General features: G+C 35.1%; 54 protein-coding genes and 1 other RNA gene (1 of these 55 running past the window's edge). 33 read left to right on the top strand and 22 right to left on the bottom strand.

Annotated elements, in window-relative coordinates; genetic code table 11:
- Together DBR39_RS15055 and DBR39_RS15060 are read right to left on the bottom strand one after the other, a co-directional pair.
- Positions 1-226, bottom strand: the 5' end (the start) of a protein-coding gene (locus tag DBR39_RS15055) for a DUF3239 domain-containing protein (protein WP_124534435.1). Its footprint begins 386 nt before the window's first position; 226 of the gene's 612 nt are visible here — the first part of the coding sequence; the start codon lies at positions 224-226; its stop codon lies beyond the left edge, outside the window.
- 22 nt (positions 227-248) lie between these two features.
- On the bottom strand, positions 249-2864 hold the full coding sequence (locus tag DBR39_RS15060) for a valine--tRNA ligase (RefSeq protein ID WP_124534437.1): 2616 nt from the start codon (positions 2862-2864) through the stop codon (positions 249-251).
- Between the two features lie 128 nt (positions 2865-2992).
- Here DBR39_RS15060 and DBR39_RS15065 point away from each other — a divergent pair, with 128 nt between their 5' ends.
- Together DBR39_RS15065 and DBR39_RS15070 are read left to right on the top strand one after the other, a co-directional pair.
- Positions 2993-3457, top strand: a complete 465-nt coding sequence (locus DBR39_RS15065) for a DUF1573 domain-containing protein (RefSeq protein WP_124534439.1) — start codon at positions 2993-2995, stop codon at positions 3455-3457.
- Positions 3458-3682: 225 nt separating this feature from the next.
- A complete protein-coding gene (locus DBR39_RS15070) occupies positions 3683-4552 on the top strand; it encodes a polyphosphate kinase 2 family protein (RefSeq protein WP_124534441.1) in 870 nt (289 codons plus the stop codon).
- A gap of 81 nt (positions 4553-4633) precedes the next feature.
- Here the strand turns inward: DBR39_RS15070 and rnpB are convergent.
- An RNA gene (rnpB, locus tag DBR39_RS15075) (RNase P RNA component class A) lies at positions 4634-4958 on the bottom strand.
- A 177-nt stretch (positions 4959-5135) separates the two neighbouring features.
- On the opposite strand from rnpB, the gene DBR39_RS15080 reads away from it, so the two are divergent.
- The 10 genes from DBR39_RS15080 to DBR39_RS15125 all read left to right on the top strand — a co-directional run bounded on the left by DBR39_RS15080 (position 5136) and on the right by DBR39_RS15125 (position 16931).
- Complete coding sequence (locus tag DBR39_RS15080; protein WP_124534443.1) at positions 5136-5627, top strand: RNA polymerase sigma factor; 492 nt, start codon at positions 5136-5138, stop codon at positions 5625-5627.
- Positions 5620-6294 (top strand): beta-carotene 15,15'-monooxygenase, encoded by a 675-nt coding sequence (locus DBR39_RS15085; protein ID WP_124534445.1) that lies wholly within the window; start codon positions 5620-5622, stop codon positions 6292-6294. The genes DBR39_RS15080 and DBR39_RS15085 overlap by 8 nt, the downstream gene beginning before the upstream one ends.
- A 58-nt stretch (positions 6295-6352) precedes the next feature.
- Positions 6353-7981, top strand: a complete 1629-nt coding sequence (locus DBR39_RS15090) for an AMP-binding protein (RefSeq protein ID WP_124534447.1) — start codon at positions 6353-6355, stop codon at positions 7979-7981.
- Positions 7982-8251: 270 nt separating this feature from the next.
- The gene (locus DBR39_RS15095; RefSeq protein ID WP_124534449.1) at positions 8252-9880 is read left to right on the top strand and encodes an alpha/beta fold hydrolase; all 1629 of its coding nucleotides are present in this window, start codon (positions 8252-8254) and stop codon (positions 9878-9880) included.
- Between the two features lie 65 nt (positions 9881-9945).
- Positions 9946-10128, top strand: coding sequence for a class I lanthipeptide (locus tag DBR39_RS15100; protein WP_103231653.1), 183 nt, complete (start codon positions 9946-9948; stop codon positions 10126-10128).
- A gap of 68 nt (positions 10129-10196) precedes the next feature.
- A complete protein-coding gene (locus DBR39_RS15105) occupies positions 10197-11114 on the top strand; it encodes an LLM class flavin-dependent oxidoreductase (RefSeq protein ID WP_124534451.1) in 918 nt (305 codons plus the stop codon).
- A gap of 19 nt (positions 11115-11133) precedes the next feature.
- A complete protein-coding gene (locus tag DBR39_RS15110; RefSeq protein ID WP_185147196.1) occupies positions 11134-12261 on the top strand; it encodes a lanthionine synthetase LanC family protein in 1128 nt (375 codons plus the stop codon).
- On the top strand, positions 12258-15308 hold the full coding sequence (locus DBR39_RS15115; RefSeq protein WP_124534455.1) for a lantibiotic dehydratase: 3051 nt from the start codon (positions 12258-12260) through the stop codon (positions 15306-15308). The genes DBR39_RS15110 and DBR39_RS15115 overlap by 4 nt, the downstream gene beginning before the upstream one ends.
- Position 15309: 1 nt before the next feature.
- Positions 15310-16545 (top strand): DUF6625 family protein, encoded by a 1236-nt coding sequence (locus tag DBR39_RS15120; protein ID WP_124534457.1) that lies wholly within the window; start codon positions 15310-15312, stop codon positions 16543-16545.
- Positions 16546-16559: 14 nt separating this feature from the next.
- Positions 16560-16931: a hypothetical protein gene (locus tag DBR39_RS15125; RefSeq protein WP_124534459.1), complete on the top strand. Its 372-nt coding sequence runs from the start codon at positions 16560-16562 to the stop codon at positions 16929-16931.
- 67 nt (positions 16932-16998) lie between these two features.
- Here the strand turns inward: DBR39_RS15125 and rpoN are convergent, their stop codons facing one another.
- From rpoN to DBR39_RS15160, 7 genes are all read right to left on the bottom strand, one after another.
- Complete coding sequence (gene rpoN, locus DBR39_RS15130; protein ID WP_124534461.1) at positions 16999-18462, bottom strand: RNA polymerase factor sigma-54; 1464 nt, start codon at positions 18460-18462, stop codon at positions 16999-17001.
- Between the two features lie 159 nt (positions 18463-18621).
- A complete protein-coding gene (asnS, locus tag DBR39_RS15135; protein WP_124534462.1) occupies positions 18622-20070 on the bottom strand; it encodes an asparagine--tRNA ligase in 1449 nt (482 codons plus the stop codon).
- A gap of 763 nt (positions 20071-20833) precedes the next feature.
- Entirely contained in the window at positions 20834-22645 is a 1812-nt protein-coding gene (locus DBR39_RS15140; protein ID WP_124534464.1) for a helix-turn-helix domain-containing protein, read from the bottom strand.
- A gap of 84 nt (positions 22646-22729) precedes the next feature.
- Entirely contained in the window at positions 22730-23371 is a 642-nt protein-coding gene (locus DBR39_RS15145) for a hypothetical protein (protein ID WP_124534466.1), read from the bottom strand.
- Positions 23372-23396: 25 nt separating this feature from the next.
- Positions 23397-24470 carry a fatty acid desaturase family protein gene (locus DBR39_RS15150; RefSeq protein ID WP_185147197.1) on the bottom strand — a complete coding sequence of 358 codons (1074 nt, stop codon included), beginning with the start codon at positions 24468-24470 and terminating at the stop codon, positions 23397-23399.
- An 18-nt stretch (positions 24471-24488) separates the two neighbouring features.
- Positions 24489-24953 carry a hypothetical protein gene (locus tag DBR39_RS15155; protein ID WP_124534470.1) on the bottom strand — a complete coding sequence of 155 codons (465 nt, stop codon included), beginning with the start codon at positions 24951-24953 and terminating at the stop codon, positions 24489-24491.
- Complete coding sequence (locus DBR39_RS15160; protein ID WP_124534472.1) at positions 24950-25588, bottom strand: LA_2272 family surface repeat-containing protein; 639 nt, start codon at positions 25586-25588, stop codon at positions 24950-24952. Before DBR39_RS15160 ends, DBR39_RS15155 begins: the two co-directional genes overlap by 4 nt.
- A 350-nt stretch (positions 25589-25938) precedes the next feature.
- Between DBR39_RS15160 and DBR39_RS15165 the strand changes: the two genes are divergently transcribed.
- The 5 genes from DBR39_RS15165 (at position 25939) to DBR39_RS15185 (ending at position 31575) form a co-directional block, all read left to right on the top strand.
- Entirely contained in the window at positions 25939-26868 is a 930-nt protein-coding gene (locus tag DBR39_RS15165) for an XRE family transcriptional regulator (protein ID WP_124534474.1), read from the top strand.
- On the top strand, positions 26865-27671 hold the full coding sequence (locus DBR39_RS15170; RefSeq protein ID WP_124534476.1) for a helix-turn-helix domain-containing protein: 807 nt from the start codon (positions 26865-26867) through the stop codon (positions 27669-27671). Before DBR39_RS15165 ends, DBR39_RS15170 begins: the two co-directional genes overlap by 4 nt.
- 237 nt (positions 27672-27908) lie before the next feature.
- On the top strand, positions 27909-28748 hold the full coding sequence (locus tag DBR39_RS15175; RefSeq protein ID WP_124534477.1) for an SDR family NAD(P)-dependent oxidoreductase: 840 nt from the start codon (positions 27909-27911) through the stop codon (positions 28746-28748).
- Positions 28749-28904: 156 nt separating this feature from the next.
- Positions 28905-29819 carry a helix-turn-helix domain-containing protein gene (locus tag DBR39_RS15180; protein ID WP_124534479.1) on the top strand — a complete coding sequence of 305 codons (915 nt, stop codon included), beginning with the start codon at positions 28905-28907 and terminating at the stop codon, positions 29817-29819.
- 103 nt (positions 29820-29922) lie between these two features.
- Positions 29923-31575 (top strand): serine hydrolase domain-containing protein, encoded by a 1653-nt coding sequence (locus DBR39_RS15185; protein WP_124534481.1) that lies wholly within the window; start codon positions 29923-29925, stop codon positions 31573-31575.
- Positions 31576-31636: 61 nt separating this feature from the next.
- Here the strand turns inward: DBR39_RS15185 and rimM are convergent, their stop codons facing one another.
- The 6 genes from rimM to DBR39_RS15215 all read right to left on the bottom strand — a co-directional run bounded on the left by rimM (position 31637) and on the right by DBR39_RS15215 (position 35439).
- The gene (gene rimM / locus DBR39_RS15190) at positions 31637-32179 is read right to left on the bottom strand and encodes a ribosome maturation factor RimM (RefSeq protein WP_124534483.1); all 543 of its coding nucleotides are present in this window, start codon (positions 32177-32179) and stop codon (positions 31637-31639) included.
- A 14-nt stretch (positions 32180-32193) separates the two neighbouring features.
- Positions 32194-32760 carry a 30S ribosomal protein S16 gene (locus DBR39_RS15195; RefSeq protein ID WP_103232972.1) on the bottom strand — a complete coding sequence of 189 codons (567 nt, stop codon included), beginning with the start codon at positions 32758-32760 and terminating at the stop codon, positions 32194-32196.
- Between the two features lie 148 nt (positions 32761-32908).
- Entirely contained in the window at positions 32909-33427 is a 519-nt protein-coding gene (locus tag DBR39_RS15200; protein WP_124534485.1) for a nitroreductase, read from the bottom strand.
- 45 nt (positions 33428-33472) lie between these two features.
- Positions 33473-34108: a DoxX family membrane protein gene (locus DBR39_RS15205; protein ID WP_124534487.1), complete on the bottom strand. Its 636-nt coding sequence runs from the start codon at positions 34106-34108 to the stop codon at positions 33473-33475.
- A 93-nt stretch (positions 34109-34201) separates the two neighbouring features.
- Entirely contained in the window at positions 34202-34651 is a 450-nt protein-coding gene (locus tag DBR39_RS15210; protein ID WP_124534489.1) for a hypothetical protein, read from the bottom strand.
- A 263-nt stretch (positions 34652-34914) separates the two neighbouring features.
- Positions 34915-35439, bottom strand: coding sequence for an SRPBCC family protein (locus DBR39_RS15215; protein WP_124534491.1), 525 nt, complete (start codon positions 35437-35439; stop codon positions 34915-34917).
- 216 nt (positions 35440-35655) lie between these two features.
- Between DBR39_RS15215 and DBR39_RS15220 the strand changes: the two genes are divergently transcribed.
- The 9 genes from DBR39_RS15220 to DBR39_RS15260 all read left to right on the top strand — a co-directional run bounded on the left by DBR39_RS15220 (position 35656) and on the right by DBR39_RS15260 (position 44062).
- Entirely contained in the window at positions 35656-37674 is a 2019-nt protein-coding gene (locus tag DBR39_RS15220; protein WP_124534493.1) for a M3 family metallopeptidase, read from the top strand.
- A gap of 14 nt (positions 37675-37688) precedes the next feature.
- Complete coding sequence (locus tag DBR39_RS15225; protein WP_124534495.1) at positions 37689-38102, top strand: hypothetical protein; 414 nt, start codon at positions 37689-37691, stop codon at positions 38100-38102.
- 301 nt (positions 38103-38403) lie between these two features.
- Positions 38404-39471 (top strand): tetratricopeptide repeat protein, encoded by a 1068-nt coding sequence (locus DBR39_RS15230; RefSeq protein WP_124534497.1) that lies wholly within the window; start codon positions 38404-38406, stop codon positions 39469-39471.
- Positions 39472-39555: 84 nt separating this feature from the next.
- Positions 39556-39978 carry a DUF1801 domain-containing protein gene (locus tag DBR39_RS15235; RefSeq protein ID WP_124534499.1) on the top strand — a complete coding sequence of 141 codons (423 nt, stop codon included), beginning with the start codon at positions 39556-39558 and terminating at the stop codon, positions 39976-39978.
- 124 nt (positions 39979-40102) lie between these two features.
- Positions 40103-40486, top strand: a complete 384-nt coding sequence (locus tag DBR39_RS15240) for a tetratricopeptide repeat protein (RefSeq protein WP_124534501.1) — start codon at positions 40103-40105, stop codon at positions 40484-40486.
- 29 nt (positions 40487-40515) lie between these two features.
- Positions 40516-40716, top strand: coding sequence for a YqaE/Pmp3 family membrane protein (locus DBR39_RS15245; RefSeq protein ID WP_228447845.1), 201 nt, complete (start codon positions 40516-40518; stop codon positions 40714-40716).
- A 20-nt stretch (positions 40717-40736) separates the two neighbouring features.
- Entirely contained in the window at positions 40737-41975 is a 1239-nt protein-coding gene (locus DBR39_RS15250; protein WP_124534505.1) for a hypothetical protein, read from the top strand.
- Between the two features lie 63 nt (positions 41976-42038).
- The gene (locus DBR39_RS15255) at positions 42039-42770 is read left to right on the top strand and encodes a class I SAM-dependent methyltransferase (protein WP_124534507.1); all 732 of its coding nucleotides are present in this window, start codon (positions 42039-42041) and stop codon (positions 42768-42770) included.
- 188 nt (positions 42771-42958) lie between these two features.
- The gene (locus tag DBR39_RS15260; RefSeq protein WP_124534509.1) at positions 42959-44062 is read left to right on the top strand and encodes a serine hydrolase domain-containing protein; all 1104 of its coding nucleotides are present in this window, start codon (positions 42959-42961) and stop codon (positions 44060-44062) included.
- Between the two features lie 13 nt (positions 44063-44075).
- On the opposite strand, the gene DBR39_RS15265 is transcribed toward DBR39_RS15260, so the two are convergent.
- Positions 44076-45482, bottom strand: a complete 1407-nt coding sequence (locus DBR39_RS15265) for an MFS transporter (RefSeq protein WP_124534511.1) — start codon at positions 45480-45482, stop codon at positions 44076-44078.
- A 40-nt stretch (positions 45483-45522) separates the two neighbouring features.
- Entirely contained in the window at positions 45523-46086 is a 564-nt protein-coding gene (locus DBR39_RS15270; RefSeq protein WP_124534513.1) for a TetR/AcrR family transcriptional regulator, read from the bottom strand.
- Between the two features lie 206 nt (positions 46087-46292).
- On the opposite strand from DBR39_RS15270, the gene DBR39_RS15275 reads away from it, so the two are divergent.
- Complete coding sequence (locus DBR39_RS15275; RefSeq protein WP_124534515.1) at positions 46293-46673, top strand: VOC family protein; 381 nt, start codon at positions 46293-46295, stop codon at positions 46671-46673.
- Between the two features lie 96 nt (positions 46674-46769).
- Positions 46770-47393 (top strand): hypothetical protein, encoded by a 624-nt coding sequence (locus DBR39_RS15280; protein WP_124534517.1) that lies wholly within the window; start codon positions 46770-46772, stop codon positions 47391-47393.
- 13 nt (positions 47394-47406) lie between these two features.
- Here the strand turns inward: DBR39_RS15280 and DBR39_RS15285 are convergent, their stop codons facing one another.
- From DBR39_RS15285 to DBR39_RS24515, 4 genes are all read right to left on the bottom strand, one after another.
- Entirely contained in the window at positions 47407-48426 is a 1020-nt protein-coding gene (locus tag DBR39_RS15285) for an NAD-dependent epimerase/dehydratase family protein (RefSeq protein WP_124534519.1), read from the bottom strand.
- A 59-nt stretch (positions 48427-48485) separates the two neighbouring features.
- Positions 48486-49061, bottom strand: a complete 576-nt coding sequence (locus tag DBR39_RS15290; RefSeq protein WP_124534521.1) for a Crp/Fnr family transcriptional regulator — start codon at positions 49059-49061, stop codon at positions 48486-48488.
- A gap of 200 nt (positions 49062-49261) precedes the next feature.
- A complete protein-coding gene (locus DBR39_RS15295) occupies positions 49262-49636 on the bottom strand; it encodes a hypothetical protein (RefSeq protein ID WP_124534523.1) in 375 nt (124 codons plus the stop codon).
- Entirely contained in the window at positions 49636-49770 is a 135-nt protein-coding gene (locus DBR39_RS24515; RefSeq protein ID WP_262697077.1) for a hypothetical protein, read from the bottom strand. The genes DBR39_RS15295 and DBR39_RS24515 overlap by 1 nt, the downstream gene beginning before the upstream one ends.
- Before the next feature lie 99 nt (positions 49771-49869).
- On the opposite strand from DBR39_RS24515, the gene DBR39_RS15300 reads away from it, so the two are divergent.
- The 5 genes from DBR39_RS15300 to tyrS all read left to right on the top strand — a co-directional run bounded on the left by DBR39_RS15300 (position 49870) and on the right by tyrS (position 54298).
- Positions 49870-50490 (top strand): TetR/AcrR family transcriptional regulator, encoded by a 621-nt coding sequence (locus tag DBR39_RS15300; protein WP_124534525.1) that lies wholly within the window; start codon positions 49870-49872, stop codon positions 50488-50490.
- The gene (locus tag DBR39_RS15305) at positions 50468-50965 is read left to right on the top strand and encodes a GNAT family N-acetyltransferase (RefSeq protein WP_124534527.1); all 498 of its coding nucleotides are present in this window, start codon (positions 50468-50470) and stop codon (positions 50963-50965) included. Before DBR39_RS15300 ends, DBR39_RS15305 begins: the two co-directional genes overlap by 23 nt.
- Before the next feature lie 10 nt (positions 50966-50975).
- Positions 50976-51794 carry a helix-turn-helix domain-containing protein gene (locus DBR39_RS15310; RefSeq protein WP_124534529.1) on the top strand — a complete coding sequence of 273 codons (819 nt, stop codon included), beginning with the start codon at positions 50976-50978 and terminating at the stop codon, positions 51792-51794.
- A gap of 74 nt (positions 51795-51868) precedes the next feature.
- Positions 51869-52456, top strand: a complete 588-nt coding sequence (locus tag DBR39_RS15315) for an NAD(P)H-dependent oxidoreductase (RefSeq protein WP_124534531.1) — start codon at positions 51869-51871, stop codon at positions 52454-52456.
- A gap of 642 nt (positions 52457-53098) precedes the next feature.
- The gene (gene tyrS, locus DBR39_RS15320; RefSeq protein WP_124534533.1) at positions 53099-54298 is read left to right on the top strand and encodes a tyrosine--tRNA ligase; all 1200 of its coding nucleotides are present in this window, start codon (positions 53099-53101) and stop codon (positions 54296-54298) included.
- Positions 54299-54387 lie beyond the last annotated feature (89 nt).

A 54387-nucleotide genomic window follows, 5' to 3' on the forward strand; every position in this document is an offset into this window, starting at 1 on the left:
GTCTTCTCCAATAAAAAATATTTACCAGTAAAAGAATAATAAAAGCAAATCCTCCCCAGAGCCATGAAACATCCCATGCAAAAGCTAATGAAAACAATAAAGCAATTAACAAATAAATAGGTTTATAGATGTATTTTATCAATACAAATGGCATTACTCTAACTCTTCCAGGGTTTGAAGCAACCGTTCTACTATCTAATGTTAAAATATCCCTATTGTCTTCCATATCTTAAGGATTACTAAATATTTTACAAACTTTTCAGTTTCTCTTCAAGGATCGCGATCTTATCCTGAGCATCTTTTTGTTTTTGACGCTCAATTTCTACAATTTCCGGCTTCGCATTGGCAACAAACTTTTCATTGGAAAGCTTTTTATCCACCGAAATTAAGAATCCTTTTAAATATTTCAATTCTTCTTCAGTTTTCACCTTTTCTTCTCCTAAATCTAAGTTTTCACTTAAAGGAATAGAAACTTCAGTGGCTCCAACCAGGAAGGTAAAACTTGGTTTATCTGTTTTCTGTCCAAAATGGATTTCAGAAACATTAGCCAGCTTTCTTATTACTGCTTCATTGGCAAATTCAGAAGCATTGGTATATACTTCAGCAGCTTCTCTTGGTGAAATTCCTTTTGTCTGACGGTAATTTCTAACTCCGGAAATCAATTCTGCTGCGGTTTCAAAGTTTTTAATAATTGCTTCATCAAATGCACCTGCTTCTTTCTGCTGAGCAACAACTAAAGCTTGATCCATACTTCTTTCAGAAATAGTCTGCCATAGCTCTTCCGTTAAGAAAGGCATGAAAGGATGAAGCAGCTTCATCAATTCTTCAAAGAAATATATTGTCTTATGATACACTTCTTTAGAAATTCCTTCTCCATAGTTTGGCTTAATCGCTTCAAGATACCAACCACAAAAATCATCCCAAATTAATTTATAGATCAAATGAAGGGCATCAGAAATTCTGAATTTCTCAAACTGATCATTAATTTCAACAATTGTTTTATTAAGCTTGTTTTCAAACCATTCGATAGCCTGATGATCTGTAGCAATTGCCGGTTTATCTTCATGATTCCACATGTTGATCAAACGGAATGCATTCCAGATCTTCGTCATGAAGTTTCTTCCCTGAAGCATCAAATCTTCATCAAAAAGAAGGTCATTTCCTGCTGCAGAGCTCAATAGAATTCCTACACGAACTCCATCTGCTCCATATTTATCCATTAGTTCAATCGGGTCAGGAGAATTTCCTAAAGATTTTGACATCTTCCTTCTCTGCTTATCTCTTACAATTCCTGTAAAATAAACATTCTTGAACGGAACTTCTTTTCTGTACTCCAATCCGGCCATGATCATTCTGGCTACCCAGAAGAAAATAATATCCGGACCGGTAACAAGGTCAGACGTTGGATAATAATAGTTGATGTCTTTATTTTCAGGATCAAGTAACCCCTCAAATACAGACATTGGCCATAACCATGCTGAGAACCATGTATCTAATGCATCATTATCCTGTCTAAGATTTTCTACCGTAAGATCAGCATTTCCTGTTTTTTGTTTCGCCAGCTCTAAAGCATCTTCTTTCGTTTCAGCTACTACAAAATCTTCGTCTCCTTCTCCATAGTAATACGCAGGAATTTGCTGTCCCCACCAAAGCTGACGGGAGATATTCCAGTCACGGATGTTTTCCATCCAGTACTTGTAGGTATTTTTAAACTTTTCAGGATAGAATTTTACTTCATCATCCATTACTACGTCCAAAGCCGGTTTAGCCATTTCAGACATTTTAAGGAACCACTGTACTGAAATTTTAGGCTCAATAACAGCACCTGTTCTTTCAGAAGTTCCTACTTTATTTACATAATCTTCAGCTTTAAGCAAAAGATCTTTTTCTTCTAATTCTTTAGCGATTTGTTTTCTTACGTCAAATCTGTTTTTCCCCGCATAATGTAAACCATGCTCATTAAGATTACCATCATCATCCAGCGCATCAATCATCTTTAACTGATGTTTCTGCCCGATTTCGTAGTCATTGATATCGTGTGCAGGAGTAATTTTCAAAGCTCCTGTTCCGAACTCAATATCAACATATTCATCCTCAATAATCGGGATTACTCTGTCAACGATCGGTACGATTACATTCTTACCTCTCAAATGAGCATATCTTTCATCATTAGGATTGATACATACAGCTGTATCCCCAAAAATAGTTTCCGGACGCGTCGTTGCAACCGAAATAAATTCTTCAGATCCTTCGATTTTATATTTAAGGAAATATAATTTTCCGTTTTGTTCTTTAAATATTACTTCTTCGTCCGAGATATTGGTTTTCGCTTCCGGATCCCAGTTTACCATTCTGTAGCCTCTGTAGATCAAACCTTTATTGTATAGATCTACAAAACTTTTGATAACCTGCTGCGAAAGTTTATCTTCTAAAGTGAAACGGGTTCTGTCCCAATCACATGAACATCCCAGCTTTTTCAGCTGCTCAAGGATTGTTCCTCCATATTTATTGGTCCAGTCCCAGGCATGGGTTAAAAATTCTTCACGGGTAATATCCGACTTATTGATTCCTTCAGACTTCAATTTAGCAACAACTTTTGCTTCAGTGGCAATTGAAGCGTGATCTGTTCCCGGAATCCAACAGGCATTAAATCCGCGCATTCTTGCACGACGGACCAGAACATCTTGAAGGGTATTATTCAACATATGCCCCATGTGTAATATCCCCGTAACGTTTGGCGGAGGAATTACCACTGTATAAGGTGGCTTGTCATTAGGCTCTGAGTGGAAATACTTATTTTCCAGCCAGTAGCTGTACCATTTCTGTTCTGTTTCCTGTGGATTGTACTTTTCTGAAATCTGCATAAATTCTATTTCTTTGGCTTGCAATTTGCAAAAATAGTCTAAAGAAAAAAATTTTTAAGCATGAATTAAAATAATTTTTAACTTTGTTTCGCAAAATTTATCTAACAAACGTATTAACATTCAAGAATATGAAAAAACTAATTGCAGGAATTGCATTATTCGGGACATTTGCTCTAGCATCTGCACAAACAATTACATTTGATAAAACGACTTTCGATTATGGTACTCTTAAGCCTAACGCTGACGGTACAAGATTTTTTACAGTAACGAATTCTGGTGACAAACCATTGATTCTTTCAAATGTAAAGCCTTCTTGTGGATGTACAACTCCTGAATTCAGCCAAGATCCTATTATGCCGGGTAAATCTGCTAAGATCAAGGTTGGATACAACACTGCTATCCCTGGCCCTTTCAACAAAATGATTGAGGTTTTCTCTAACGACCCTGCAAATAACAGAAGTGTAATTTACATTAAAGGTAACGTAGACGCTAACGCTCCTGAGCCAAAAGTATTGACTCCTGCTGAGCAGAAAGAAGCTGCAAAAGCTGAGAAAAAAGCTGCAAAACTAGCTAAAAAGGCTGCTGCAAATTAATCTCTACTCAAAAAATAAAAAAACCGTCTCAATAGAGGCGGTTTTTTTATTACATTTATGTTTCATTAGGTAGCAGGTGGTAGGAAATAGACAGCAGATGTCAGAATACACTGATTAAGTTTTGGCTAAAGCTCTATGAATATTTATATATTTCTAAGGCGGGCTAAAGCCTATCCCTATTGAATTGAATAACTACATTTTTTTAATTTTTAATCTTAAAAATATATGGACACCAATTTCTCAGATGACTTTAAGGTAAACGGAAAATTTTCCATTAAAAAAACATCAACCTCATATAAAGGAAAACTCACCAAAGAAGAAGGGGGACAAATGCTTATTCAGGAGAAAGAAAAGCTTCGTGAGCTGCAGGAAAAATTATATGCAGACGGAAGCCAGTCTCTTCTGGTTGTATTACAGGCTATGGATGCAGCGGGAAAAGACAGTATGATAGAGCATGTTTTCGGAGGGGTAAATCCACAAGGATGTAATGTGACCAGCTTTAAAACACCAAGTTCTAAAGAATATTCCCATGATTTTTTATGGAGACATTATCTCGCATTGCCTCAGAAAGGAATGATTGGAATTTTCAACCGTTCCCATTATGAGAGTGTTTTGGTCTGCAAAGTACATCCTGAATATAATTTAAGTGAAAAAACATGGTCTTCTGTAAAAGACTTTGATAATAAGTTCTGGGAAAACAGATATGAAAGTATCCGGAATTTTGAAAAACACCTTTCACAGAATGGAACAACTGTTGTAAAAATCTTTTTAAATGTTTCTAAAGACGAGCAGAAGAAAAGACTTCTGGACAGAATCAATGAACAGGAAAAAAACTGGAAATTCTCCGCAGCTGATCTTCCGGAAAGAGCATTATTTGATCACTATATGGAAGCCTATGAAACCGCGATCAATGAGACATCCAAGGATCATGCCCCATGGTATGTACTTCCTGCTGACAATAAGTGGTTTGCAAGAGTTGCTGCTATACAGATCATCATTGATACCCTTGAAAAAATGAATCTTAAATACCCTACCGTTTCTGATAAAGACCAACAGGAATTACTGGAAGCAAAAAAACAATTGGAAAGCGAATAGTTCAAAGAAAAAATAAAGAATGGAAGTTTGAAGAAAAAAGTTTATTTTAACTTCAAGCTTCTGTTTTCTTTGAGTCAAAAAATCACGAGAAAATCTATAAGCCGGATTCTGTACTTCCGAAGAAGTGCCTGTTATTTATCTACGCCTTACATTGCTGCAAGACTTGAGCTGATTACCCCTCGGTTTTCAGGACGAGCCGCCCCTATTTCCATTACTGAAAAGAACCGATATACTTACCATTGCACCGCAAAGAGTTTACCTGGTTTCACTACAGCCGAACTGTACTTGCTTTCTGTTGCACTTGTCCTACCCTCACGGGTGACGGATGTTATCCGCTTTGCTGCTCTATGGTGTCCGGACTTTCCTACCTCCTGCAAAACAGGAAATCAACAAGCCGATTTTCTCGCGGAGGCAAAGATACATAAATTCTGTGGTAAAAAGGTGAATAGCTAAAGGAAGCTAAGAACACGGAGAGCAGAATTTCACTCATTCTTCATTTTTTTTAATTTTATCTTTTCACGATTTTGAATTATAATTTTCAACAATTACCACTTTATTATTATCTTCGTGCCATTATATATCTATGGATTCCAGAGAAAAAGAATTTGCGCAGCTTATCAAGGATAATCAGGGACTGATTATTAAAGTATCGCGTCTGTACACCAATTCTCTGGAGGATGAAGAGGATCTTTTTCAGGAAATCGTGTTACAGCTCTGGAGAAGTTATGATTCCTTTAAAGGAAATTCCAAAATTTCCACATGGATGTACCGTGTAGCGCTTAATACAGCCATTACCCTCTTTAGAAAAAAAAGCAAAAGTCTGCCTACCAACGAACTGGACATCAACTACAAAGATTTTGTGGAAGATGATGATGAAAAACAGCAACAGGTATCACTTTTGTATACTGTAATCAAGACTCTCCCTAATGTGGAAAGAGCTATTGTCACGATGTATCTTGACGATCTGCCTTACAAAGATATTGCAGAAAACCTCGGAATCACTGAAGTCAATGCACGCGTGAAAATGAACAGATTAAAGAAAACCCTTAAAGAACAGATGGAAAAATATGCCTGAATTTGATTTAGATAGCTTTAAGAAAACCTGGCAGGAACAAGCTGTTCAGCCTAAATATGACAACAAGGAAATCCTCCAGATGTTGAATAGAAAGTCACGCAACTACATCAAGTATATTTTCTGGATCAGCGTTGTAGAATTCCTCTTCTTTTCTGTACTGGGTCTGTTTTACTTTTTTCAGGAAGAGGAATCAGAAAGTTTCCGTAAAATGTTGGAAAGACTGGGAGCACAGGAAGCACCTGAAGTAGAAAACAACTTCGGTCATGTTTATTTGGCGATAAAAGTTTTAAGCTTGTTGATCACAGCTTATTTTGTTCTAAAATTTTATCAGAATTACCGTAGAATAAAGATTGAGGAAAACCTCAAGGGACTTATCACCCGAATTATTAAGTTCAAAACAACCGTCAATGCATTTATCCTCATCAGTATTGTACTCTTGATTGCATTTACCTTTGTATTGTCGGCTTTCATCTTCTATACATTGAATTCTCAGAATATACAGCCTACCAGCTCTAATCTTACCATTATTATCGTAGGCATAGTAGTGAGTACCTTATTGGCTATATCCATGATCTGGTTGTATTACCGACTTGTATATGGTACTATTATTAAAAAGCTTGACAAAAATTTAAAACAACTTAAAGAGATAGATTCTCAGGAAAGTTAATATTCATAGGCATAGTTCGGGATATAATTATTATTTTTAGCCCACCAAATCTTAAACTATGCCCTTATCTTATGTTTATGGAACTTCTGAAGTTCCATTATTAGGACAGACCATTGGAGCCAATCTTAAAAGGACTGTCGAAAAATACCCCCACCAGGAAGCATTAGTCTGTGTTCATCAGAATTACAGAGCTACTTACCAAGAATTTTACAATCAAACAACAGCTGTTGCAAAGGCCTTATTGCTTTTAGGAGCAAAAGCGGGTGACAGAATCGGGATATGGTCTTCCAACCGATATGAATGGGTCCTTCTGCAGTATGCCACTGCGAGGATAGGAACTATTTTAGTGAATATCAATCCGGCCTACAGAACCCATGAACTGACGTATGTTCTTAATCAATCTGAAATTCGTTTTATTTTTTCTTCTTTAAGCTTCAAAACCAGCAATTATAAAGAAATGGTGGAATATGCTAAAGAAGTATGCCCATCCCTCGAACATGAAATATTTTTTGATGAAAACTGGGAAGATTTTGTTAATAACGGACAGGATATTTCAGATGAATTCCTTCACAGCTTTGAAGAACATGTACAGTTTGACGATCCTGTTAACATTCAATATACTTCAGGAACTACTGGATTCCCAAAAGGAGTAACTCTTTCCCACCATAATATCTTAAACAACGGATATTTCATTGGTATCAGGCTAAAATATACTGAAAAAGACCGTGTCTGTATTCCTGTTCCTTTTTACCATTGCTTTGGTATGATTATCGGAAATATGTGCTGTACGGCCCATGGAGCCTGCATGGTTATTCCCAACGACAGTTTTGATCCCGATCTTACCTTAAAAGCTGTTTCGGACGAAAAATGCACCTCTCTGTATGGTGTACCTACTATGTTTATTGCTGAACTGGCGGTAAAAGATTTTGAAAAGTATGATTTTTCAAGCTTAAGAACCGGAGTTATGGCTGGCTCAGTATGTCCGCCGGAAATCATGAAAAAGGTGGAAAACCTTATGAATATTAAAGAAATGAGTATTTGCTACGGAATGACGGAAACTTCACCCGTATCTACTCAGACTTTAATAGGAACTCCGTTGGAAAAACAGGTTGGAACCGTAGGAACCGTTCAGGATCATCTTGAGATCAAAATCATTGATGAAAATGGCAGAACCCTGAAGCGCGGGGAGCATGGTGAGCTTTGCACAAGAGGATATTCTGTGATGCTAAAATACTGGAATGATCCTGAAAATACGAAAAAAGTACTGGATGATGCCCGCTGGATGCATACCGGAGATATGGCAGTAATGGATGAAGATGGCTATATCACTATTTCCGGAAGAATAAAAGACCTCATCATCCGGGGTGGAGAAAATATTTCGCCTAAAGAAATTGAAGATTTTTTATATACGTATACCAACATCCTGGATGTTCAGATCATTGGAGTTCCGAGTGAAAAATACGGGGAAGAAGTAATGGCCTGGGTAAAAGTGAGAAAAGGATTTACGATCACCGCTGAAGAACTTCATGAATACTGCAAAGGAAGAATAGCCCACTATAAAGTCCCGAAATACTGGAAGTTTGTAGATGAATTTCCAATGACCATTTCCGGAAAAATAAGAAAGGTGGAGATGCGGGAAGTTTCTATGAGAGAATTGGGAATGGAAAATGTAAAAAATCATAGCTAAAACTGCATTTTGTCGAAAAAAAATTAATAACTCTGATTTTTAAAAAAAAATTAGAGTTATTAAAACACGAATAAGTGAAAAATACGAAAAACAGACACTCTATCAAACTTTAAATTAAATATAAATTTGACATATATTTTTCGACATAAACTACAAATAATCATAAAATACAACCAAAAATAATAAATGTGACAAATAATTTATTTCATTTTTTTCCTTATCAGGTGATTAATATGAAATAAAATAATATATTTACAAAAAAGCTGAAACATGAAAATTGTATTGGTACTAAGTGCTCTCTTACTTAGTATAAGTATTTATTCACAAAAAATATCAGGGAAGGTTGTCAATGAAAATAATGAAGTTGTTTCTTACTGCTCAGTAAGCTTGGAAAATATAAATACAAGTACAATTACAGATATCAATGGTAACTATTCAATAGAAATCCCTGAAAATGCAAAAAAAAGTGATTTTATCATTTTTGAATCTAATGGTTATGAAGATAAAAAGGTTACCCTACAAGGAATAACCACAGATGCCAATATCAGATTAAGCAAAAAGACCAATGCCATTCAGGAAATTAATATAACCGGAAAAAAAACAAAGAAAGACGTTCTGGGGGCTAAAAGCAGACCAATGCTCACTTTTTCTAAAATGTTTGATCAAAATGTTCCCACCATTGAACAGGGACAAATATTCAACATTTATAAGTGGACTAAACTTAACAGCTATAATTTTTTCATTATTCCGAGCTCTAAATTCAAGGAAATTACTTTAAAGCTCAATATATATTCTGTAAAGAATAATTTACCGGATGAGTCTCTCCTTCAGGAAAATATAATATTTAAAACCAATACTACAGGCTGGCAAACCATTGATCTGGAAAAATATAAACTTATTTATAATGACCTGGACCAGCTGGCGATTACCTTACAGCTTGTTGAAAATGTACCTCAGGATAATATAGATTTCGTATTTGGAATCTCTGCAAAAAAAACATTATCAAATGACTTGCTGTTCCGTTATCAAAGTCAGGGAAAATGGGAAACCAGCGGAGGAAGCTTTATCTCCAATATTGATATTAATTATATGAAGGATAAAAAGGAAAGCGTTTCTAATAGTGTAAGCCCAACAGACAACAGCCCTGAGGATAAGATGCTGATGGATTATTATCAAAATAAAGAAAGAGCCAAGAAAACTGTTTATGGGAAAAATAAATCCGGAAAATATATTGACCTTAAGAATGCTAAAATATATTATGAAGAATACGGAAGTGGGGAGCCACTTGTAATGCTTCATGGGAACAATGGAAGCATATCAGATTTTTATAACCAGATTCCTGATTTGGCAAAGCAATTCAAAGTGATTGTTTTAGATACAAGAGGACAAGGAAGAAGTACAGATCTTTCCACAGAGGATTATACCTATGAAGAGTTTTCTGAGGATTTATTAGCCGTAACAAAAGAACTTAATATCAAGAAATTCAATATTATAGGATGGAGCGACGGTGGAATTACTGGTCTGTTATTTACCATTAATCATCCTGATTTAGTTAATAAGCTGATCGTTATCGGAGCGAATACCAATCCCGAAGGCATAGAGCCTAAAACCCTGGATATCTTTAAAAAGCAGCTAGAAATAAAAGATGCTCCTAACCAAAGATTAATAAAACTAATGGTTCAGCATCCTCATATTGAAACAGAGCAGCTAAAAACAATTAAAAACCCTGTTTTGGTTATCGCAGGAAGCAATGATGTGATCAAGGAAGACCATACAAAATTGATCAATAGCAGTATTCCCAACTCAAAGCTATTGATTGTTCCCGATGCGTCTCATTATGTTCCGTTTGAAAAACCGGACATACTTAATAAGTCGATCATCAACTTTTTAAAAATATAATTTAATTGATAATAAAGCGGAAACCGAAAAGCTAACGAGTAGGTACAAATTAAAATTTTTACACCATGAGCAAAAAGCTTACAAAAAAGTTAACTTTCAAAAAAGAAAAGTTATCTCATTTAAACTCTGAAGAAATGAAATCTGTAAAAGCTGGAAAAGAGCTAGTAACATCTGTTTTTGATTGTTCACACTGGACATGTACAGCTGGAAGCAGCAGATCTACAAACCTTTGCGTTTGTCCTGCTTAGTAAATCAGAAACATTTTACAAAAATTGTAGCTACTCCGTAAGGGGTAGCTGCTTTTAATAGCTCTATTATGGCAAATAAATTAAAAATAGGCCTTTTAGAATTTGGCATAAGAGAAAACTCACTCAACAATTCTAAGAAATCATTATACGATATCATTGACTATGCTACAAGAGCGGATGAACTCGGTTTCTCCAGATTCTGGGTTACTGAAAACTATTTTTCAAAAGCACATGACATGGCCTGGTCTACTCCTGAAATGCTGATTCCCATCTTATTAGGATTAACAGAAAAAATAAAAATAGGAATCGCCGGAGTTATTTTACCCTTACAAAGCCCATTCAGAGTGGCTCACAATTATAAGTTGTTATCCAGCTTATATCCCCGAAGATTAGACTTAGGGTTCGTTAAAGGCCTCGTTGGTGAATATGATCTTCAGTATTTTAATGTGGATGTAGATAAAGAAAACTACTTTTCATCATTTCTTCCAAAGCTGGAATCTACATTAAGCTTTCTGAGAGAGGAAAGTGAATTTCTAAAAAAAGATTTAATTATCCCTCCTTACAAAGGAAATATTCCGGATGTATGGTATATGGGATCATCACACTCAGGCTTAAAAGTCGCTTTAGAGCATGATCTTAATTTTGCAAGATCCATCTTTCATGGAGAATCAAACAAAGATTATCTTAAAGAAGAATTACAAAATTTTAGAACAGAATATAAAGCAAAACATGGAAAAGAACCCTCAATGGTACTTACTTTTTCAGGCTGCTGCCATAAAACAAAACAAAAGGCGATCAATGTTGCTAAAAGGAGTACCAACAACGATATAAGCAATATAAGCCTTGTAGGAGACGGAAGTTTCTTTCAGGAAAAACTGCTGGAATTTAAAGAGCTCTACGGATATAATGAATTTATGTTTAATAATATCTCGAAATCACACAAAGATTCTTTAACAGCCATAGAAATATTAAGCCAATATGTATAAAGATAAAATTGACTTCTTTTTGACCCAAATTTCAGAAAAATGTAATGAAGACCAAGGTGAAAATATTACATTCAGTCTGGGAAATGGGTATTACTCATTATTTTACAACAATGATGTTGAGATTGAAAAAATTGAGGAACTTATTGACATGGCTTCAGAAGCTTCTTATTCCTCATTTGCTACCGGCAGCTTAGCCATTATCTACTTCATGAGGCTTTTGCATAATGCCAATATTATTACGGATGAAGACATTGAAGATATAGAAGAAGATTCTATTGAATTTTTCTTAGAATTACTTTCCGCCGCTGCAGACAGGAAGGAGTACGATTTATTTACAGGGCTGATCGGATTGGGAATTTATTTTCTTGAAATTAAAAAATTCGATGCTGCGGCCAAAATAGTGTCTTATATAGACCATTTAAAACATGAAAGAAACCAATCCTTTTTCTGGATTGATCATATAGTAAAAGAAGACAATATCATTGACCTTGGTCTTGCCCACGGCCAGCCTTCTATCATCTCCTTTTTAGCCGAATGCTATCATAAAGGCTGCGAGAAAGAGACGTGTGCAAAACTGATAAGAGGAAGTGTCAACTTTCTAAAGGAACTTTACGAAGAAAATAAAGATTCACAATTCATATTTCCTTCAAAACTCAATATCGCTACAGGAGAAAAGCAATTATCAGAAAGGCTCGCATGGTGCTATGGAGACTTAGGAGTTGCTATAAGCATCTGGAAAGCTTACACCGTTCTGCAGGATGAGGATCTGAAGGCGATGTGCCTTGCTATTATTCTGAATTTATCAAAAGTAAAAGCAGACAAGTCCGGGGTTTTCTACAGCCAAAAAAATGAGTGTATAGACACCGGAATATGCCACGGAACATCCGGAATTTCTCATATATTTAATAAATTCCACAGAATATTTCAAAATCCAGAACTGAAAGAAGCACACGATTACTGGATGTCCTTAACCTTACAACAGCTGGATAAAGGAGCAAAGTTCCCTTATGACCTTAAGAATGACGAATGGGTAGAACACACAGGACTTTTGGAAGGTATTTCCGGAGTAGGAATGGTATTGCTGGACTATCAGTATCCCGATAAAGCCAGAGATTGGGATAAAATTTATTTAATGAACATAGGATGAAATACAACGATATAGAAAAACTGAACTTTTATCTGCTGAGAACACCACTTCTTCCGCAAAAAAATATTGATCAGTGGGAAGAGGATATCAATACAGAAGGCTTCCGTAATACCATTTATTTATCATCACCGGATTTGTATGAACAGCTCATCAACTGGGACGAAAAAAAACTGTCCAAAGAAAAAGCTGATAAAATAAAAAAATCTCTGCTTAAATATTGGCTGAGAACTCATTTCAGAACCATCCCTTTTGGAACCAATGCCGGTGTAAGTATGGGCGAATGGAGCGACAGCACTAGCATAACCCTCGATAAAGAACAGGATAAAATATATGCAAGACTGGATATGCAGCTTTTGCATGATATTACGGTAAAGCTGGAAGAGAATATGCATGTGAGAAAGGTTTGTCAATTCTATACCAACAACACGATATACAGCACTAAAAATAAGTACCGTTATATTGAGCCTACCATAAAGGATTCAGGGTTGAAATATGAAATTATTTCAACAGAAAAAAACAAATATCTGAATTCGATCATAAAAGCCTGTCAGGATGGTTTAAAGCTTTCCGCGATTATAGAAATATTAGTTAATCAGGACATTTCTTATGAAGACAGTTTCGACTATATCAACGAATTGATAGATTCAAAAATTCTTGTCAGTGAACTTTCACCCAAGGTTACTGACAAGAATTTTCAGGATTTTATGTATCAGTTTTTGAAAGATTTGAAAATTCCTTCAGATAAAGAAAATAATGAGGATGCAGAATTGATCCCCAGCCTGATTACCATTTTTGAAATTGTACAAAAAGCCAACAAAACCAATAACACATTTCTTGCTGTTGATCAGATTTCTGAAATACTAACCTCAATCGGGATTAAAAACCACAAAAAAAATATCCTTCAGACCGATTTACTGAAAGGCAAAACTTCCAATACGCTTGATAAGAAGATTTTTAAAGATTTTAAAAAAGTACTTTCAACGGTTTTTCAGATTGGAGCGGCTGACACAATTGATTCTCTGGATAACTTTAAAAAGGAATTCACGGCAAGATATGACCAGCAGGAAATTCCGATACTATTAGCCCTTGATCCGTTATCAGGCATCAATTACCCTTTACATTCAGATAATGACAATTCTAATCTGACAGATGGAATCCAGTTTAAGTCTGAAAATACAACCAATGTCATTCAGGGATCCCTGAAATGGAACCAGTTTTTAGGAGAAAAATTAATTAATGCTCTGAAAAACAATGAAGATTTAATACAAATTACCCAAGAAGAAGTTCATCCATTTTTAGAAGAAAATAAAAACATTCCTTTCTCAATGTCATCATTAGTACATATCTATGAAGATCAGGAAGGACAGCCGGTTATTTTCCATAAATTCAGTGACGGACCTTCATCTTCCACTTATTTGGGACGCTTTTGTCATATGGACGACCAGCTGGAGGAATCAGTAAAAAATGCGCTGTCTGAAGAAGAGTCTTTCTTTGACGGGCAGATCATTGCTGAAGTGGTGCACAATCCACAGCCGAGAGTCGGGAATATTACGATCAGACCGCATTTAAGGAAACATGAAATCCCAATCATTAACCGTCACAATGCAGATAGCGAACCCATCTATCTGAATGACCTTATGATTTCTGTTAAAAATGACAGAATTGTTCTTCGTTCTAAAAAATATAATAAAGAAGTTATTCCAAGTCTTTCATCTGCACATAATTATAACCTGCATAAAGTACCGATGTATCATTTTCTCTGTGATCTTCAGTACCAGCACATGACACCTTCCTACAACTGGAACTGGGGCATGTTTGTCAATTATGAATATCTACCCAGAATAATGATAAATAACGTAATTCTGTCGAGAGCTTCATGGCTGTTGGATTACGATAAAATATTCAAAGGCAAAAAGGCTTCAATTCAGGTTTTTAAAGAGTATTTAACGGAGAAAAACATTCCGGAAATCTGTGTTTTCACAGAAAAAGATATGGAACTTCCTGTATTTACAAACAATGCGCTGTCACTGGAGATTCTCTTTGACCATCTATTGAAGGAAAAGCAGATCAGAGTGCTGGAAAATCTTTCCGGACAATACAAAACTGTGACTAAAGATGAGAACGGAAATCAACACAGCAATGAATTTCTTATTCCATGGCATAATTCCAGCAGCAAAAAGAAGGATAAGCTTACCCTTTTCCCTGTAAAAAATACAGTGGTTCGAAATTTTGTTCCCGGAAGTGAGTGGCTTTTCTATAAGATTTATTGCAGTACAAAAGTTTCGGATCAGATTATTAAAGATACCATCTATAAATTCGCCAATGGACTTGTTAAAAAAGGAATTATACAAAAATGGTTCTTTATCCGTTACAGCGATCCGGATATGCACATCAGAATAAGATTCCTGACGACATCACAGGATCATACTCTTTCCAGCCAGATCTATCAGTTGCTTGACAAATATCTGACCAGAGAAATGATTATCCATAAAATTGTTCTGGATACCTACAACAGAGAGATTGAGCGATATGGCGAAACCACAATAGATCAGATGGAAAGTGTTTTTTACTTCGACAGTGAATGTGTCTGCCAGTTACTCAAAGAAGCTGAATACACAGAAACTCCCATCTGGAAAGCTGCCGTAGCAGGAATCAACCGTATTCTTGATGATTTCGGTTACCCTATAACAGAAAAAAGAGACATCCTTCACCAGCTCGCCAACGGATACGGAAACATGCTGGATGATCATTCTAAACAGACATTGAAAGATAAGTATAGGGATCACAGACATCAGACACTGGAACTTCTGGCAGGTACAGATGAGTTCTCTAAAATTCTGAATGTCAGAACTAAAAAAACAGCTCGTTACATTGCTGAAATTAAGGAACTGCAGTCTCCGCAGATGGTAAAATCATTAGTGGTAAGTTATATCCATATGTTTATCAACAGAACATTTGCTTCGAAACCGAATATCCATGAGTCTATCCTGTATTATTTTTTACATAAAAGCTATGACTCATTGCTGAATATTAAAAAACTGACGTAAGATGACCAGAATCGCATTAATAAACTGTTATTTTGGCAAAAGCTGGCCTGAGTATTTCACCCATTTTTTATACAGCTGCAAATACAATCCGGATGTTGATTTTTTATTATTCACCAACCTGGAAGCACCTTTTCATTTACCGAATGTCCATTTTATAAAGATCAGTAATCTTGCTGAATTCAGCACAATTGCCAGCGAAAAACTGAATCTTTCAATTAATATTCTGGATGGCTACAAATTGTGTGATTTTAAGCCTACTTATGGATTGATATTTCAGGAGTATTTAAAGGAATATGACTTTTGGGGATACTGTGACATTGATATTATTTTCGGGAATATCCGATATTTTATCACAGATAAATTATTGGAAAAATATGATGTTATTTCACCTCACAAAAACTATCCTGCCGGATTTTTTACCCTGTTGAAAAACAATGAACAGTGCATTAATCTATTCAAACAAAGTAAAGATTACGCCCATGTTTTACAAAATACACGTCATTTCTGTTTTGATGAATGCAACTTTGAGTTTAATCTTGTTCATACCAAAGATATTACAGAAATAACGACCGAAATTGAAAGTTTCACTCTTGTTGTAAGAAGGCTGGAGCTTCAAAAAGAAATTAAATATTATCATAAAAACATTGTTCAGGAGTTTGTCTATTCCAATGTCACCCATCATTGGGTAGAAGGTAATATTTTCAATACCGTAACGGAAAAGCAATACCTGCTGATTCACCTTATCAATCTTAAGGACAATCCGTATTTCTTTATAGATCCTTTTGAAGCAAAGGGCAATTTTTCAATTTCTCCACAGGGGATTCATTATACATCTAATACAATTTCTTATCCATTAAAAAAGATCAGGAGAAAAATAGAGAAAAGATTGACCCATGCACGGTACAGATTTTTACTGCTGAAATCTAAGCTTCTCGCTTATACCCAAAAGCAGCATGTCAATTTTCTGGAAGAACAGTCCTACAAGATTGGAAAAACACATATTACGTTTTATCCACAGGATAGGAACAAACTCATCATTATTAACGAAGGCGAAAACGTACTCCATTATAATCAATTCTCTCTTTATAAGCTTAAGGGCAACCAGTGGATAGGAGTAAGCAAAAAGAATATCAGTACTATTGATTTTCATTATAAAAACCAGGAAGATATTCCCTATAAAATAAGCATAAAGAGTATAAAGAATCGTATCACAGAGAATGCCTACTATATCTATTAAAAACTTCAGCATTTATGATTGCAAAATATGATTATTTACTGTCCTTTAATTTTTTGCTGAAGAAATTTGTACAGCAGCATAAAAAGGCAGGAAAAATACAAGACTATACTCTATCGGTAGATGATTATAATTTCCTTAGCTTTTACAATATACTACAGAATGATTTTGATATTGAAGCAATGGTGGTAAGGCTGGATGACTGGGAAGATATTGAAGAACTCAGTTTCCCGGCTATTGCTTTCTTAAAAATCAATGGAGGAATCTTTGTATTGATGAATGATTATAAAGACGGAAAAGTATATTGGGAAAGCAAAGAATATGGAAAACAGATCAATACATTTAATCTCTTCAAAAGAATAAGTGACAATATATTTCTGATTTCCTAGTGGTATCAGATGAATTTAAAACACAAAAAAGGTGAATATGTCTATTCACCTTTTTTATGTATTACTATTAAAGTTCTTTTCTTAATCTTGCGACAGGAATATTGAGCTGTTCACGATATTTTGCAATCGTTCTTCTTGCAATATTATAGCCCTGTTCTTTTAGAATAACCACTAAAGCATCATCTGTAAGCGGTTTTCTCTTATTTTCTTTGCTGATAACTTCCTGAAGATGGGTTTTGATCTCTTTGGTAGAAACCTCTTCTCCATCATCATTCGTTAAGCTGTCGGAAAACAGATCTTTAAGATACACAATACCGTTAGGAGTATCTGCATATTTACTTTTTACTACCCTTGAAATTGTTGAGATATCAAATCCTGTGATATCTGCAATATCCTTTAAAATCATTGGTTTCAATGACTTTTCGTCTCCGGTAATGAAATACCCTTTCTGGAATTTTACAATCGCTGTAATCGTCTGTAATAACGTATTCTGACGCTGGTTAATCGCATCGATATACCATTTTGCAGCATCCAGTTTTTGCTTGATAAATAATGCAGCCTGCTTATGCTCTGATGAATTTTTATCATGAGAATAAGTCGTCAGAATATCTTTGTATTCTTCAGAAACTCTTAAAGTAGGTGCATTTTTGCTGTTCAGCATAGGAATTACCAGGCCGTCTTTTACCTGAATCACAAAATCCGGAATAATTTCCTGATTAATTGTAATCGTCTGGGTATCAAAATTCCCTCCTACTTTAGGAGACAGTTTTGAAATTTCATCCAGAGCATCTTTCAGATCTTCTTCTTCAATATCATATTTCTGAATGATCTTATTATAATGCTTATTCGTTAAAGCTTCGAACTGATGTCTTAAGATATTGGCAGCCAAAGAAACTGCTTTATCAGAGCTTACTTTCTTTTCAATCTGCAGTAGTAAACATTCCTGAAGACCTCTTGCTCCTACGCCGGATGGATCCAGTTTCTGAACATAGTTCTCAAGGATATCCTCTACTCTTTCTTTCGTTGTATAAATTCCCTGTGAGAAAGCCAGATCATCCACAATAGACTTGATTTCTCTTCTCAGATATCCGTCTGTATCTAAGTTTCCGATAAGATATTCTGCAATCTTCAGATCTTCATCACTGATATTCACCAGGTGAATCTGCTCTGTAAGATAGTCATATAAGGACTGTCCTTCTGTCAGAAGGCTTTCGTTATCAAATTCCTCATCATCCGGAGAATAGTTACTGGATGCGGTTTTATAGCTAGGTTCGTCGTCATAGATATATTCATTGACGTCGAAATCTGTTTCAATGCTTTCCGTACCTTCATCCTGATAAGCGTCTTCCAGGGAAGAATATTCATCTTCCTTAGATTCTTCTTTTGCAATTTCCAAAGCTGGGTTTTCTTCTAACTCTCTCTCCAACTCCTCTTCAAATTCAAGAGTATGGAGCTGAATAAGCTTCATCAACTGGATCTGCTGAGGGGCCAGCTTCTGTCCTAATTTGAGTTGTAAGTGTTGTTTAAGCATATTCTTATTTGCGTTTTAACATAACATATTCTACGAATTTAATAAATTTATTTGATAAAAAACACATTTAGCATGATTTTTGCATTACTTATCCTAATATAATAAACTATTAAATAATAAAAAAAGCCTTAACTTGTGATTAAGGCTTTTTTTATTGTGCTAGAATTCAGCGCTTTTCGGTGTTCTAGGGAAAGGAATTACGTCTCTGATATTTGTCATTCCTGTTACGAAAAGAACTAATCTTTCCAATCCTAAACCAAATCCTGCATGAGGGACAGAACCAAATTTTCTGGTATCAAGATACCACCAAAGTTCGTGTTCATCTACATGCATATCTGCCATTTTCTGTTTTAAAACATCCAATCTTGCTTCTCTTTCTGATCCACCAATGATCTCACCGATACCAGGGAAAAGAACATCCATAGCAGCAACGGTTTTGTTGTCATCGTTCAGTTTCATATAGAAAGCTTTGATTTCTTTCGGATAGTCAAATAATACTACCGGGCTTTCAAAATGTTTCTCCACAAGGTATCTCTCATGCTCAGACTGAAGGTCTGTTCCCCATTTTTCAACCGGGTAAGCAAATTTTCCTTTTTTATTTTCTTTAGAGTTCAATAAGATTTCGATAGCTTCTGTATAGCTTACACGCTTGAAACGCTTCGCTATTACATTCTGAAGTTTCTCGATAAGACCTTCTTTCGCTCTTTCTTTTTCTGGTTTTGTCTTCTGCTCTTCTTCAAAACGCTTGTCTAAGAAGTCAAGATCATCCTTACAGTTATCCAATACATACTGGATCACATATTTCAAGAAATCTTCCGCAAGGTCGATATTGTCTTCAAGGTTGTTGAATGCCACTTCCGGCTCAATCATCCAGAACTCAGCAAGGTGTCTTGTCGTGTTAGAGTTTTCAGCACGGAAAGTAGGTCCGAAAGTATAAATTCTTCCTAATCCCATTGCTGCAGTTTCTCCTTCCAACTGTCCTGAAACAGTAAGGTTTGTTTTTTTACCGAAGAAATCCTGTGCAAAATCGATGTCTCCTTCTTCAGTTCTCGGCATGTTGTTCAGATCAAAGTTGGTTACCCCAAACATTTCTCCTGCTCCTTCTGCATCTGCTCCTGTAATAACCGGTGTGTTGATGTAGAAGAACTGGTTTTGGTTGAAGAATGAGTGAACTGCAAAGCTTACTGCATGACGCACTCTGAACACCGCTCCGAAAAGGTTTGTTCTGAATCTTAAGTGTGCCTGCTCACGAAGTTTCTCAAGGCTGTGCTTCTTAGGCTGAAGAATCGTGCTTTGAAGCTCTTCCGTAAAGTTATCTCCTAAAATAATGATTTTCTTAGCGATAATTTCCACAGACTGCCCTGCTCCCTGGCTTTCCACCACTTCACCTACAACTTTCAATGAAGAAGCAGTACTAATATTCTTGATGATTGCTTCATCAAAATTTTCGAAATCAACAACTATCTGCAAATTATTAATCGTAGAACCATCATTAAGTGCAATAAAGCGATTGGCACGGAATGATCTTACCCATCCGTAAACTGTAATGTCATGATGTAATACTTTCTTGTAATCCTTTAGGATTTCTTTGATCGTTTGCTTTTTCATTTGTTGATGATAAATTTTTTATATAAAAATTAATGTCTGCAAAGTTACAAAAAAACAGCGCAACTTGATGGTTGCGCCGTCTTTAAAAATCATTTAACAAGCATTTAAACTTTCAGTTCAGGAAATTTACCTTTTTCCTCTGCAGACTCTTCTTCATTTTCAGGTTACATTTCCACACAATATGATCCTGAACTTCAATAAAAACCCGTCTTGACACGGAGTTAACACACTTACACTATCACTTTTAGAAAGAATAAAATTTTATTTTTACTCTAAGTTTTCATGGAATTAGTTTTACTGTACTGAAATGGTTATTAGTTTTTAAGTGATAATTTGATGGTAAACTACCGGTCATTCATCCATTTTTAGACTATACTATACTTTTAAACATTGTGAAGGATTCAACGGGTTTTATTTTACTTGTTTCATGATTTTTCACAATCACTATACTTTACATTTTTAATTTATGAACATTGCTTCGCTACTTACATCTTTGTTTTTTTAACTGATTTTCATTTCTCAATAATCAGTTTCGTTAATAATTTCTACTATACAATTCCTGATTTACTTTTTACTGATCAGCAGTCTGGAATTGATATCTTGTACTGTGCACATACAAAATAAAGGTGTTGTGTTTTTACCTGAAGCAAAGATGCAGCAAGAGAAATAATGATACAAGTGAATGGTTTATAGATTCATAAATTTATATACCTAAAATCATGAATCTATAAATAGTAAACAATTGAAAATAAGAAAACTAACCTTAAATCTTAGTCATGTTTTCAATTTCTTTCAGATAGATAGAAAGGGGTGTTCCGGTTCGTTTTTTGAAGGCTAAAGTGAATGCCTGTTCGTTATTATATCCTAATTCTTCAGCAATAAAAGGAATTTTATAAGACCTGAATTTTCTGTCATTGGCCAGTCGACTGATGGCATAATCAATGCGGAGATCATTGAGATACGTTGCAAAGTTTTTCCCTTTATAGGTATTGATAATTTCCGACAGATATTTCGAGTTTGTTTTTATTTTTTTGGCAAGGCTTCCCAATGTAATTCCTTTATTCAAAAACTGATCTTTGTTTTCAAATATTTCAAGTTCTTTTAAAATGGTTTGGGCAATATCTTCAGAAATTGTTCTGGATGTTCTGTCCTCCGGATTTCCTGTATTTTCTATGGAAAGAGGCTCCTCCAGAATTTCTTTTTTGATTTCAGATTCATTCCTTTTGCCAAATCTATTTTCATTAACAGACTGGATCAGATCCTGAGCAATTTTTTTATAGTTCTTTTCGGATTTTTTATATTTAAAATAAACGTTGATAAATAATAAGTGTGATATCAGCAACATACTAAGAACAATATAAAAAAGGTTCTTTCTCTTTTGAAGTTCATTGGTAATGGACTCTTTTTCCTGTACCAGTTTCGGTGCATCATACCTTTTGGGAAGTTCTCTGGAAATATACATAAACTGGGAATCCAGTACATGATCTACTTTTAAAAACCTTTCTACAAAGTACAATTGCTGTTCTTTATCATTATTTGCTTTGTAGTGATCAATCAGATAGGTGTAAACGTCTCTAAGTTCAGGATAAATATAATCTGTTTTAAGAACCATAGAGTCAATTTTTGTAAAACATTCTATTGCCTTATCAGTTTCCTGAAGCCCTGCATAGGATTTTCCTAAATTTAAGAGGGTATAATTTTCGTTTCTATTACTTGGATTTTCTGTAGCGAAGAAAAATTTTTTACACTCCAATAAATTATCAATAGCTAACTGGTATTTTTTTGAATGCAAATGATAATACCCTAATAAACCCAGCCCCTGATGATAAGCATAGTCATTTTTACTTTTTTTAGAAGCCTGCAAACCTTCCTGAATCAATATATACGCGGAGTCCATTTTATTGATTTCTATATAAGCATCCGCCAATTGGAGTCTGATATGATTATGCTCCTCCTCCTGCATATAACTGGCATTATACAGGTAATATCTAAGTATTTTAGCTGTTTCAGCGTGTTTCCCTATGTAATTATTCAGGGAAGCAATACTGATATCTGCCATGGCAATCTGCCTTTTATTTTCCTTTTCTTTTGCGTATTTCAGACCTAAGATATAATTATTCAATGCTGCCTGAAGATTGTCGGCTTTGAGATAAAGGTTTCCTCTTAATAAATAGGTTCTGGCCGGGTAATAATTTTCTTTGGAGTTTTTGGTGATCGTCTTTAAACTATCCAGGTATTTTAATGCGTTGGGTAAGGTTTCGTCAAAATGAGCCATGACATAGCCTTCAGCAATGAAAGTATTATTTTTTTCGGATTTGGCCTTTTTCAGATAACATTTTGCGATTTTCCGCTTTCTGTTGACATCTGTAGTTTTCACATCATAGAATTCATTTTCCAATTCCTGATAAGTCCGTTCTTCCGAAATATTTTTTTCAATTCTGTTTGTTTGGGCATAAAATACGTTACATACAATCAATAACAGTATCAGATATTTTACTTTCATCACTCCTCCTAGGTATACTACAAAAATATTATTTTTATTCAGTACATTCATTAAACCTTTTTGTTTTTTCATGTATTGATCAATCTATACATTAAGATTAATGCTGATCAATTTACAAAAAAGAGTACAGTCAGATGATTTTACTCACTTCAAAAATCACTTCCACTCTACTTTACCTTCCAGATAATATACTCTTCCATTGTTCTCATAAAGAAGATCATATCCCTGAGAGGTCAGATAAAAGTGGCAGACTTTCATCTCACCATTTCTATCTTTAAAATTAAGAACAGCAGGGCATATTCTGGCATGATCCATTTTCTTTACAATAAGGTCAAAATTCTTCTGAATATTGTTTTTATTGTACAGTGACAGCATGCGGTCATTAATAAAACGGATATATTTCAGGGATGAAAGAGGATAATTAATCAATGCAAAAGGCTTTCCCGCCAGCTTAGCAGCATTTTCATTAAAAAAATTCGTAATTGAAATACTGTCCTGGGTGATGTTTTTCACCACACTGGATTCATATCTTTTTCCATCCGAAAATTCCATGCTGTATATTGCTTCCATTTTAACAGCGAAGCCTTTCTCTGATTTTTTTAAATCGTTAAGGTCTGTAAATTCTTTTCCTTTTTTGATGATAATCAAAACATTTCCTTCCCCATCATCACAGTCATAATATTTTTTATAATCAAATGGTTCTCCCGTATTCACCCTCAATGTGTCATTCATGGTATTTTGTGAAAAAATACGTACTGAAAACAGTAATAACAATAATATCAGTTTATCATTTTTCATAGGTTAATTATTTAATGGTTTAAAGTCACTTACTTAATTTTTTGAGATATTGATAATGTGAAACCACTGCATCCACAATGCTTTTCTCATGATAGGGAAAATGGTTTCTGACTGCTGCTTTTTTGATCGCCGGGGTAATAATAGTATAAACCGTATGAGGCAGTCCTGGAAAAAGATGATGGGCTGCATGGGAATTGAACCCTCCGAAAATCCAGTTGCCCAACTTGCTGGTTGGATGATAATCAAGCGATACGGCTAACTGATGTTCATAATAATCATACGGCAGATAACCGTCATCATCAGCTTTCGGAAAATCTGTTTCAAGACTCAGGTGAGAAATAATCAGAGTCAGTACAAAAAATAGCGAAATTGTCACATGCATGATGATGAAAGATAGGAGAATCGTCAGCACAGGAATATGGGTATAAAGAACAGGCAAAACCAGCATATAGGTGAAGTAAGCCAATTTCAACAGAACTACCTCTACAACAGAAATGAATGAATGATTCTGATTTCTAAGGTTGGCCAGCTCTTTTTTTCTGACATAAATAAAATCTTTGATGACAATCCAATGTAAAGTGTAGAAACAATACAGTACAGTTGCATATAAATGCTGATAGGCATGTATTTTTCTTTTTGGATGATGAGCAGATAACCGTAAAAAAATATTATCATCAATGTCAGCATCACAGCCATCCACATTCGGGAATACGTGATGGGAGGCAATGTGTCTTTTTCTCCAAAGTCTTGCATTCACTCCCTGCAGGTTAAATATGATATAATAAATGATCCGGTTTGCTCTTTTATATTTTGAAAATGTATTGTGTACACAGTCATGAGCACAATTAAAAGCCAATAATATCCCTGTAAGACCCAATACAATATAATTCAAAACTACCGCCCAATTCTTATTTCCCATATAAGGATTGAAAAGATTGGCATATAAGAGCAGAAAGGCCAGAGAATAAAACAAAAATTTGATGATCATCAATCTCCCTGCCCTTTTCGTTACTTCATCCGTCAGCAATACATTCACCTCTTCACGCAATTCTGAATAGAAAGGAGAGGTTGCTTTTTTAAATCTGATTTTTGGTTTCATAATCATTGTATTAATCATTTAGAAGACAAGGTTAATTCCTATACCATATCGGAATCCTTTAATGGGGAATGGTTTATACGTATTATATTCGAAGTTGTAGCCAAATTCTGCACAAAAGAAATGGTAAAAACTGATTCCGGCTTTGGGTGAAACCGCATAGGGCGAAACTCCGGCACCGGCATATAAAGATGATACCTCTGCGCCATCCTCAAACGAAACAACTTTTCTGAAATAATCAAACTCCGGAATGACCAGCAGTCTTCTTTCGTCCCACCAGTTAAAATGCCCCCTTAAACTGTAGTAATTCTTATCACCATCAGTTAATTTTGTTCCTATGGACAGGAATGCTTTATTATCCAATGAAGTTCCTTCAATTCTGGTACTGAGAAGAATGACCAGCCATTTTTTCTCTTTGATTTCTTCAAACTGAGCTTTCAGAAAGCCACAAAGAAATAGTGCGGTAATTACAACAAACTTTTTCATAACGTCTTATTTACTTTTTGTTTCTTAAAATTCCAGTTGATCAGAGGAAGTTTTCTTTTTCCATTCTCATTCCATCCGCCAATCTGTATTCCTCTGAAATCATCACATTTATTGTACAAACCGATTTGTATTCCTCTGCATTTCTTTCCAATATTGGCCAATGGTGCTACAGAAATACCTTTCATCTCATGATGCAGGTTAAAAAATGGAGAGACAGACATTCCGTTGGTCACCGCATAGGTGTTGACATTACTGGAAACATTGATCTCAAGGCCATTGGTAACTGTAGGCTCCATATTGATCAGCGACAATTGAAGTCCGTTGATCGTATTCATCTTTTCACGGGGAATAATTACATAATCATTACTTCCTGGTAATTGTAAGTTGAAAAGCATTAACGGCGGAAGGAAAATACCCACAAAATTAAATCCCATTCCCAACCCGTTCACTTTCTTAGGCTTAAAATGATCTTCATCATCAAAATATTTAAATAAAACTCCGTTGACATTTCTGACATTCTTTGAGGGTGAAGCTGCGATCAGTCTCGGTTTCAAAGAATCAACTTTTAAACTGTCTGATGCATAGGCCAGACCGTTGAATAAAAGAACTGCTGCTAATAAAATTCGTGTTTTCATAACTCGTTATTTTAAAATTACAATTCAAAATTATCAGCAGAAGCCAAAGTTCCGAATGTGAAAAAAAATTAAAAAAAATGTGCTATTTGCGAAAATCACAAAATGTATGGATGAGGGAATAAAATTTTTAATTTATACAAGTAGGGGCGGAAGCCGGAAGAAGGAGGTTGGAAGTTACTTTCAGTGATAAATATCAATAGTCGGTATAATGTCAAATTGTTGTTAGATCGTAATTTATTCTTTCGACCTCCAATACTTCCCTTCTCCCAGCTTCAAGCTTCCCGCCTTCTAAACAGAAATTCAACAGCTCTTTCCACAAAAAATGCTACATTTGTGAAAATCACAAAACTATGCACCAGGAAGCTTTATTGAAGGAAATCCGAAGAAAAATAGGAGACCTATCTTTGAATGATGAGATTGCCAATATTCTTAATATCAGCTATGATGCAGCCCATAGGAGAACTTCTCTGAAAGCTAAATTCAGTTTTGAAGAAGCACTGGAGCTCGCCAAATACTATCAAATCTCGTTAGATCAATTCCTGGGAACAGAAAATCAATTGGTTGTCAAAAGAACACAACCTGTAAGAACCACTGAAGACCTTTTAAATTATTTTGAAAACTCTCTGAAGATTCTGAACGTTTTCCAGAATATTACCCATTCTAAAGTATTTTATTCCGCAAAAGATATCCCGTTTTTTTATACCATTTCGGATTCTATTCTGTCCCGTTTCAAGTTTTATGTATGGATGAATTTACTGAATCAGGATAAATTCTTAAGCCCGTTTCATGAATTCAATATGGAATATCATTCTGTAAAAAATGAAATGCTGAAAGATCTTTACGACAAACAAAATGTAACAGAAATCTGGAATGACACTACTATTATGAGTGCTTTAAGACAGATTTCTTTTTATTATGAAATGGGATTATTAAAGAAAAGTGATGTTGATCTGATCCTTGATGACCTAAGAAAATTAATTGAAGAACTGGAAAGCAAAACACTGGAAAAAACTAATTTTCAGATATATGTCAATGATTTAGTAATTTTAAACAACAGTATTTTATTCAAAAATGAGCAGCAATGTTCCTTTTTTGTTCCTTTCAGCATGTTCGGATATATGATGACCAATGATAAACTCACCTGTGAAGATTCTCTGAGCTATTTTGAACATCAGATCAAGAACTCAAAATCTTTGAATGAATCCGGAAACCGGGAAAGAAAAATGTTTTTTAATAAGATGTATGAACAGATTGACCGCCTAAAACAGAATTTATTATGAATACTCTTCGTAACGGCGAATATTTTGGAGATACCAATCAATTGGTCAATTTGGAAGGATTGACGATAACGGACACGGAGTATACACATCCTTATGTAGACTGGCATTATCATGAAAATGCTTACTTCACTTTTCTTCTTCAGGGCAATATGACGGAAGGAAACAGAAAAGAAACATACGAATGTTCTGCGGGAACATTATTGTATCATCATTGGGAAGATCCCCATTACAATATCAAACCGGATATTTTTACTCGAGGTTTTCATATTGAAATTTCACAAAGCTGGTTTGACCGGTTTGATATCCAGAAAAACAAAGTGGAGGGCAGTCTTAATATAAAAAATCCGGCCTTTAAATTATTGGTACATCAGATTTTCAAAGAGACTAAAACCAATGACCTCTCTTTTGAGCTGACTGTCAATCAGCTGTTATTACATCTTTTCAGTCAATTAACCTTTCAAAAGGAAAATACCGAAAGAAAACCTTTGTGGGTAGGTCAGATTAATGAGATCTTGCATGAAAGCTTTACTGAAACATTGAACCTTACGGAGCTTTCAAAAACTTTGAACATCCACCCTATTCATTTAAGCAGAGATTTCCATAAATATTTTCATTGTAATTTGGGAGAATACCTGAGAAAATTAAAGGTTAGTAAATCAATGGAACTTCTTATTTCACCAGCTTCTTTAACGGATATTGCCCTGGAATGCGGTTTTTCAGACCAAAGTCACTTCACCAGATGTTTTAAAGAAAACATAGGAATAACCCCACTGAAATATAGAAACCTTCTGAAAATCTATTGAATTTCTTTTTGATATCAGAGAGGTCGTTTCAAAAGTGTCATTCTGAATGCAATGAAGAATCTCAAACAATTGATCATCAATAAGATTCTTCCTTCGCCAAAATGACAGAATCCAAATAATTTGACTTTTGAAAACATCATTCACGATTTGGATACATCATTCCCCGATTCGGCTACATTTTACCCTCTGTAACTTTCCATCTTTGTACCATCATTTAAACAAAAAAAATATTTAAAAATGGAAACAAAAAAAGTATGGTTCGTGACAGGAGCTTCAAAAGGCTTAGGATTCGAGTTGGTAAAAAAATTGTTGTCCGAAGGATTTCAGGTTGCTGCCACTAGCCGTACCGTTGAATCCCTGATTTCTACTATCGGAGATACTTCCGAAAACTTCCTGCCACTTAGCGTCAACATCACTGACAATAACGATATAAAATCTGCCATTGCAAAGACAGTTGAACATTTCGGAAGAATAGATGTGGTTGTGAACAATGCCGGTTATGGACAGATCGGAACACTTGAGGAACTTACTGATGAGGAGGCAAGAGAAAATTATGCCGTGAATGTGTTCGGAACGTTAAACGTGATCAGAAATGCGATGCCTTATCTTCGGGAACAAAGATCAGGAAACATCTTCAATATTTCTTCTGTCGGTGGATATTCAGCCAATTTTCCGGGTTGGGGAATTTACTGCTCCACAAAATTTGCGGTTGCCGGATTTACAGAAGCATTGGCTGAGGAAGTAAAAGATTTCGGAATACATGCTACGGTTGTTTATCCGGGATATTTCCGCACAGATTTTTTGAATAAAGATTCTGTAAAAACTCCTGCCAATCCTATTCAGGCTTACGAAGCGGCAAGAAATTCTGAACAGGCCCATCTTAATGAAATTAATGGAAACCAGCCTAATGATCCTGAAAAAGCAGCTGATGTTCTGATCCAGATCAGTAAAGAGAAAAATCCACCTGTACATTTATTATTAGGGGTAGGAACCATAGAGTTTCTCAATAATAAGATTGATATTTTAAAGAAAGATGCTGAAAAATGGGAAAAACTGACGGTTTCTACTGCAATTTAATCTGGTAAAATATCCTTCGGCTCTGCTCGGGTTGTCTCTAAGCAATGTGTTTGAATCATTTGAACATAAAATTTTAGAGAAATCAGTCTGATCGGAGTCGAAGACTTTTTGAATCAATATGTTATACTTTTTACAAAAACAACTAACTTCGCTATTATGAAACAGCCCGTTCGTTTTAATTCTATTTCAGATTTTCATGCTTTCTGTAGTCTCCCGAATCCTGAGCATCCGCTGATCAGCCTGATAGACTATAGTAAAGTGCATTATGTAGTGGATGATGATGAATTGAAATGGATCCAGAATTTTTATTCGATCGGTTTGAAAAAAAATGTCAATCCTAGATTCAATTATGGACAGCAGCAATATGATTTTGATTCAGGAGTGTTGTGTTTTGTTTCACCACAGCAATATTTAAGTCTCGAAATCAATCCGGATGTAGAAGTAGAGCCTACCGGATTTTTATTGTTGATTCATCCCGATTTTCTATGGAATACTTCATTAACCAAGAAAATGAAATCATATGATTTTTTCAGTTATCAGGTGAAAGAAGCTCTTTTTCTTTCCGATAAAGAAGAGAAAATTCTTATTGATATTTTTAAAAATATTGAACGGGAATATCAGACCAACACAGATAGATTCACGCAGGAACTCATTATCTCACAGATAGAATTATTACTGATTTATTCTGAGCGTTTTTATGAACGTCAGTTTTTCACCAGAAAAAAATCAAGTCATGAATTACTTCATAAGTTTGAAGATCTTCTTTCTCAATATTTCGAAAATGGAAATCTTATAGAAAACGGAATTCCATCAGTGAAGTGTATCGCCGACCAAATGAATATTTCCCCTAATTATCTTGGAACGCTGCTTCGACTTCATACTCAGCAAAATACACAACAGCATATCCAAAATAAATTAATTGATTCTGCCAAAGAACGTTTGAGCACTACAAGTTTATCCGTGAGTGAAATTGCTTATGAATTGGGATTTGAACATCCACAGTCTTTCAGTAAACTTTTTAAACAAAAAACAAATCAATCACCGGGAGAATTCAGAAGGTTATTCAATTAGAGCATCCTTAATTCGGTAAGAGATCGATAATATAATAGAAATGTTAATTTCATTCTATTTTACTGTAAGGAAGTTCATTATTTTTGTTGAAATACTTCTTTAAATGAAAGCGATCCTATTATCGATCTTTATTTTTACCTCTTCTCTTTATCAGGGACAAATTAAAAATATAATCAATCCTGAGAAAATTGAGTCTCCTGTTCAAAAAACACATTCCGGAAAAGTGGTTTTCCTTACCCAAAATATTGCTCTGGAGAACTTAAAGGATTCGGATCTTATTTCTTCTTCCATATTTCAGGAAAACGGAGATCTTAGCATTCATGCTTTTTTTGAAAATTCACTTGTCAACTACCTTCATCAGCTTGAACCCAATTGGACTGTTGATGAACTTCTTAAAAACGGAAATTATCAATTTTCATTCTACGTTGACGGAAAACTGATCTATAAAGAAGATCTCAATACAGGCGCAGGTACTCCGGAAAATAAAAAAATCAAAACAACATTACGAATTCCTCTTATCAGCAGTAAAAACGAAGATTCATGGGGAAGATATCTATGGATGCGCTTTTATATGGCTCATGACGGCATTGATGCCCTGGCAGCAGGAAATCACATTTTAAAAATTGAAATACGCCCTTATCTGAAAGCTTCTACCATAAAAACAGGACCTATTATCTCGGAAGGGCAAATCAGCCTTACCGTTCCTTCTCAAAATATTTCCGAAAATCAGACTGCCATTCAACCGCTCCAGCCTAACAGCGGATGGAAGACTTCTCAGGAAAAAATCAATACTACAATGATCAGAACCCTGAATAAGAAAATTGCAGAAAAAAGGTTCAAAGATGTCACCGGAATTGTTGTTGTAAAAGAGGGAAAATTGCTTCTGGAAGAATATTTTAACGGCTCCGGAAGAGATTCTCTGCAGGATACGCGGTCAGTAGGAAAATCCTTTTCTTCAGCTTTGACCGGGATTGCTATAAAAGATGGGTATTTAAAAGGTGAAAATCAACTGCTGAAGGAATTCTACGATTTAAAACAATTTAAAAATTATTCTTCCCAAAAAGAGGATGTCACCATAAAAAGCTTATTGACTATGAGCTCCGGATTTGATGGAAATGACCAAGATTCTGACTCTCCCGGAAATGAGGAAAATATGTATCCTACTGACAATTGGATAAAGTTTGTATTAGATCTTCCGATGACTGAGAATACAATAGGAAAAAACTGGAGTTATTTCACAGCAGGAGTTGTCGTAACCGGAGATATTTTGGACAAAACGGTTCCCCAGGGATTGGAAAAATATGCAGATAAAAAACTGTTTCGTCCTCTTGGAATCACCAATTACAAATGGCAGTTTACTCCTCAGCAAAAACCTTCTCTGGCCGGAGGATTGCGCATGAAAGCACTCGATTTTGCAAAATTCGGACAACTGTATAAAAATAACGGAGTCTGGAATGGCAAAACAATTTTGAGTACAGACTGGGTTAAGAAGTCATTTACCAATTATTTTGCAGACAATACTGATTTTGAAGGCTATGGTTATTTATTCTGGAGAAAGCTATATACGGTTGGAAATAAAAGCTATGAGGCTTTTCAGAGCAGTGGAAATGGAGGAAACAAAATCATTATGTTCACCAAAATCCCTGTTGTCATAGTCATTACAGCACAGGCGTATAACAAACCTTATGCCCACCAGCAAACCGACAAAATAGTACAGGAATATCTTTTACCCGCCATCATGATGGGTAATGAATAATCAATAATGAAATTTTAGATAAAGATGGAAAGATGGGCGAAATTTTTGCTTATTGCAAAATTTACTCATCTTTCTTAGATGGAACCAGGAATACGTCCATCAAGCCTTCCGGCAGCTGCATTTTAATAATTCTCTCTTCTCTGTCAACCTCCAGAACCCAGTCTTTGATCATAGGAATTACAATTTCTTTTCCTTCAAAATTTAAAATGAAATAAGTCTGTGCCGTCTGATCATTTACAGAACGGATCACACCACAATCATTATCATTTTCGTCAAGGATATTATACCCGATGATTTCGTGGTAGTAGAATTGTTTTCCTGAAAGTTTAGGCAGCGTAGCAAGCGGAAGGTAAACACTTTTACCTAAAACCTGATCTACCAATGCCTCAGAAGAACCTTTGAATGCAAGATTCAGAGCATCAAGTTTGCTCCATGATGATTTTTCAATAAAAAATGGAACCAATAATCCGTTGATTTCAACGAATATTGATTCCAATTTATTGTAAAGCTCGGGTTGGTCGGTATCCAATTTAAGGATCACGTTACCCGCAAGTCCATGTCTGCGTGTGATTTTCCCTAAAAAATAGCAATCTTCTTTACGCATAACAGGGTTTGTTCTTAAGCTTCAGTGTTTTCTTCAGTTTCAGCAGCAGGAGCTTCTCCTTCTGTAGCTTCAGCAACAACTTCTTCAGCAGGTGCGTTTGCAGCTTCTTCAGCAGCTTTAGCATCAGCTTCAACTTGTGCAGCAGCAGCAACTCTAGCTTCGTTTACTTTTACTTCAGCATCTAAAGCAGCTTTCTTAGCATCAGCTTTAGCAGTTGCTAAACCTTCTACTTTACCTTGTACTTTAGAGTCTTTAGCGTCTACCCAAGCATTGAATCTTTTTTCAGCTTCAGCTTCATCAAAAGCACCTTTAGCTACACCACCTTGTAAGTGTTTTTTGTAAAGAGCACCTTTGTAAGATAAAATAGCTCTAGCAGTATCAGTAGGCTGAGCACCGTTGTTTAACCACTGTACAGCAGAATCAACGTTCAATTCGATAGTTGCCGGGTTAGTAATTGGGTTGTAAGTTCCTAGTTTTTCGATGAATCTACCATCTCTTCTAGCTCTTGAATCTGCAACCACGATGTGGAAAAAAGGTTTTCCTTTTTTACCGTGTCTTTGTAATCTGATTTTTACTGACATAATGTTTGAATTTTACGGGAACTCGTCCCAGTTAAATATTTAAGAGTGCAAAGATAAATAAAATTTTCAATGTAACAATCTAAAAATATAAGATTTTATCAATTTAAGGATATAATAATCTATAGCCTTCATTTTGAGAATTTCACTGTTATACTGATTCTATTTCTCCCATATAGAAAAGCCCCAGACATTGCTGGTTTTCTTCAATAGTCAAAGAATCTTTCAACTCCTCTACAATTTTAGGGGAACTCCAATAGCAGCCAATATTGTTCGCTGTACAGGTAAGATACATATTCTGAACCGCCATTGAAGTAGCAGCAATCTCTTCCCATTCAGGAAGCATTCCGCTAAAGTTAACTACAATAGAGACTACAGCATCTGCTTTATTGATTTTAAAACCGATGTCATTGTATTTTTTTTCCAAGAAAAGCTGCTCCGGCTGACTCGCCTTATAGATAGCCTGCATTTCTGAAGCCAGTTTTGCTTTCTCTTCTCCTTTGAATATTTTAAAACGCCAAGGTTTTGTACGTTTATGATTGGGAGCTAAAGTCGCTGAATGTAAAATCTCATCAATAACTTCCTGAGAAATTTCCGCATCTGTATAATCTTTTGGGAAAATACTTCTTCTTTGCTCTATGATTTCTTTTAAAATGGATGCTTTATTCATACTGCAAATTTACAACATGAAATTCAATCTGTTTCATTTAAAATGTTAAGTATTTACTGCCAGTTTATGATTTTTATAAGCTTTGTAATTGCTTGTGGTAAAAGTAGTAAGTATGAGTAAAACGAGTGCCTTAAACAGCCATTTTTCAAAAGGTTCCCCCTTCACGGGATCCAGCATATATAAAGCAATACAACTTACCGCATATACCACTCCTGCAATGATCCAGTTGTACCCGGGATCAGGATATTCTTTTACTGTACTTGCTTTATTGTAATTAAAAATCGGACGTAGTTTATGTTGGTCCCAGATCACCAATACAAGAACAGCCATCATCATTAAGGAGGTTATAACCCAGGTACCTTTAAACGAAAGACTGATGGTAATGATCCATACATTTGTCAGGATGGCAAGAAACATCAATGCGCCCAATGTAGCATAACGCTGTGTCATAAGTAAAATTCCGGCTGTGATCTGAGCCAGTCCTAAAAAATTCCAGTAAAAGCCAGACTGATACAATGCTTCAAAAAAATATCCGATCGGTTCATCTGTTGAAATCCGGGTAAATCTTTCCCCCATCAGCTTTACCAGTCCGGACGGAAAAAAAGCAAACCCCACCAGATAACGCAGGTGTATTATAATCCAGTGATTGAACCTGCTGGTCCTTAGGCTGTCAAATTTCATGGGTATATGTTTTGAATCGCAAAGTATTAAATAAAAATAAAACTTCAAATACATTTGAAGCTATATTATATGGAGGTCATTCACTATTGATATTTATAATACTTCCACGATCTTTTGGTGGATTTTATTTAAGGTAAATTCATCCCCTGATTTCATTCCCATCATTTTTTTAGCCATGGGGCTTTCGGGAGAGATTGCATAGAACCTGTCTCCTTCAAAAAAGAACTCCCCTAGTGACACGGAAATATAAAACCTTGCTTTATTCGTAATAACCAGAGAGCCAAGCTGCACTCTTTCTGTAGCTGTATTGAGTACTTTTGCCAAATTCCTTTTAAGATCATTCAAAGCTCCCAGCTGTCGCTGCATCTGATAAATCTCCTCCTGCATCTCTTCTCTCATGCTGTCATATTTCGGAGTTTTTTTAATGTCGCGACTGGCTTCCAAAGTAAATTCGATAAAATTTTTAAGCTTTTCAATTTTCTCTTCGATAGCCATTTTCACAAAGTCTCTGATATCACTTTTTTCAAATACAATCTTCTCCATAGAATCGATTCTTTATATAAAGATAATATTTTTAGAATAATATTTCAATAGCTTACTATAAAATAACTCTTCCAAAACGTATCATTTCTTTTAAAAATTATTTCCAGACTTAATTTTTTAAAACTAAAGTCAGAGGTAAGGCATTATTATTTTATTTTGATGATAATGTGATACTAAAGATAAAGGAAACTATATTCAATCAAAGAGATTGGTAAAAAAGAATTTTAATAAAAAAGCCTTGTAAATTGTACAAGGCTTTCATTTTATTTTTCAGCAAGTTTCTTCAGATCCGTTAGTCCCTGACCAAACATTTTATCCATATTACTGTTCATCATAGGTTTCATAATCTTCATCATGGCGTTCAGCTCATTATCGATCATCCAGGTTACTTTTGTTCCGTTACCTTCAGGGGTCAGCACAATATTACTTTTGGCAGTTCCTTCAAAAGGCTTTATAAAATGAAGCTGAGTACCTAGTTTTTCATTGGCTGCAATTTCTGTGATGGTTTGTTCTCCTTCGCTGTCATCTCCTTTCCAGTGATAAGAATCCCCCATTTGGTCACCTTTTCCTGAATAAGTGACAGAGAAATTCTTGATTTCTTTAGAAAAAGGATCCCAGGTATTGTATGCTTGTAAAGAGTTTGTATGCTGCCACACTTTTTCTTTCGGAGCATTGATGACGATAGATTTTTCATAATGATAATCTTTACTGAAAGCCAGCATAGCGATCACGGCATAGATGAGAATCAGTACGATGATAGTACCAATAATTTTTAAGAGTGTTTTCATAGTTTATATATTTTATTTAAGGTTATTCATTTTAATGATGACTGCTAAATCTGTTCTCAAAATTAAATATTCCCACATCACTCCTTCTTTCCATATGACAAGATTATTTAAAGATAAGTATTTTTGTCATAAGTTTCCGGTAAGGCATTATTTTTGACCCTTTCAGCTGTGATTCCCAATGAATCATTAAATTTACCTTACATAAAAAATCTAAAAATGAATATTTTAACAGAAAAATTTCACACTCCATATCATTCAGCACCATTCAGTGACATCAAAAATGAAGATTATCTTCCGGCATTTAAAGAATTGATTCAAAAATCTGAAGCAGAAATTGATGCTATTGTCAACAATCCTGAGGCACCCACTTTCGAAAATGTGATTGAAGCATTAGCGTATTCAGGGGAACAGCTGGATGCCGTTTCCAACATATTTTTCAACTTAAATTCTGCAGAAACCAGCGATGAAATCCAACAGATTGCTCAGGAAGTTTCTCCGATATTAACAGAATATTCTTCAAAAATCTCTCAAAATGAAGCCCTTTTCAACAAAATCAAAAAAGTATATGATGAAAAGGAGACATATAATCTCAATGATGAGCAGGAAATGCTTTTGAATGAGACCTACAAAGGTTTTGTAAGAAGCGGAGCGTTATTGAATGACGAAGACAAAGAGAAATTAAAGAAAATCAGTATGGATCTTTCTTTAAAATCTTTACAGTTTGGACAAAATGTACTGGCTTCTACCAATGCCTATTTTAAACATATCACTCATAAAGAAGATCTTGCCGGAATTCCGGAAGCTATCATCGATCAGTATGCTGAGGAAGCCAAAGAAAGAAACCTTGAAGGCTGGGTAGTCACTTTACAGTATCCAAGCTACCTTCCGTTCATGACGTATGCTGAAAACCGTGAATTGAGAAAGGAACTGGCTTTAGCAAATGGTAAAAAATCCTTTGACGGTGGAGAATTCGACAATCAGAATCTCATTAAAGAGCTTCTTCACCTGAAACAGCAGAAAGCCGAGCTTATTGGATATAAAAACTATGCAGATTTTGTTCTGGAAGAAAGAATGGCAAAGTCTCCGGTAAAGGTTTTGGATTTTTTAAATGAGCTTTTGACCAAAGCAAAACCTTATGCTGATAAAGAAATTGAAGAATTAAAATCTTTAGCCAAAGCGGATGGAATTGATGAAATACAGGGCTATGACCACGCTTATTATGCTGAAAAACTTCGTAAGGCTAAATTTGATCTTAATGATGAAGAATTAAAACCTTACTTCCCATTACACCAGGTGCAGGATGCTGTATTCGGATTGGCTGGAAAACTTTTCGGACTGACTTTTGAGGAAAGAAATGACATTCCAAAATACCACGAGGATGTAAAAGTATATGAAGTAAAAGAGAACGGAACTTATAAATCTCTTTTATACGTTGATTATTTCCCGAGAAAAGGGAAAAGAGCCGGAGCATGGATGACCAGCTATAAAAATCAGTACAAGCAAAATGGTGAAAATTCACGCCCGCATATTTCAATTGTCTGCAACTTCAGTAAACCAACAAAAGATACTCCTAGCTTACTAACGTTCCAGGAGGTGACTACTTTATTCCACGAATTTGGACATGCCCTTCACGGAATGATGGCGGATACCCAATATCCTACGCTATCCGGAACTTCTGTAAAATGGGATTTTGTGGAACTTCCCTCTCAGTTTCTTGAAAACTTCTGCTATGAGCCTGAGTTCTTAAAAACTTTTGCAAAACATTATAAAACAGGAGAAGTACTTCCTGACGAAAAAATTGAAAGAATCGAGCAGTCTAAAAACTTCATGGAGGGCTACCAAACCTTAAGACAGATAGGTTTCGGACTTCTGGATATGAATTATCACACGAAAGTTGCAGAACTGGAGAATGAAAGTGTAAAGGCATTTGAGGATAAGTATACAAAAGCGACCACTCTTTATCCTTCTAATGCTGAAACGGCCATGAGCCCTAGTTTCTCCCACATTTTCCAGGGTGGATATTCTGCCGGATATTATTCTTACAAATGGGCAGAGGTTTTGGATGCCGATGCCTTCCAGTACTTCAAAGAAAACGGAATTTTCAATCCTGAGATTGCTGCTAAGTATAAAGTATTGCTTTCTTCAGGCGGAACTAAAGACCCAATGGAACTGTATAAAAGTTTCAGAGGCAGTGAGCCGAAAGTGGAGAGTTTGTTGAAAAGAGCGTTTGGATAGGATACATTTAAATTATGACAGAGAAAATAAGCATTTTGGAGGCTGTTTTTAATGAATCTTTAAAAGCTGCTCTTCACAATATGACTTCTGAAAAGATCGATAAAATCCTTGACAACAGAGATTCAGCTGAATTTTCAGAGGCATGGATGAAAACGTATCAGGCTATTGAAGAAAAATCGGTGGATGAGGAAACAGAAGATAAAATCAGTGATATCCGAAAGGAGATTTTCATATCGACTTTCAGAACTACCGGATCTTCAGATTTACCGGCTTATATTTCCGATGATTTTGGTTTGATCTGCTCTTACTATATTCATCAGATTGAACATACCTGGGTGACTGACTTACTTTTCACTTATCTTAATCATCAGATTCCGCAAGGAGAATTGATGAAAACGGATAAAACAATGAAAGATCTGATTCAGTAGATCAATGGAATAAAATATAAAAAGAACAGCGATTGCTGTTCTTTTTTGTTTTCTAACTTTAAGAATTCAAAATTATTACATCAGGATACATTGTTAACCATTTTTCTATTAAATTTGGAGTCAGCTTTATGACGCAATTCACCTTCTGATTATTGGGAACATCATAAAGTCAAACAAAAAAACTCCATGAAAAAATGCTTAATTCCAGCCTTCATTTCAATGATCATCATTGAATTGGTTCATCTCTTAGTTTGAATCAATTGGAAGTAAGTTTTACCCATATAACAAAATGAGTTATTCAATGAAAAATAAATTCAAAATTTTAATTCTAACAGTTCTTTTAACTAACTTTTCTTTTGCTCAAAGTAATAAGGAAATTGCTTTAAAAAAAGGTAATGAAGCCATTAAACTAATGGATAATGGGAAAATTGAAGAAAGTATTATATTGCTTGAAGAAAGTCAGAAATTAGATCCTGAAAACTTTAATTATCCTTATGAAATTGCATATGCAAATTATTTAAAAAAGGATTATAAAAAAGCAATTGAAATTGCTGAGAAATTACAAAACTATAAAGAGGTAAGTGTTCAGCTTTATTCACTTTGGGGAAACTCTTATGATAATCTTAACAACCCTACAAAAGCGATAGAGATCTACGACGCAGGAATCAAGAAATTTCCCAATAAAGGATTACTATATCTGGAAAAAGGAGTCGTATATGAGTTAGAAAAAGAGTATAATAAAGCGGTTGCTTTTTATCAAAAAGGAATTTCAGTCGATCCAAAATACCCATCAAATTATTATAGAATTGCAAACCTCTATCTTAATTCTGATGATAAAGTTCCTGGTTTAATTTATGGTGAAATCTTTCTCAATCTTGAAAGAACTACTGACAGGACTAGAGAAATGAGTAAAAATTTGTTTGAAGCTTATAAAAATTCAATAGTATTTGAAAACGGACAGGTGAAAGAACTGAATCTTTGTAAGCAAATGACCATGACTCCAACAGATAAAAAACTCCCCCTGTGTTTGATGTTTGGAAAGTGGCTTATTTATGGAATATTAAATTCAAAAGCAAAGGAATTCAACTTAGATTCATTATCTAAAATAAGACAAGATTTATTGAAATCATATTTTGAAAAGGACAGTAAAGATTATCCAAATATACTTTTCGACTACCACAATCTGATGTCTAAAAACAATATTTTTGATGCCTACAATCATTATTTATTTCAAATCGGAGCCGATGAAGAGTTCTCAAGTTGGCTTCAAAAAAATGAAGCTGAATATAATAAATTTGTAGAATGGTATGTTAAAGGTGAAAATAGTATCAATCTAAATGAAAGTAATTTTTTTCATTTTATAAACTAAAAAACGGTTCATCATTAAGCAAAATATGAACAGGATTAATCATTAATAGTAATATTGGCCAATATTAAATAATCTAAATTTCACATGACCATTCAAGAACAAATCCAAGACTACATCAGCAGCCAGCCAGAGCTGAAACGCAATGATATGCAGGAACTCCATCACATCATTTTGGAGCTTATGCCGGAATGCCAGCTTTGGTTTCTGGATGGCAAAAACAGTGAAAATAAAACCGTTTCCAATCCTAATATCGGATATGGTTTGTATACCCTGCACTACACTGATGGAAAAACCAGAGATTTTTATCAGATTGGAATGAGCGCCAATACAACAGGGATTTCCATCTACATTATGAATATCAGTGATAAAACCTATCTGGCAAAAACCTACGGAGAAAGAATAGGTAAAGCCAGCGTAACAGGATATTGTATTAAATTCAAAACTCTGAAAGATATCAACATTGAAATCCTGAAAGCGGCAATAAACGATGGATTTCAAGCCTATTAAGAACAGATATTCAGATAGATGAAGGCAAGCTATTTTTTCAGTTATAAAAAACGAACATATCTATTATAAGAAAGCTAAATTTGTACATTCTAAAAAACAATCATCCATTCTGTAATTTTAAATCATGAGCACGATAACATTAAGATTAGAAAACGTAAAAAAACTTCAGGCTAAAAGATGGGATAATGAGGACCATTGGGATACTTTAAATGATCTATTGGTAAAAGAATTAGATGAAATTTTACTTATTGAGCCTGAAAACACTTCAGCATTGATCAATATTGGTGCTATTTATTCCGATATGGGAGAAAACGAAAAGGCTCTGGAATACTTAAAGACAGCTCTGAAGCTAGGTTCGAACGACAAAAATCTATTTGTAAACCTGTCGATCGTACTAATTTATATGGAAAAACACCAGGAAGAATATTTAGAATACCTTGAGGAAGTTGAAGATAAAATTGAGGATCCTCTCACTTTTAAGGCATATTTTGATCCTCAATCTCATTAAAAATCAGTATTAATTAAAAAGCTATAATCATGTTACTCGCTATTTTACTTCCGTTCTTATCATTTATCATCCGTGGGAAAGTTATCACAGGAATTGTCTGCCTTATTTTACAAATTACTCTGATCGGGTGGCTTCCTGCAGCAATATGGGCGGTTCTTTCTCTAAATAATGAAAGAGCAGATAAACGAAATGACAAACTCATTAAAGCAATGCGTAAAAATCAAAAATAATTTTCCAATTCAAAATAATTATGAGATTTTCGTTCCTATTATTTTTAGTTATGCCATTCTGTGCATTTTCACAGGTAAACACCTGTCCTACTTACACAATACCTGAAGTAAGAGTAAAAAAAATACAGTTTTTTGTAACCCCTGAAAGCAAAATTGAAGAATTAAATTTAAAAAAATTATCAATCAAAGAAAAGATTACACCTACTCTTGTAACAGAATATGATATCAATGGAAATATCGTAAAAGAAACTCAAAACAGTGATTATCAAATGATCACTAAATGTACTTATACCAAAGGAGTTCTTACAGAAAGACAATCTTTATATATTACAGATAAAAATAAAACAGAAGCAGCCAACCAAAAAGCACAGCGAGAGGCAGAGATAGAGCTGAAAAGAGACGGAATGACCAGTATAGCCTATGCAAATCCCAACAATACAGAAAGGTTGTATACTGCAACCATCAACGACAAAAATCAGGTGACATCTTACCGTTCACAGGAATTTGAATTCAATGGAAAGAATAAAAAACTTACTTCTGACCAAAAAACCGATATTACCTATCAGAATGGTAAAATCTCTACAGTAAAATCACCCAACAGCAGCGAGCAGTATTACTACCAAAACAATATACTGGTAAAAAAAGAACAACAAACAACGGATAAATTTCAGGGAGACAAAAAGGTTGTGGAAGAATTCCTATATGATCAGAACAAAAATCTGATCGGCATTCAGTATCAAGAAGAAGCTATAAGAAACGGAGAGAGTATGGGGAAAAGTTCGGGCATTAAGGATCCTGTTATGTATGATCAAAAAAACAGAATAATAAGGTTCGGAGGAAAAGAGCAATTCACTCAATATACCTATGACAATATAGGGAATATGACTTCAATCACAGATTTTTATAAAGATAAAGAAGTGAAAAAAATAGAGTTTTCATATCAAAAAAATAATATCATAAAAATTGTAGAAACATCTGGAATTCAAAAATATTATACAGACTACATTTATAAAAACAGTCTTATGACTGAAATGAAAACTTATTCTGATAAAACTCCTATACTTTCGAAAATGGTTTTTGAATATAATAATAAAAATCAGCTAACTAAGGTGAGCAGATTGAGTCCAGTATACGACCGTGAAAAAGGACTGCTCGAAAACAAATTCACAACAGCAAGTGAAACTGAATATGTATATGACGGCAAATTTGTCATCATGAAAAATCAGGGAAAAGAAGCACTGCGTTATAAACTATACTAAAAGTCATTTTTTTGATGGACTCAACTAATATTAAACTTTATAAACAGCTTATGTCTTCTTATTATGAAAGAAAATAAATACGACAATCCGTCATTTTTTGACCAGTACGAAAAAATGCTCCGTTCTCAAATAGGATTGGAAGGAGCCGGAGAATGGCACACCCTGAAAAATATGCTGCCGGACTTTCAGGAAAAAAACGTCCTTGATCTGGGCTGCGGCTTCGGGTGGCACTGCCGCTATGCAATAGAAAATGGGGCAAAATCTGTAATTGGAATCGATCTTTCAGAAAAAATGCTGACAAAAGCTAAAGAAATCAACAATATGGAAGGAATTCAATATGAAAGGAAAGCCCTTGAAGATGTTGATTATCCTGCGGAAAAATTCGATATGATACTCAGCTCGCTCACATTGCATTACGTGGAATCATTTGACACCCTTGCTGAGCATATTTATCAATGGCTTTCTCCCGGCGGATCTTTTGTCTTTTCCGTGGAACATCCTGTTTTCACAGCAGAAGGCGGTCAGGATTGGGTATACGACAAAGACGGTCAGAAAACCTGCTGGCCCGTTGACCGATATTTTGTGGAAGGGAAAAGAAATACTACATTTTTAGGCGAAAATGTTATAAAATACCACCGTACATTAACTTCTTATCTGAATACATTATTAAAACATGGTTTTAAAATTAAGGAAGTTATAGAACCGAAGCCTAGTCAGGAAATGCTGAAAGAAATTCCGGAGATGAAAGATGAACTCCGCAGGCCCATGATGTTGCTTATTTCTGTTGAAAAATAATATAAAAACAACTTAATTTTCAGAGCATCCACTTTTATAAATTATGTTTCTTGTTCATATCTAATTTGTATTGATAATACTATTGATTATTATGAAAACCAGAATCATATTTTAAAAACACAAATAGCTATATTGCATAACATAGTAATAAAAATAATTTATATCTTTGCATAACAAATTACATAACTATGATTATTAAAAAATTGATAACCGCTTTTGTTTTGCTTCCATTTTTGACTCATATGATGAATGCTCAAATGCAAACAAAAGGATATGAAAAGAAAATTGACAGTATTATCCAGACTGAATTTGGGAATACCAATGAGCCTGGGGGCGTTTTTCTGATTACTAAAAACGGGAAAAGCTTGTACCGGAAAGCTTTCGGAAAAGCCAATCTTGAGCTCAATGTCAATATGACCCCGGATCATGTTTTCCAGATTGGATCGATGACCAAACAGTTTACTGCCATAGCTATTTTGATGCTGGAACAACAAGGCAAACTCAATGTCAATGATCCGGTTTCAAAATATGTCAAAGATTATCCCAACGGAGATAAAATTACCATCCATCATTTGTTAACCCATACTTCAGGAATTAAAGATTTTACAAAAATAAAGTCTCTGTCTTCTATTGCTCAAAAAGAGATGAAACCGGAAGAAATGGTTAATTTTTTCAAAAATGAACCCGTAGATTTTACACCTGGAGAAAAGTTCGATTATAATAATTCCGGATATGTGGTTTTAGGTTATATCATTGAACTGGTTTCAGGAACTTCTTATGAAGATTTTATTAAAAAAAATATCTTTAATAAGGCTGGAATGATCCATTCTTATTACGCTTCAGACAGAAAAGTGATCCCTCAAAGAGCCTATGGCTATCACAAAAAAGAGCAGGGATTTGTTAATAAGACAGTGATCAGTTTCAGTGTTCCATTTTCTTCAGGCTCATTGATGTCTACAGCAGATGATATGCTGAAATGGCAGCAAGCTCTCAATCAAAACCTATTGCTGAATTCTAAAGAAACCCAAAAAGCTTTTCAGAAATATACACTGAATAGCGGGGAGGAATTTACCTACGGATACGGATGGCATCTGAAGGATATCAATGGAGTTCCTGACCGCGAACATGGAGGAAGTATATTTGGATTTAAAAGCATGGGAATTTATGTTCCGGAAGAAGATGTCTATGTGATTGGATTCAGTAACTGCGACTGCCACTCTCCTACTGAAGTTACCCGAAATATTGCAAAAGCGACTTTAAGTGATATCAAAACCTCATCAAAGAAGCCATAAAATACGCTCAATCTTATTTCTTCCTGTCCATCTCCGGAAGAACATGATCAGGCACTTTAAAAATAGTGACAATGACAAAAATCAGGCAGAGAATATTAATAAATACTGCAACTGAAAATGCCTTATGGTAATGCTGTACCAAAGGTTTTTCTCCAAGAAAATAATAGAAAACACTTCCTACCGCAACAATTCCCAGAATGGCTGCAATCTGCTGAAAAGTATTATAAACACCGGAGGCATTTCCTATCAGTTTTTCCGACATTCCAGACAAAGCAATATTAGCAAGCGAAGGAATGATAGAGCCCACTCCCAATCCGTGTAAAAATAACAGCAGGCAGAAAATTGGAAAGCCGGTCTGCATCCCGAATAAAAACAGCTGGAGAAAAAGAATAACAATAATAAAAATCAGCCCTGCAATCAGGGCTTTTTTACCGTACTTTAAAACCATTCTTACAGAAATGATGGAGGCCAGAATAAAACCTAATCCCTGGAAAACAATGATTTCTCCTGCCTTCAGAGCACTTATTTTTAAACCATCCTGGAAAAAAAGCGACACGATATAAAAATAAGAATCCAGCATAATAAAAAAGAAAGAAACGGCCACAATACCCAGATTGAAATTTTTATAACGAAAAATCTTAAAATCAATAAGATAAGGACGGTTATTTTTTATTCTTCTCTTCTGATTTTTTATAAAACCTAATAAAATTACAGCAGAAATAATCATCAGAAAAGCATTTTTGAAATGAAACCCTTCATGCTCAAACATTGTCAATGCATAAGTAACACAGAATAATCCCGCCGAGATCATCAAAACGCCTCCCATATTCAGGGACTGCTTTACTGAAATTTTAGATTCATCCAATACTTTTAAACTCAGAAAGACTGCCGGAAGACCTATAGGAATATTCATCAGAAAAATAAGTCTCCAGGGTTCTTCCATCATTGTTAATGATGAAAAATATCCTCCCAGAAACTGCCCCAAAACAGTTCCTATCCCAATCGTAATCCCATACCATCCCATGGCTTTTGTACGTTCTTTATGATCTGGAAATAAAATCTGTATCATAGACAGTACCTGCGGGGCCATCATTGCAGCACTCATTCCCTGCACAAATCTTGAAATAACCAGCTGACCTGCTCCCACAGAAACTCCACAGGCGATAGAACTCAGCATGAAAGCAATCAATCCAATCGTATACATTTTCTTCATGCCATATAAATCACCCAGCCTGCCTCCTGTAATCAGAAAAGAAGCAAAACCAATGAGGTAAGCGGCAATCATAAACTGCATTTCCCCATTGGAAGCATGAAGATCATTCTGTATAGAAGGAATGGACACATTGATAATGAAAATATCCATAATCGTCAGCAGTTGACCAAACAATACTATGATCAATTTCAAATACTTATAATTCATTTTTATATAGATATATCTATTTTTAATTATTTAAAAAAAATTAGGGTAGTAAACCCTGAACTATTTTTTTGACCTGATCAAAAGAATCATTTTGTCTATTGATCGTAGAGGTTACAACTGCTCCTTCTATTAAAAGGAAAATAGTGTCGGCTAACAAATCTGCATCCGTCAATTCTACTTCTGTTCCATATTCTTCTATGAGTGTTTTGATCAGATCTTTCTGTTTTTCTTTATGCTGTCTGGCAAAGCCGGAAACGGAAGGATTACCCTCTCCTGTTTCGGAGACAATTTTAATGAAATGACATCCTGCAAATTGGGAGGTCTGCTGTAATTTTTTCCTGTAATCAATCAGTGCCAGGAGTTTTTCTCTTGGTTCAGAAATTTTGGATGTGCTGCTTTCAAATCCTTCAAACCAATTAAGCTCTCCTTTTATAAGATAAGCCTGAAGAAGGTCATTTTTAGATGAAAAGTGGTTGTACAGTGATCCGATCGCAATATCAGCCTCTGCAATAATCTGGTTAATTCCTGTAGAATTGAAGCCCTGCTTGTAAAACAGATCCGAAGCGACTCTGATAATCCTATCTCTTACTTTTTCCTTTTTCATTCTGAAAATTTTTACAAATCTAGTCAAAAAAATAGATAAGTCTATCTATTTTTAAAATACAGATAAAATTTTTATTTTAGATCAGAGAAAAAAATCCGCTTCATTCAACCTTCAATCACATGAAATCATTTCCTTTATTTTTGATACTCTTACTGTTAATAGGCATATCTTGTAATCCGTCACCCCAATCAAACCCAGCAAAAAATATGAGCTCCACCAATCCTGTTGTTTATTTTGAAATCCCTGTTCATGATCTGAAGCGTGCAGAAAAATTCTATTCTGCTGTTTTCAATTTTAGCTTTGAGAAAGAAATCATTGACAGTTATGAAATGGCTTTGTTTCCTTTTGAGGAAAAAAACAGCGGTATTACAGGAGCATTGGCAAAAGGAGATGTCTACAAACCTTCCAAAAATGGGGTCATCATTTATTTTAAGACGGAAAGTATTGACGAGACATTGAAAAAGGCTGTACAACATGGAGGCTCTGTACTTTATGCTAAAAGGACAGATGAAAAATATGGTTTTGCCGTAGCCGAATTTGAGGACCCGGAAGGGAACAGAATTGCTCTGCATGAAACCGTAAAATAGCTATACCATTTGATGCATATTAATTTTTTAAATAAGGTTAAGACATATTTTGTATCTTTAAATAACCATTTTTAAAAGATTAACTGGTAAATAACTATGGCGGAAGAACTATATTTCATCAAAACCAACCCTATTATTGCCAAAATCAACTTGTACAATAAGCTTAATCGTGACGAGGATAAGATTCTGAGTTTCCTTCAACCTGAAGCAAGAGCTACCCTTGAAACGATTAAAGAAAAAATACAGGACTCTGTTGAAGAGCTTACTCAGGAAGAGCTTTTACTTATTTTTCAATGGTTCAGTAGTGTATATTCTTCAGATCACGAAGAAACCAAGACTCAGCTTTTCATCAATGGTATTGATCTTTTTTACGAAATTACAGCTGCCATTCACTCCGAAAATTTCCTCCAGATTCTTTCAGATTATGAAAAACTCATGAAGCAGGACATGAATTATATTGTTGATTCCCAAAACTTCAACCAGTTCCTGATCTACGGAATTTTTCTCACAGAAATTCTGAATAGAGAACAAGGACATGAAAATATCCTTTGTGACTATCTGAAACCAGACAATAAGTCTTTGTATCTTCTTGCTGAAAATCAATTGAATTCAAAAGAATTCGACCCTAAAATCGTTCCTGATCTTCAGCATCATTTTACGGATCTTTATGATCTGACTAAGTTTTACAAAGGTCCTATTATCAAACTTGAGAATCAATAAAAAAAGAGGTTTTTCAGACCTCTCTCAGCATTTCAGGGTTTTTCATCAGATAATCTAATGCTTCTTTTACCGCTTGTTCAGGGCTTTCAGGATTGAACCCCAATTCATTTCTGGCTTTAGAAATATCAAAATCCTGCTGTAATCCTGAGAACATGGCAATATCTTTCCGGGTAAGTATCGGAGGTTTTCCACTTAGTTTTGCTGTCAGTTCCATAAGAGCAGCAATGGTAAAGAGAATTCCTTTGGGAACGGAACGCGGGATAGTCAGCTTCAGGTTCGGATAAAGTCTATTGGCAAGAATGGTTGTATCGGTAATGGTCATACATTTTTCATTGGCAAGAATATAACGCTCGCCGGATCGTCCTTTTTCAGCTGCCAGATAACATCCTTCTGCAACATCTTTTACATCTATCCAGTTCAGGGTAATTTTAGTATCTACAGGAATCTTTTTATTCAAAATTAATTTAAGAACTCCGTAGGAAACATTTAACGGTAAAAATGCTTTACTTCCAATCATGGCAGAAGGCATTACGGAAACCAGTTCTATACCTAGTTTTGCAGCCAGATCAAAAGCCAGTTTTTCACCGTCATTCTTAGAGTTATAATACATATCTCTACGGTCAGGATTATAACCTTTGCTTTCTCTGGCAGGCAGGTTTGTATAATCAAGGGCTGCAACAGAACTCACATAGACTATTCTTTTTACTCCCGCTTCAGCAGCAGCTTCAATGGTATTCCGAGTACCATTGATATTCACATCATAGATTTCTTTTTTGGGATCTTTAGCCCATAGTTTAAAAGAAGCTCCTACGGCATAGAATGTTTCCACTCCCTGCAGTGCTTTTACAAAAGAAGCTTTGTCGGTAATATCCGCCTGTACCAGTTCACACTCCAACCCTTCAAAAGGTTTTGTATTTTGTGTATTTCTTACGGCAGCCCGTACCGGAAGTCCCTGTTTCAGTAAAAATCTGACTAGATTATTTCCCAGATGTCCATTGGCTCCGGAAACAAGATTGATATGATTCTTTGTCATTGCATTCATTTTAATGCTGCAAAGTTCATCTTCCCGGCACCAGAACCACTTGACTTTTGTTAGTTAATTATTTTCCTCCGGATTCTACTCAGACTTTCCGGTTTCATTCCCAAAAATGAAGCAATATACTGGATAGGAACATTCTGAATAATTTCCGGATAATCTTCCATCAGTTTCAGGTACCGCTGTTCAGCATTCAGAACAGACAATTCTCTGGAACGTTTTTCATTGTAGGAAATCGACTGCTGGAAGACCGAAATACTGAAATCTTTCATTGCCTGACTTTGATTGATCAAATAATCCAGGTTTTCTTTGGAAATTCTCAAAAGCTCAGCATCCGTGATGCACTCTATATTATTTTCAGAAACGGTACCGTTGATAAATTCTGAATAAGACGTAAAAAATCCTGGCGGACAATTGATGTGCGTGGTCACTTCATTGCCATTCTCATTCATATAAAAAAGCCTAAGGTAACCTGAAACGATATAGTAAAGGTATTGAGGTATTCTTCCAGCCTCTTCTATTACTGTGTTTTTTGAAAATGCCACAGGCTCAAAGTACTTTTTGACAGCTTCGGCTTCTTCATGGTTAAAAGCATGAATGGAGTGGATATATTGTAAAAGCTTGTCGTGCATTGAGTTCTTTTTAGTCTTATACAAAAATACCAAAAGAAAATTTCAATATTGATGAGTTCAAAAAAATATTGCCATCCCATGTAACATCTTGCATTCAATAATTGTCTTGTACATATAACCGAAAGAAAACTACCGCTCAAAATGCAGTAAGAATAATCATTGAACCAGGATAAAAACTATAACACAGCCGGCAGTCTCCTTTACGATGTGGAACTGCCAGCTTTTTTATGAATCTGCCTGACTGCAAAAAAATAGTACAAAACACCTCCCACAGAATAAGCCAGCACATCATAAAAATCTCCGGTAAAATGGCTGGATAATTTCGGACAAAGCACTTCAAATAAAAAAGAGAGATAAAGCACTGAAGTCAGTACAAATTTCAAATCAGGTGTCCAGTGATAACCTAATACAACGTTCATGATATACTCTATCAGATAGCAATACATAGGAACAGTGATACAATCTGTAAAATAATCATTAAGAAACGGAATATAAATTCCGTTCTGTCTCAGTACAAGAACAGCTCCCCAAGCTGCCAGTCCCAGCAGAAACCAAAATGAAATTCTTTTTTTCATTACATGTGAAGTACTGCCATAATGATCCCAAGGATTACCTGCAGGATTTTCGAAATCATTTCTTGAGGATCTGTTTTATTTTCCTTCCCGTTTTTCTCTGCTGTTTCGTAATCGAATTTTTGTTTCCCTTCCATTATCACAAAATTTGACAGTGCAAATATATTAAATTAGAACAATTGTTCTAATTTTAAAAATATGATTTATATCCACTTTGATATTCTTATCTTTGAAGTATGAAGACCAAGGATAAAATTCTGTCCAAAGCACTGGAACTATTTAATGATAGGGGTTATAACAATATTACCACAAGGCATATTGCAGCTGAGCTCAACATGAGTGCGGGAAATTTGCATTATCATTTCAAACATTCGGAAGACATTATTACAATCCTTTTTGCAGAGCTTACCCTGAAAATGGATGAGCTTTTGAACCAAATGAAAAAGATGGAGAATAAAACCCTGGAAGACCTTTACCAGTTTACCTATTCTACCTGCGAAATCTTTTATTCTTACCGTTTTATATTTATCAATTTCATCGATATTCTCAATAAAATGCCTGATGTAGAATCACGGTATGAAGGCATTAATTTTAGCAGAAAAGAAGAATTTGAACTGATATTTTCAGACCTCCAAAAAAACAATGTATTTCAAAAGGATGTGCCCGGCTTTATCATCGGGTGTCTTACCGAGCAGATCTTTATCATTGCAGACAACTGGCTTACCCACAACAGACTGATTTTAAAGCTTAATCCAAAAGAAGCCATACAGCATTATACTCTTCTTCAGATGAACCTTTTTTATCCACTTCTCAATAAAGAACAGCAACAGCTTTATGAACAGCAATATATCCGATAATCAGAATCTCATCATCAGAAAAGGAGAAATAAATGATCTTCCTGAAATGCGGCACCTTTTTACAGGAACTATAGATGAAATCTGTAAAAAAGACTATGATCCCCAACAGCTTGACGCTTGGAAATCCGGTGCTGAAAATGAAGAAAGATGGATGAATGTGATCAGCAATCAATTTGTTTTAATTGCTGTAAGTGATGGTCAGATGGCCGGTTTCTGTACTCTTGATAAAGGAAATTATATTGATCTTCTTTTTGTACACAAAAATTATCAGCATAAAGGAATAGCATCTTTGCTTTACAGTTTGATTGAACAAGAAGCTCTTCAACATCATGAAAAACAACTCATGGCAGAGGTAAGCAAAACAGCCAGACCTTTTTTTGAAAAAATAGGATTTCAAGTCGTCACAGAACAGACTGTCAATGTGAAAGGAATTGCTATGACCAATTATAAAATGATAAAACACCTCATCTCCTAATTTCAGGTTTATGGAATTACATCCGGAATACAATGAGTGCAGAATTTCAGTTCCACAGGAATTTGAAAATGTATTCACCCATTTTTATTTTGCAGAAAACACTTCCGAAAACCCCGTTACAAAAACACTTTTACCTACTTATCAGACTATTCTGTTGTTCTGTTTTGGAGAAAGTGCGGCGATGTCTACCCGGGAAAAAACAATTATTGGAGTTGATAAATGTATGGTATTCGGTCCTGTAAGACAGGCTTTTGATTATACGCTTCCGGCAGGTTGTTCCATTTTGGTTGCCAATTTTAAAGATGATGCATTTTTCAGATTTTTTGGAAAAGTATCCATTGAACAATCTATAAGGCATCCTGATGAATTGCTGAAGGAAAACTGTTTTACCGATCTGTGGCATCAGTTGACAGGATTACATTCCACCGCAGAGCAAGTGAGTCATATTCTTGAGTTCTGCCGACCTTATCTACAGCATCAGGACACTACCAGTAAGCTTTTGAGTAGTTTTGAAAACGATTTTTTTAATCCAATCAAAGTGATCGCAGCGCAAACCCATCAGACCGAAAGAAATATCCAGCGCAAGCAGAAAGAGCAGTTTGGATATTCCTTAAAAGAACTTACCCGTTATAATCGTTTTTTAAAAGCGATAAAAGCCCTTGAAGAGAGAATCGGAAAACAGGATAAAGTAAAGTGGTTTGATATCATTGCTGAGTGTGGTTACTATGATCAAAGCCAGCTTATCCATGATTTCAAGCATTTTATCAACATTTCACCCGCTCAGTATTTAAAATTCCAGCAGGAGATCTGTAATCCAAAATCTGAATAGCCGTTTCGTTTTCTTACAATTTTTGAAAAGTACACAGTCCTACATTTGTCTCATTAATCTTAACAATCAAAGCAATGAGACATTTAATCATTTACGCACATCCTAATGAAAACAGTTTAAATCATAGTCTATTAAACACTGTTGTCGAAACACTCCAATCCCGCAATCAGGAGGTTATTGTGAGAGATCTTTATAAAATAGGTTTTAATCCTGTATTTTCTTTGGAGGATATGCAGGGACAGTTTCAGGGAAAACTATCAGATGATGTAAAACTTGAGCAGGAGCATATTTCATGGGCAGAACAGATTACTTTTATTTATCCTATCTGGTGGACAGGGCTTCCGGCTATGATGAAAGGGTATATAGACCGTGTTTTCAGCTATGGTTTTGCGTACCGCTATGACCACGGCATACAGAAAGGTCTTCTAAAAGGTAAAAAAACTGTGATTATCAATACCCACGGAAAATCTCATGAAGAATATGAAAAAACAGGGATGGATAAAGCACTCACTTTAACCTCTGATAATGGTATTTTCATCTATTCCGGGCTGGAAATCATCAGACATTTATTTTTTGACAAGGCAGATAAAGCTTCCTCAGAAAATCTTGAAATATGGAAAGATCAGATTAGAAATTTATACTCTGATTATGTATTAAATTAGGTGACTATATACAATTTTATACTGTTGTCATTCTGACGAAAGAAGAATCTCATATATGGCTTAGATTCTTCATTTCACTTCGTTGCATTCAGAATGACAGAGTCATAATAATTAAATATCATTATTAGTATAAAATTGTATATAATTACCTTAAATTATTAATTTTTTTCTATGAAAATACTTACTGAAAAACAAAGCACCAGCCCAGTTGTACGAACTTCTTACCAAGTGACGAAGAAAATAATAAAATACAGTTTTTACATCTTTATCCTGTATTTTGCTTTTAAGGGATTTATGGCATGAAATTGGCTTCAAAAATCGCAAGTAAAATTGTTTTGAACCATTATTTTAAGCCATTAAGATAGATGGATGGTTAAGTTTTTTCTTAAAAACAAATCTTGTTATAACCCTGCAATACGTCTTAATGGTTTAAATATTGGCTCCTCAGGAAATCCCTGTTATATTTGCATCACAATGAAACATTTAAACAGTATACTACGTCTTCCATTCTTCAGTGAATATTACACTCCGGGCTATCGTTCGGGAAGACTTTCTATATCTGTAATCCAATAAAATAATCTAACCTATATATAGAGCCCGGACAGTACCTGTCCGGGCTTTTTCATTTTAAAACTATTCAACATGATTCATCCATTACAAGAAAATGTGGCTATCATCCTGCCGGAAAACGGTCTGGAAGAAAAACTTGCCCAAGCCAAAAAGGAAAATAGAAAGCTTTCTATTAAATTAGGTTTTGATCCCACGGCTCCTGATTTACATCTGGGGCATGCCGTGGTCCTCAAAAAGCTGAAACAGTTTCAGGATCTGGGACATCAGATCATTATTATCGTAGGCAGCTTTACAGCAAGAATTGGTGATCCTACAGGAAAAAATAAAGCAAGAAAACCTTTAAGTGCTGAAGAGGTACAGCATAATGCCGAGACGTATATCAATCAGCTTTCCAAAGTGATTGATGTTCAGAAAACAAAGATTGTTTTCAATTCTGACTGGCTGGATGCGCTTAGCTTTTCAGAGGTTGTCCAACTGCTCTCCAAAGTGACCGTTGCCCAATTGATGCAGCGTAATGATTTTAATAAAAGGTTTACAGAAAACACGCCTATTGCGATGCATGAACTGGTATACCCTATTCTTCAGGGTTTTGATTCTGTAAAAATTGAATGTGATATTGAAATGGGAGGTACGGATCAGCTTTTCAACTGCACGATGGGAAGGCAGCTTCAGGAAGTTCATCAAATGCCTGCTCAGATTGTGATGTGCATGCCCTTGCTGAGAGGTCTTGACGGAAAGGAAAAAATGAGCAAATCCCTGAATAATATTATCGGACTGACAGATGAACCCAATGAAATGTTTGGAAAAACGATGTCTATTCCGGATGCACTGATTGAAGAATTTATCAATCTGACCACCGATTTTTCGAAGGAAGAAAAAACAGCACTTATTTCCAGAATAGCAGAAGGTGAAAATCCTATGAATATTAAAAAACTGATCGCTAAAAATATCATCACCCAATACCATGATGCAGCTTCAGCAGAAAATGCGGAACAGTTCTTTATCATTCAGTTTCAGAATAAAAATTTTGAAGAGAAAGTGTATGAATCAGTTTCTATCCGTTCTTTGAAACATATTCAAAACAAAATATCTCTTCTTGAGCTTTGTCATCAGCTTAAAAATGATCTCAGCAAATCTGCGGTTCGAAGATTAATTGAAAATGGAGGAGTTCAAATCAATACCGATAAAATAACGGACCCAAATGAAGAAATGGAACCTATCCCTCAAACTAAAATAAAAATCGGGAAAAGGGGCTTTTTTGAGTTAATATAAAGATGGGAGTTGGGTGTTGGAGGATGGAAGTTTTGTCAGACGATGAACTGATGAAGTTTTTTGATTGAAATATCTTTCTTAACATTGAT

This window comes from Chryseobacterium sp. KBW03, assembly GCF_003852415.1.
Lineage (GTDB): Bacteria > Bacteroidota > Bacteroidia > Flavobacteriales > Weeksellaceae > Chryseobacterium > Chryseobacterium viscerum.

Bases quoted from the DNA above. Each gene is read 5' to 3' on its own strand.
- DBR39_RS15060 (WP_124534437.1), bottom strand. From the start codon at position 2,864: ATGCAGATTTCAGAAAAGTACAATCCACAGGAAACAGAACAGAAATGG.
- DBR39_RS15065 (WP_124534439.1), top strand. From the start codon at position 2,993: ATGAAAAAACTAATTGCAGGAATTGCATTATTCGGGACATTTGCTCTA.
- DBR39_RS15070 (WP_124534441.1), top strand. From the start codon at position 3,683: ATGGACACCAATTTCTCAGATGACTTTAAGGTAAACGGAAAATTTTCC.
- DBR39_RS15080 (WP_124534443.1), top strand. From the start codon at position 5,136: ATGGATTCCAGAGAAAAAGAATTTGCGCAGCTTATCAAGGATAATCAG.
- DBR39_RS15085 (WP_124534445.1), top strand. From the start codon at position 5,620: ATGCCTGAATTTGATTTAGATAGCTTTAAGAAAACCTGGCAGGAACAA.
- DBR39_RS15090 (WP_124534447.1), top strand. From the start codon at position 6,353: ATGCCCTTATCTTATGTTTATGGAACTTCTGAAGTTCCATTATTAGGA.
- DBR39_RS15095 (WP_124534449.1), top strand. From the start codon at position 8,252: ATGAAAATTGTATTGGTACTAAGTGCTCTCTTACTTAGTATAAGTATT.
- DBR39_RS15100 (WP_103231653.1), top strand. From the start codon at position 9,946: ATGAGCAAAAAGCTTACAAAAAAGTTAACTTTCAAAAAAGAAAAGTTA.
- DBR39_RS15105 (WP_124534451.1), top strand. From the start codon at position 10,197: ATGGCAAATAAATTAAAAATAGGCCTTTTAGAATTTGGCATAAGAGAA.
- DBR39_RS15115 (WP_124534455.1), top strand. From the start codon at position 12,258: ATGAAATACAACGATATAGAAAAACTGAACTTTTATCTGCTGAGAACA.
- DBR39_RS15120 (WP_124534457.1), top strand. From the start codon at position 15,310: ATGACCAGAATCGCATTAATAAACTGTTATTTTGGCAAAAGCTGGCCT.
- DBR39_RS15125 (WP_124534459.1), top strand. From the start codon at position 16,560: ATGATTGCAAAATATGATTATTTACTGTCCTTTAATTTTTTGCTGAAG.
- rpoN (WP_124534461.1), bottom strand. From the start codon at position 18,462: ATGCTTAAACAACACTTACAACTCAAATTAGGACAGAAGCTGGCCCCT.
- asnS (WP_124534462.1), bottom strand. From the start codon at position 20,070: ATGAAAAAGCAAACGATCAAAGAAATCCTAAAGGATTACAAGAAAGTA.
- DBR39_RS15140 (WP_124534464.1), bottom strand. From the start codon at position 22,645: ATGAAAAAACAAAAAGGTTTAATGAATGTACTGAATAAAAATAATATT.
- DBR39_RS15145 (WP_124534466.1), bottom strand. From the start codon at position 23,371: ATGAAAAATGATAAACTGATATTATTGTTATTACTGTTTTCAGTACGT.
- DBR39_RS15150 (WP_185147197.1), bottom strand. From the start codon at position 24,470: ATGAAACCAAAAATCAGATTTAAAAAAGCAACCTCTCCTTTCTATTCA.
- DBR39_RS15155 (WP_124534470.1), bottom strand. From the start codon at position 24,953: ATGAAAAAGTTTGTTGTAATTACCGCACTATTTCTTTGTGGCTTTCTG.
- DBR39_RS15160 (WP_124534472.1), bottom strand. From the start codon at position 25,588: ATGAAAACACGAATTTTATTAGCAGCAGTTCTTTTATTCAACGGTCTG.
- DBR39_RS15165 (WP_124534474.1), top strand. From the start codon at position 25,939: ATGCACCAGGAAGCTTTATTGAAGGAAATCCGAAGAAAAATAGGAGAC.
- DBR39_RS15170 (WP_124534476.1), top strand. From the start codon at position 26,865: ATGAATACTCTTCGTAACGGCGAATATTTTGGAGATACCAATCAATTG.
- DBR39_RS15175 (WP_124534477.1), top strand. From the start codon at position 27,909: ATGGAAACAAAAAAAGTATGGTTCGTGACAGGAGCTTCAAAAGGCTTA.
- DBR39_RS15180 (WP_124534479.1), top strand. From the start codon at position 28,905: ATGAAACAGCCCGTTCGTTTTAATTCTATTTCAGATTTTCATGCTTTC.
- DBR39_RS15185 (WP_124534481.1), top strand. From the start codon at position 29,923: ATGAAAGCGATCCTATTATCGATCTTTATTTTTACCTCTTCTCTTTAT.
- rimM (WP_124534483.1), bottom strand. From the start codon at position 32,179: ATGCGTAAAGAAGATTGCTATTTTTTAGGGAAAATCACACGCAGACAT.
- DBR39_RS15195 (WP_103232972.1), bottom strand. From the start codon at position 32,760: ATGTCAGTAAAAATCAGATTACAAAGACACGGTAAAAAAGGAAAACCT.
- DBR39_RS15200 (WP_124534485.1), bottom strand. From the start codon at position 33,427: ATGAATAAAGCATCCATTTTAAAAGAAATCATAGAGCAAAGAAGAAGT.
- DBR39_RS15205 (WP_124534487.1), bottom strand. From the start codon at position 34,108: ATGAAATTTGACAGCCTAAGGACCAGCAGGTTCAATCACTGGATTATA.
- DBR39_RS15210 (WP_124534489.1), bottom strand. From the start codon at position 34,651: ATGGAGAAGATTGTATTTGAAAAAAGTGATATCAGAGACTTTGTGAAA.
- DBR39_RS15215 (WP_124534491.1), bottom strand. From the start codon at position 35,439: ATGAAAACACTCTTAAAAATTATTGGTACTATCATCGTACTGATTCTC.
- DBR39_RS15220 (WP_124534493.1), top strand. From the start codon at position 35,656: ATGAATATTTTAACAGAAAAATTTCACACTCCATATCATTCAGCACCA.
- DBR39_RS15225 (WP_124534495.1), top strand. From the start codon at position 37,689: ATGACAGAGAAAATAAGCATTTTGGAGGCTGTTTTTAATGAATCTTTA.
- DBR39_RS15230 (WP_124534497.1), top strand. From the start codon at position 38,404: ATGAAAAATAAATTCAAAATTTTAATTCTAACAGTTCTTTTAACTAAC.
- DBR39_RS15235 (WP_124534499.1), top strand. From the start codon at position 39,556: ATGACCATTCAAGAACAAATCCAAGACTACATCAGCAGCCAGCCAGAG.
- DBR39_RS15240 (WP_124534501.1), top strand. From the start codon at position 40,103: ATGAGCACGATAACATTAAGATTAGAAAACGTAAAAAAACTTCAGGCT.
- DBR39_RS15245 (WP_228447845.1), top strand. From the start codon at position 40,516: ATGTTACTCGCTATTTTACTTCCGTTCTTATCATTTATCATCCGTGGG.
- DBR39_RS15250 (WP_124534505.1), top strand. From the start codon at position 40,737: ATGAGATTTTCGTTCCTATTATTTTTAGTTATGCCATTCTGTGCATTT.
- DBR39_RS15255 (WP_124534507.1), top strand. From the start codon at position 42,039: ATGAAAGAAAATAAATACGACAATCCGTCATTTTTTGACCAGTACGAA.
- DBR39_RS15260 (WP_124534509.1), top strand. From the start codon at position 42,959: ATGATTATTAAAAAATTGATAACCGCTTTTGTTTTGCTTCCATTTTTG.
- DBR39_RS15265 (WP_124534511.1), bottom strand. From the start codon at position 45,482: ATGAATTATAAGTATTTGAAATTGATCATAGTATTGTTTGGTCAACTG.
- DBR39_RS15270 (WP_124534513.1), bottom strand. From the start codon at position 46,086: ATGAAAAAGGAAAAAGTAAGAGATAGGATTATCAGAGTCGCTTCGGAT.
- DBR39_RS15275 (WP_124534515.1), top strand. From the start codon at position 46,293: ATGAGCTCCACCAATCCTGTTGTTTATTTTGAAATCCCTGTTCATGAT.
- DBR39_RS15280 (WP_124534517.1), top strand. From the start codon at position 46,770: ATGGCGGAAGAACTATATTTCATCAAAACCAACCCTATTATTGCCAAA.
- DBR39_RS15285 (WP_124534519.1), bottom strand. From the start codon at position 48,426: ATGACAAAGAATCATATCAATCTTGTTTCCGGAGCCAATGGACATCTG.
- DBR39_RS15290 (WP_124534521.1), bottom strand. From the start codon at position 49,061: ATGCACGACAAGCTTTTACAATATATCCACTCCATTCATGCTTTTAAC.
- DBR39_RS15295 (WP_124534523.1), bottom strand. From the start codon at position 49,636: ATGAAAAAAAGAATTTCATTTTGGTTTCTGCTGGGACTGGCAGCTTGG.
- DBR39_RS24515 (WP_262697077.1), bottom strand. From the start codon at position 49,770: ATGGAAGGGAAACAAAAATTCGATTACGAAACAGCAGAGAAAAACGGG.
- DBR39_RS15300 (WP_124534525.1), top strand. From the start codon at position 49,870: ATGAAGACCAAGGATAAAATTCTGTCCAAAGCACTGGAACTATTTAAT.
- DBR39_RS15305 (WP_124534527.1), top strand. From the start codon at position 50,468: ATGAACAGCAATATATCCGATAATCAGAATCTCATCATCAGAAAAGGA.
- DBR39_RS15310 (WP_124534529.1), top strand. From the start codon at position 50,976: ATGGAATTACATCCGGAATACAATGAGTGCAGAATTTCAGTTCCACAG.
- DBR39_RS15315 (WP_124534531.1), top strand. From the start codon at position 51,869: ATGAGACATTTAATCATTTACGCACATCCTAATGAAAACAGTTTAAAT.
- tyrS (WP_124534533.1), top strand. From the start codon at position 53,099: ATGATTCATCCATTACAAGAAAATGTGGCTATCATCCTGCCGGAAAAC.